We start from the raw sequence: 56357 nt of genomic DNA on the forward strand, positions 1-56357 counted from the left end.
ATCAGCGCCGAGTGGTCGAGGTGGGCGTGCGTGAGCACGACGGCGTCGATGGACTCCGGCCCCGCTGCGAGCGCCTCCGGCGCCTGGAGGTACGGCACCTCGCCCTCGGCGCCGGGCTTGTCGCCGCAGTCGATCAGGACCCGGGTCTCCGGGGTCGACAGGAGGAAGGAGGCCCGGCCGACCTCGCGACAGCAACCCAGCGTGGTGATCCGGACCCACTGCTCCTCGGAGGTCTCCTCGCGGTGGATCTGCCGGCCGACGTCTTCGAGGATGTCCCGCCGCTCGTCGCGTTCCTGCTTGAGGAAGTTGCGGACGTTCGAGACGGTCGAGGACTCGATGGGCGGCGTCCGGACCACCTCGGGCGTCCAGCCGACCGCCGCTCTGATCTCGTCGAGCGTCTCGCCGTGGCGGCCGATGACCAGCCCCGGCTTCTCGGCCTCGATGAGCACCTCGCCGGTCGTGCTGTCGAAGTCCAGCGACTGGACCCCGGCGTCGTCCGGGATCGTCGCGCGGATCGTCCCCTCGGCCTCGCGCTCCGGGACGAGCGCCTCGGCCGTCGGCCGCACCGTGATGCGTTTCTTGAACTTGCTCGCCAGTTTCGGCACGAGCCGGTCGCGCTCCGCGAACGCCTCAACGTCCGGGGTGTAGACGACCAGGTCCGGCCCCTCGAACTGGACGCTGTCGATCGCGATGTCGTCCGGTGTCGCTTCGTCGACCTGCGCGTGGATCTCGTCGAGTGAATCGTGTGTCGTTTTCATGCGTTCCCTTCGGATCTGCGCGGACACGCCGCAAGAACCGCGGAAAACCCGACGGCTGTCGGGTCGATAGCTAGACCCAGTTCGAGCGCAAGTAAGAATCTTCCCCTCCGGACCGAGGCACGGACACCCGGTCCGAGCCGGAGACGACACGCTCCGCTTGCGAGCGAAAGGCGGCATCTGACCGCGCCCGAGGCCCTGAAAGCGACCGTATGCCTGTCGGAGACCTGGGCCCCGAGGAAGTGGTCACCACGACACCGGACGCATCGCTCGACGAAGTCACCGACACGCTCGAATCTGAGGGCGTCGGCGCCGTCGTCGTCACCGAGGGTGACTCGCCGGTCGGCGTCGTGACCGACCGCGACATCGCGCTCGAAGTCGGAACCACCGACCGCCTCGCCAATCAGTCGGTCGAGACCGTCATGACCGAGGACCCGGTCACGATCCGTGAGGACGAGCCCGCGATGGAGATCTCCCGGACCATCGAGGAACACAACGTCCGCCGGGTACCGATCGTCGACGACAACGACGAGTTGGCCGGCATCGCGACGCTGGACGACCTCGTCGCAACCGTCGGCGAACAACTCGACAACGTCTCCGAGACCATCGAGTCCCAATCGCCCGACTACCAGCCCTGACGCGGCCGTTTCGGACCGATCTGACGCGAGCGCGGGCTCGCGAGCCCGGCCCCGACGACCAGGACGTCCTGTTCGGTCGCGCGCGCGTCTCCGTTCCCGTCTCGTCGGTCATACCCGTGGTTTCGCCGGGCGGGACGGTAGTATCACGGCGTCTGTTTCACCGTCCGCAACAGCCGCGGTGGGTCGGCCGTGTTTCGCGCCGTGAAACACTGGATCGGGCGTTTTCGTCCCGAGCGTCGATACGGCTGGATATGTTCGGGAACACCCGCGGTGACCCCGGTCGCGTGAACAGGGGTGTCGAACGGTGAGTTCCGACGGATCCGTCGACGCGTCACTCGACGAAGCCCGCGGATCCGCGACGGGGGCGGACCGCGACGCGCTCGCCGCGGTCCCCGGCGAGGCCGTCGTCGACCGCGAGACCCATCGCAACGCTCCAGGGGTCGTGATACGTCCGGACGCCGTCGTCGAGACGCTCTCGGCGCTCCGCGCGGACGCGGGACTCGACCACTGCTCGTGCGTGACCGCCCAGGAGTACGGGGACCGCTTCGAGACGGTGTACCACCTCACCAGCTACGACGACCGGACGCGCGAGCTGTCGGTCGTCGTCCCGGCGCCGAGGGACGACCCGGTCAGCGAGTCCGCCGCGCCGGTCTACCGGACGGCCGAGTGGCACGAGCGGGAGGCCTACGACCTCGTCGGCATCGAGTACGAGAACCATCCGGACCTGCGGCGGATCCTCCTGCCCGAGACGTGGCAGGGCCACCCGCTCCGGGAGGACTACGACCGGACGCAGTCACAGATCGTCACGCTCCGCGAGCACGCCAACCCGTTACAGGAGGACCACCGCGGGGCCGGGACGGACACGATGTTCCTCAACATCGGACCCCACCACCCGTCGACCCACGGCGTGTTACACCTGGAGGTGACGCTGGACGGGGAGCAGGTGGTCGACGTCGAGCCGGACATCGGGTACATCCACCGCTGCGAGGAGCAGATGTGCCAGCAGGGCACCTACCGCCACCAGATCATGCCCTACCCCGACCGCTGGGACTGGGGCGGGGCGGGCCTGCTCAACGAGTGGGCCTACGCCCGCGTCATCGAGGACCTGGCCGACATCGACGTGCCCGAGTACGCCCAGGTCATCCGGACGATGAGCGCCGAGCTGTCGCGCATCCTCTCGCACCTGCTGTTCACCGCCATGTACGCGCTGGACGTCAGCGGCGAGTTCACCGCCGTCTTCATGTACGGCTACCGGGACCGGGATATCGTCCAGGACTTCCTGGAGGACCTGACCGGCCAGCGGATGATGTTCAACTACTTCCGGGTCGGCGGCGTCGCCTGGGATGTCCCCGAGCCCCGCGAGGCGTTCTTCGACGACGTGCGCGCCTTCGTCGACGACCTGCCGCGGAAACTGGGCGAGTATCACGACCTGCTGACGAGCAACGAGACGTTCCAGCTCCGAACCGTCGACACGGGGGAACTACCCCCGACAGTCGCGAAGGAGTCCGGGGCGACCGGGCCGGTCGCCCGCGGCTCCGGCATCGACTACGATCTGCGCCGGGACGACCCCTACGGCTACTACCCGGAACTCGACTGGGACGTAGTCACCGAGGACGGCTGTGACAACTTCGCCCGCGTGCTCGTCCGGCTCCAGGAGATCGAGGAGTCGGCCCGCATCGTCGACCAGTGCGTCGACGTCCTCGCCGACTGGCCCGACGACGAGCGCACGCTCCAGGCCAACGTCCCGCGGACGCTGAAGCCCGCCGGCGAGTGCTACCGGGCCGTCGAGGGCGCGAAGGGCGAACTCGGCATCTACATCCGCGCCGACGGCACCGAGACCCCCGCGCGATTCAAGATCCGCGGGCCGTCGTTCTCGAACCTGTCCGCGCTCCCGGCGATGGCCGAGGGGGAGTTCGTCCCGGACCTCGTCGCGACTCTCGGGAGCCTCGACACGATCATGGGCGAAGTCGACCGGTGACCCGCGGGTCGGGTTCTCCCCGGGGTCACTGGTCGCCCGCGCTCCCGGTCACGAGGTCGAAGTACCGGCGGAGGAACCGCGCGCGGTCGACCTCGCCGGCGCCGGCCTCGACCAGCGTCGCTTCGAGACCGTCCCGCGGCTGGTGGTCGCAGTCGCGGTGACAGGGCTTGCAGAGATACTCGAACCGTTTGCCGTCTCGACGCCAGCGGTCGCCGTGCTTGTCGTACTCGCGCGCCCCGGAACGGGGGACCGAGGCCCCGCAGCCGATGCAGGTCACGTCGTCGTCCGCGTTCGGGAGCCGATCCCGGATGCTCATACCGGACGGTCGGCCGGCGGGCTCGAAAAGCCGGGTTCCGCGTTTCCGAGCCTGAAACTGTGGGTCCCGGGTTCGGGACGGGTCCCGAAACGCCCGAACGGCGAGCGCCGCCGGCGGTCGCTGCCATCTCGTGGGAACGAGCGGTACACCCAAACCTGTCGACTGCGGTCGTACGCCCATGACCGGAGCGACACTCTACGACCGGCTCGGCGGACGCGAGGGGATCGAGGCCGTCGTCGACGAGTTCTACGACCGCCTGCTCGCCGACGACGAACTCGGGCCGTTCTTCGAGGACGCGGACCTCGAGATGCTGCGGCGGACCCAGGCGGACTTCCTCTGCGAGGCGGCGGGCGGCCCCGAGTCGTACGACGCGGCGCCGGTCCGGGAGGCCCACCTCCACGTCCCGTTCACCGAGGACCACATCCTGCGGGCGATCGACATCCTCGATGAGACGCTGGCGACGTTCGACGTGCCCGAGGAGGACGCCGACAAGGTGGTCCAGGCGGTCGCGGCCTACGAGGCGGACCTGCTGGCGACGCCCGACGACGACGAGTGAGTCGGCCGGCGGTGCCGCGCGCTCGGTCGACGGCCGACCGACGTGCTCCCGGACCCGGCGAGTCAGTCGCCGGACCGACGGGCGAGTCGCGTCTCGGTCGCCCGGACCGGACGGATCGCGGTTTCACCGGGGTCGGCCCGCCGGATGGCCGTCTCGCCGGCGTCGACCCGCTGGATAGCCGTCGAGGTCGGCCGGCTCGGCAGCGGGACCCCGCGCAGCCGGTGGCCGGCGGCCGCGTGGCGGGATCGGTCGTCCGGATCGATGCGCCGGTCGCAGTCGAGACAGTGCCAGTTGTCGGTCATGGGAAGTGTGGTCGAGTGGTGGTCGGGTGGTGCTCCGGTGGTGGTCGGTCGAGCGTTGCGTTCGACGAGGGGAGGACCCGGGTGCGGTCACACCCCCGCGAGGTACGTCGGGACGCTCGCGACGGTGATCGCGGCGGTCACGACGAGCGTGGCGTAGAACGTCGTCGCCTGCCGGTCCAGTCCGACCCCGAGGTCGACGAACAGCAGGCGGACGCCGTTGAGCATGTGGAAGACGGCGACCGCGAGCAGGCCGATCTCCAGCAGGCGGACGACGAGCAGCGCTTCGAGGCCTCGGAGCGTCTCCGTGTAGACCGCGGGGTCCGCGGCGGTCGCGGTGCTCAACACCGCGATGTGGGTGAACAGGTAGCCGACGAGCAGCCAGCCGGTGAACTTGTGGAGGACCCACGCCCACATCCCGGCGCTGAACTCGCGCCACCGGCCGAAGTCCTCGACGGCGCCCCGGTCGTAGGTGTCGGTCATGGGGGGTTGTTCGACGGTCGCCCGTCGGTGGTGCCGCTCACGGGTGTTCGCTCCCTGCGTCGCGAACGCCGCTCGATAGTCACTCGGTGTTCGACGCCCTGCTCGCGCCGGTGGGCGCGCTCCTCGGACAGCGCCGCTGCGACCGAGGGCGCCTCGGCGGTGAACGAGCACGTCTCGCAGTCGACGCTGAACCGCGCCATCGTCCCGGTCAGTCGCTCCCGACCGGCGAGCTCGCCGGCTCGGCGGCCCCGTCGAGCGTGGTCGGTTTCGACGACTCCCCCGCGAACTCGACGGCGAACCCGTCCTCGCCCATCCGCACCACGGCGCCGTCGAAGCTCAGCTCGTAGACGTTCTTCGGCCGGCAGTCCTCCGGCAGCCGGTTCTTCTCCGCCACGAGCTCCGCCTCCTGGAGCCGGTTGACCTTCCGGTAGGCCGTCGACAGCGGGATGTCGCACTCCTCGGACAGCTCCGGGATGGTCTTGGCCTCCCCGCGCACCGCGTCGAGGATCGTCTTGCAGTCCTCGTCGCCCACCGCGTCCAGGAACGCCCGGTCTCTGGTTGCTCCCATCTGTACATGAACAGTCTCTCCCTGCGGCCATAGCCGGCGGAGCTATCTGACTAGCAAAACCGATGCGAAAAGTTTCCGGGAAAGCTAGTCAACTAGCCTTCGATTCGTGTCACGTCCGCCAGGGGCGCGTCCTCGGCCTCGACGAGGAGTTCGAGGACCTTCCTGGTGGCCTCGCGGACGTGGCGGTAGAAGGTGGGCGAGGCGATCCCGAGCACGTCGGCCAGTTCCTCGCCGGTGGAGTTGCGGGGGGAGGCGAAGTAGCCGGCGTGGTAGGCGAGCGCGAGCGCCTCGCGCTGGCGGTCGGTCAGCCGCTCGGCGACGGCGGTCCGGGTCAGCTCGACGGTCCGCACGTCGCGGTCGCGGGTCCGCTTGGCGACGAAGACGGTGTCCTCGCCGGCGGCCTCGACGGCGGTGATCAGCGCCTCCACGTCCGAGCGGGGCGCCGTCTCGCAGCGGACCGTCGCCACCTCGCCGGTCGTCTCGAACTCGCGGACGGTCGCGCCTCGCTCGACCAGCGCGGCCACGGGGTCGGCGCCGCCGGTCACCTCGACGACGCCGGTCTCGCCGTGGGCCTCGACCACCCGGGCGCCGGCCACGGCGTCACGCTCGGTGAGCCCATCGGCGACCGCCTCCGGGCGGGCGCCGTCGACGGCCACGTAACAGACGTACGACCCCTCGGCGGCGGGCGCGACGCCGTTCAGCGAGAGCCGACAGCCCAGCTCGCCCGCGACGCTCGCCGTCGGCGAGTCGCGGGCGCCGAGTTCGAACTCCAGCTCGACGACGGTGTCGGTGTGGAGCAGCTGCCGGTTCTCGGCGGCGTTGATGGCGTGGCCGACCCGCTCGCCGAGTTCGGCCAGGAGCCCCCGCTCGTACTCGTCGAAGGCGTCGGGCCGCGCCGAGTAGACGGTGACGACCCCGAGCACGGAGTCCCCGTAGACGACCGGCACCACCGCCTGCGACTGGAAGCCGCGGGCCAGCGCGCGCTCGCGGCGCGGACCCGCCTCGGGGGCCGTCGTCAGGTCCCGGACCGCCTGCACCTCGCCGTCGGCGACCGCGCGGCGGTAGAGGGCGTCCTCCGCCTCGCTCCCGGTTGCCCCACCCCCACCCCCGCGCCCGTCGTCGCCGAGCCCGAGGTCGAGCCCCTCGACGAACTCGTCGTCGACGCCGGCCCACTCGCGGGGCGCGATCTCGTCTGCGGCCGCGTTGTACTCGCCGACCCACGCTGCGAGGTACGTCTCCGAGGCGGTCAGCTGCTCGCAGACACCGCGGTCGACGGCCTCCCGGGTGTCCGCCCGCGCCAGTTCGCGGTTGATCGGCCGCAGGCTCTCGATGATCTGTTTGATCCGCCGCAGGGAGTTGCGCTGGCTCCGCAGCTCGCGCTCGCGGCGCTTCTGGTCGGTGATCTCGTCGTTGACGGCGACGAACCGCTCGATGTCCCCCGCGTCGTCGACGATGGGGGCGATCGTCTGGTTGACGACGTAGGGCTCGCCGGACTTGCGGCGGTTGCGCACCTCGCCGGTCCACACCTCGCCGTCGCGGATCGTCTCCCAGAGGTCGGCGAAGAAGTCGGGGTCGTGCTCGCCGGAGTTGAGGATCGAGGGGTCGGCGCCGACCGCCTCCTCGGCGCCGTAGCCGGTGACCCGCTCGAAGGTCGGGTTGACGTACTCGATGGTGCCGTCGGTGTCGGTGACGTAGACGGAGTGGCCGGCCTGCTCGACGGCCTTCCGGAAGGTGCGCAGGTCCTCCTCGGCGCGCTTGCGGGCTACCAGCGCGCCCAGGTCGGCCGCCACGTCGGTGACGGCCTCGACCAGTTCCTCGTCGGCCGCCCGCCGCTCCCGGAGGAAGAACGTCAGCACCGCGACGACGCCGTCGTCGGTCTCGATGGGGACGCCCAGCGCCGCCTGGAGGCCGACTTCCTCGGCGGTCCCCGTCCGGTGGAACGTCGACTCCGGGACCGCCGAGGCGTCGGGGATCCACTCGGCCGATTCGCTCGCCCAGACCCGCCCGGGCAGCCCCTCCCCGGCGTCGAAGGTCACGCCGCGGCTGGCCGCCAGGAACGGCTCCAGCCGCTCGGACGCGGCGTGGCCGACGAGGTGTTCGAGGCGGTCGCCGTCGGCGGCCGGCACCCACGCCTCGCCGTAGGCCCACTGCGTGCGCTCGCAGACGGCTTCGAGGGTCGTCTCGACCCCCTCGCGGAACCCGTCCGCGTCGGCGATAGCGTGGTTGACCGTCGCCAGCAGCTCGCGCTCGTCGGCCAGCCGCTTGCGGTCGGTCCGGTCGCGCAGCCGCAGGTCGAATCCCTGGATGTCTCCCTCGCCGTCCCGCCGGGCCGCGACGGCGACGTGCGCCCAGAAGTCGCTCCCGTCACGTCGCAGTCGCCACCCCTCCGTCTCGACCGCGCCCTCGGTCCGCGCCCGGTCGAGCGTCTCCGCCGGGTCGGCATCGGCGTCGCCGGGGTACAGCAGCGACAGGTCCGCGCCGACGGCCTCGGCAGCCGACCAGCCGGTCAGCGCCTCGGCGCCGCCGCTCCAGGCCGTGATCCGCCCGTCGGCATCGAGCGCGATGCGGGCGGTGTCGTCGTCCAGTGCGTTCCGCCCGGTGTCGTCCGCCGACGGGCCGTCCCCCGGCACGTCGTCCCCGGCGTCCCCGTCGGACGCGTCGCTATCCGGCGCGGCCGGCGCAGTCCGGTCGCCCCGCGTGAGCGTCACGACGACCCGCCCGCCGTCGGCGGGGCTGACCGTCGCGGCGACGCCAGCTTCGACCGCCTCGACGGTCTCCGACCCGCGCCACGCGACGCGCCGTTCCGCGCCGCCGTCGGCGACCGCCGCGACCGCGTCGACCGCGGGATCGGGCAGGACCGACTCGACGGCGCTCCCGGCGAGGGCGGCGGGTTCGTGCCCGAGCCACCGCCCGGCGCGGTCGTTGGCGAACGCGACCCGCCCCTCGTCGACGACGAGCACGCCGGCCGCTGTCGCGCCGGCGACGGCCGCCAGCGTCTCATCCGCGTCCGCGCCGTCGACCGCGTACCCGCGTCGGTCCCGTTCAGCCGTCTCCGGTCGCGATCCGTTCCCCGTCACGTCGGGAAACTACGTCGCGAGCGCGCAAAAGCGTATTCCACGGGACCGGGGGCCGGTTCCGGGGACTCGACCGGCCGACCCGCTCGGCGGTCCGGCGTTCTCAGCGAGCTGTAACTACCGAAACACAGGTACGCCGGTGTGGGGTAGCATTCGACAGGGCGAGTCCGATGACGCACCATCCCGACCACGAGATCGAGCTGTACCGCGACGACGGGATCTACCGGGTCTTCGTCGACCTGCCGGGGTTCGACCCCGAGGACATCGACGTGACGTGGGTCCACAACCGGCTGACGGTCTCGGCGCGGCGAACGGGCGGCCCCGGGAGTTCGCGCGTGTTCGACCACGAGGTGAACGTCCCGCGGGCGGTGGATACCGACGGCATCACCGCGACCTACCGGGACGGCGTCCTCGACGTGGAACTCCCCGTCGCGGGCGGCGAGGAACCGCCCGGCCGGACGATCGAGATCGACGAGTAGCGGTGGAGCTGACGGGGGAAAGGAAGGGAAGAGAGGGAGGGGAGCACTCCGGTTCGTGTCCCCGCCGTCGGCTCGTGGCACGGCCGTCGGGTACCCGCGGACCGCGAATCAGACGACGGTGAACTGGTCGGCGACCTTCGTCTCGACGGTCTCGTCGTCGGCCTCGACGGTGACCTCGTAGCGGTAGGTTCCCCGCTCGGTGTCGGGGCTGGTGGCGATCTTCGACCCCCAGGTGTCGGCGTCGTAGGCCTCGTGGTCGCCCTCCCAGTTCAGCTCCAGCGGGCCGTACTCGGCGTCGGGGAACTCGACGCGGACCGCGTCGACGGCGTCGTCGTCCAGCGGTTCCCCCGTCTCGGGGTCGTAGAGGGCGACGTGGAGGCCGACCTCCATCCCGGCAGCGAACCGGCCCAGGCTGGCACAGGAGGTGGTCGTCGGCGGCGGCGTCGGGGTCGGGGTGGCGGTCGGCGTCGGCGTCTCCTCGGAGCCGCCGTCGGGGTCGTCGGGATCGTCCGTTCCGTCGCCGGGGTCCGTGGGAGTCGCCGGGCCGACGGGCTCGTCGGTGGTGGTCGTCTCGGTCGTGACCGTCGGCGTGTCGGTGTCGTCGTCGCCGGTGCCGGGGTCGGTGATGTACTGACAGCCGGAGACGCTCGCGGTGGCCCAGGTCGCCGCGCCGGCCGCCATCAGTCGCCGCCTCGTCACTCGCCCGTCGCTGGACTCCGACCGTTCGTCCTCGCCAGGCGGTTCGCCCTGTTCGCCCGCGCGGTCGTCGCGGTCGACGCCGGAGGTGTCGTCAGCCATCTCGTTAGAGTCTTCGGCGAGTTTCGGGTAAAACGGCGGGCGTCTCTCCCAGCGAGTAGGAACTACGGGGAGGGTTTTGTCGACACCTCCGGGAGTTGTGTGTGTATGAGCGGCGACAGCAGCTACTCGACCGACCAGGAATCGTCCCCCGGCGCGGACGAGCCCGACGACGGGGCGACCCGTCGGCGCGTGCTCGCCGGCGGCGCCGCCAGCTGGGCCACCGTCGCGCTCGCCGGCTGTCCCGGCGGCGACGCCGACACCGACACCCCCGAGCCGGCGGCCACCGACACGGCGACGCCGACCGACACGCCGACGGCGACGCCCGAGCCCGAACCGGAGAACTACGTCGTGACCGCCGAGACCGGCACGGGGGAGGTCCCCGAGGGCGCCGCGTTCGCCTCCGCGTGCTCGGCGACCCGGCGGTTCGTCCCCGGCATGCTGGCGGTGTTCTACGTCGGCATCTACGACCCCGAGACGGGCGACCAGCTCACCGACGAGGATCTCGACAGTGTCGTGGTCAACGTCGAGGGGGGCGGGACCGCCGAGCTCTCGTGGGCGGGTGACGACGAGGAGGACCCCGCCGAGGAGTGGGCCGGCTCCTGGCAGCTCCCCGACGACATCTCGACGGGCACCTACCCCTACACGGTCGAGGTCACCGACGGCGACGCGAACTTCCGGGACGTGGGCATCCTCGAGGACGCCATCGAGGTCATCGAGTACTCCAACCCGACCAACTACGTCGTCACGACCGAGACGTTCTGGAACGGCGCGCCCGTCGAGGCCGCGAGCGGCTTCGTCGGCGGCTGCGTCCCCGAGCGGCAGTTCAGCCCGGAGATGGACGTGACCTTCTCGGTCGGCATCTACGACGGCTCCAGCGGCGACCTCGTCGGCGGCGACGCGCTCGACTCCGTGACGGTGGAGTCGACCGACGGCGCCTTCGACCCCGTCGAGCTGTCCTGGCAGGAGGGCGGCGAGGAGTCGACCGCCCAGTGGACCGGCACGCTCGAGACCGAGTCGCTCGACCCCGGCAGCTACGGGTACGAGGTGGTCGTCACCGACGGCGAGGCGAACTTCTACGACGTCGGGATCGCCTCGAACCAGTTCACGATCATCGAAGTGTAGCGACCGCGCGACCCCGCCGTCTCTCACCAATGAACCAGCCCGACGACACGCGACCGGAGGAACCGACCGGCGACGGGCCGGAGCAACGCGCGGTTGCGGACGACGAGCGCCCGGCGGCTGGCGCCGAAGCGGATCCCGCGGCCGACGGCGACGGCGTCGAGCGCCTGGAATTTGCCGACGCCGTCTACATCGACGCCGCGCCCGACGAGCTGTGGGCGTGCCTGTCGGACCCGGAGGCGCTCACGGAGTGCGTGCCCGGCGCCGACGCCATCGAGCGGCTCTCGGAGCGGCGCTACTCGGTGGAGATCACGCGGGGGGTGAGCCGGCTCACCGTCTCGCTGTCAGGCGAGGCCGAGTTCGTCGAGATGGACCCGCCGGACCACGTCGTCACGAGCGCGAGCGCCTTCGACTCGACGACCGGCAGCGAGTTCGACGTGCTCGCCGCCATGGAGATCCAGGACGGCGACCGCCACGCCTCGAAGCTGGCCTACACCGCCGAGGTGACCTACAGCGGCGGGGCCGCCACGCTCAACCCGTCGGTGCTGCGCCCCATCGTCGAACGCGACATCGACACGTACTTCGCCAACCTCACGACAGCCATAGAGAGCGACGACTGACCGGGGTCACGTCCCCCGTCATCGAAGGCTGGCCTACCACAACCCCCTGTGGCTCGTGAGCACGAATCCCGGGGGATCCTCGGTGTCGCCGTCGCCGAACAGCTCCGCCAGGAAGGATAGCGAGTAGGTGTGGCCGGCGATCTCGACCGGCCGCCGCTCGGGCGGCTCGTCGAAGCGCTCGGCGTACCGTTCGACCGTGTCGCGGTTGACCTGGAGCCCGTACCGGCGCCGCAGCAGCCGCTCGCAGGCTGTGGGCGACCGCTCGACTGCGTGGAACCGACACAGGTCGACGACGGGCTTCGCGTAGTCGCAGTCGGAGTAGAACAGCGCCGAGAGGTCGCCCTGGTAGGAGCGCCCGCAGGCCGTACACTCGTACTGCTGGACAGCGACGCCCACGTCCTTGATCCCCTCGTCGGTGACCAGCCGCGCGACCGTCTTCGGCTCGCGCTGGGAGCCGTTCTTCCGGCGCTCGGTCGACCCGCAACCGGGACACGGCCGCGGGTCGCCGGCCCGGTCCCCCGCATAGCTCCGTAGCTCCTCGTGGATCGCGTTGACGAACAGCGGCGAGACGACCGGGTCCGGCGCCTTCTCCGTCGGGCCGCGCATGAGCGGCGATCGGGTCCCCGCGCTCAAGAATCTTCACGTCAGCGTTCGATCTCCGATATCACGTTATCATTCTGATCTACCGGTCCCGTCTATCACGTCAACGTTCGACCGATGTCTTCCCATCAAATAGCAATCTGCACTATCCGTTTATCCGCACGGGGGGTAGCCACGGGTGTATGACGGACCAGCGTTCAGCGGACGAACGAGGACCCGACGGGGTCGACGGCCGCCGGGGTCGCGCCGGGTCGCCCTCGCGGCGGGCGTTTCTCGCGACGGGCGCGGCGGTCTCGGCAGCGTCGCTCGTGGGGTGTCTCGGGAGCGGCGCGGGCAGCGGCCCGGCGACGACGACGGGCGGCGGCGAGCCGGAGCCGCCGTGGACCACCGACCAGCTCGTCGACTACGTCGACGACGGGACGACCGTGACCATCTACGCCGGGTCGGGGGAGCAACCGACCTGGAACGGACTCGTCGACGTGATCAACGACGAGTTCGACGCCGGGCTGGAGGCCGACGTGGTCTCGGCCGGCGGCTCGCAGATCTCCCAGCGGATCATCCAGGAACGGCAGGCCGGCGAGGACCAGGCCGATCTGGTCGCCAGCGCCACTGACATCAGGAACCTGATCTACGAGGACGGCGAGTCCGTCGCCGAGCAGTACTACGAGTGGGACGTCGACGGGAACTTCTGGTTCGGCGAACAGCTGGAGGACTACATGACCCTCCCGTGGGGCGCCTCGGCGTTCAACGGCGGCGCGTCGTCGGTCATGCCGGTCAACCGGGAGATCTTCGAGGAGCGCGGCCTCGACATCCCGACCAGCTACAACGACCTCTTCGACGACCAGTACGAGGGGCTGGAGCTGATCATCCCCACGGGCCCCGTCACCAGCCAGATCGGGTGGATCGTCGGCTACCACGCCGAGCAGACCGACATGGGGAACATGGAGTGGATGGAGGCGATCGTCGACCACTTCGAGGTGACCGGCTACAACTCCCACTCCGACGGCGGGCGCGCCGTCGCCCAGGGGAAGGTCCCGCTGATGTTCTACAACTTCCCGTGGACGATAGCGGAGCTCGTCTCGGAGTTCCCCCTGATGGGCAACTTCGTCGAGCCGGTGAAGTGGAACACCTTCGAGGGGCTGTTCTCGATCAACCGGGAGGCCCCCCACCCGTGGGCAGCGCGGCTCGTCCTCAGCGCGATGCTTGAGGCGCCGGTCCAGCGGCGGCTGATAAACGACGTGCCGAACGTGACCGCCGCGCGGACGGACCTGGACTTCTCCGACGTGGAGATGAGCGACTACGCGCGGAAACGGCTCACGACCGAGACGACGCCGGTCGGGTTCTGGGAGGGCCAGGAGTACACCGAGATCGGCCAGCGGGCCGTCGAGGACGCGATCGAGTTCTGACCGTCCCGCCGCGTCGGCGCTCGTCGCTGCGCGCCGCTCACCGCGCCGCTCGCCGCTCACCGCACCCCGACTCGCTGACCACGGAAGACACCGAGACCACACGACCCCGGACACCCTCACGATGCCCACGCACCCGCAGTTGACCGTGACTGACCTCGACAAGCGCTTCGGGAGCGAGTACGCCCACCGGGGTGTCGACCTGACGGTCGAGCGCGACGAGATCGTCGCGCTGCTGGGGCCCAGCGGCTGCGGCAAGACCACGCTGTTGCGGTGTATCGCCGGCGTCGAGGTGCCCGACGGCGGGGAGATCCGGATCGGCGGCGAGACGGTCCACGGCGACGGCGTCTCCCGTCCCCCGGAGGACCGCGACCTCGGGATGGTGTTCCAGAACTACGCGATCTGGCCGCACAAGACCGTCTACGAGAACGTGGTCTTCCCGCTGCAGTACGCCGACAACCCGTTCCCCGAGTCGGAGTACGAGGCCCGCGTCGAGGAGGTGCTGGAACTCGTGCGGATCGGCGACCTGAAATCGGCGCCGGCGACCGACCTGAGCGGCGGCCAGCAACAGCGGACCTCGCTGGCGCGGTCGCTCGTCCACGACCCGGACCTGCTGCTGATGGACGAGCCGCTGAGCAACCTCGACCGGGAGCTGCGAAAGGAGATGCGCGACGAGCTCCAGCGGCTCCAGCACGAGCTCGGCGTCAGCGTCCTCTACGTGACCCACGACCAGGAAGAGGCGTTCTACCTCGCCGACCGGGTCGTCCTGATGCGCGACGGCGAGACGGTCGAACGCGGACAGCCGGCGGAGCTCCACCGCCGCCCGTCCTCGCCGTTCACCAGGCGGTTCGTCGGCACGCACAACCGCTTCTCGGGGACGGTCGACGTGACCGCCGACGGCGACCGCGTCGTCCGGACCGACCTGGTCGAGTTCCCGCTCGACAACGTCGACTACGTCTCCGACGGGGTCGGGACCGGCTCGGTCCGCTGCTTTCTCAGCCCGTCGGACGTGGAGATCGGCGGGTTCGCGGGCCGGCCCGACGGGCGGCTCGAACTCGCCGGCACCGTCGTCGCCGAGGGTATCCTCGGGGACACCTACGAGCTGACGGTCGCGTTCGACGGGGCGGCGACGGACCTGGTCGTCCACACGGAGACGGTGCGCGACCGCGAGCGGGGCGACGAGATACGCCTCCACGTCCGGCCGGAGGCGATACAGGTGTACCCGGCGGGCGACGGATGACCGGCGCCGACCGGAGGGAGGACCCCGTGAGCGTCCGCACGCGGCTCGGCCGGCGGGTCCGGAGCGCCCGAACGCAACTCGCCGAGCGAGTGCGGAGCGTCCGCGCCCGCCTCGGCGGGCGAGTGGGGAGCATCCGCACGCGGCTTGGCCAGCGGGTACGGAGCGTCCGCGACGCCCGCGAGTCGCCGCTCGAAGCCCTCCCGGCGCCGAGCGGGACCGACGGCTGGGCGCGGCGGCTCGTCCTCGGCGGGTTCGCGGTCGCGACCGTCCTGCTGACGCTGGTCCCGCTGGTCTTCCTGCTGTGGACCAGCGTCTGGGACGGCTACCCGGGCCAGTTCTCCGGGTCGGTCACGCTCGGGAACTTCCGGGCGGTCTACCTGGAGAACGCCTTCGATATCGGTGCCCTCGTGGGCAACTCGCTGTTCGTCGCCGGCGGGACGACCCTGATCTCGATGGGCGTCGGCCTCGCGTTCGCGTGGCTGCTCGTGCGGACGAACGTCCCGACCAAGGACGCGATGGAACTCGTGCTGATCTCGCCGTACGCCGTCCCGGGGTACATCTACGCGGTCATGTACATCACCGCCTACGGCCCGGACCACGGGCTGGTGACCTCCGCCCTCGTCGGCGCGCTCGGGCTGGAGGCGCCGCCCGTCGACATCTTCAGCCCGACCGGGATCGTCGTCGTCGCCGGCGTCGACGCGGTGACCTCGGTGTACCTGCTCACCGCGCCGGCGCTGCAGGACATGGACGCCTCCCTGGAGGAGGTCGCGCGGATCCACGGCGCGAACGTCCTCCAGACGGTCCGGTCGGTCACGTTCCCGGTCATCCTGCCGGCGATCCTGACGGCGCTCATCGTCCGGTTTTTGCTCGGGCTCGGGGAGTTCTCCATCGTCGCGATCCTCGGCGCCCGCGAGCGCTACGAGGTGTACGCCACCGCGATCTGGAAGGCCGTCCGGCTGCGGGCGCCGCCCGAGTACGGCCAGGCTGCGGCGCTGTCGATCAGCCTGCTCGTCGTCGCTGCCGTCCTGGTCTGGTACCACCGCAAGGCGACCAGCCGCAAGGAGGACTACATGACGGTGACCGGCCAGGGCTACCAGCCCCACACCTGGGACCTCGGGAAGTGGCGGTGGCCGCTCGCCGGCGCGCTCTGGGCGTTCATGCTGCTGGTCTGGGTGCTCCCGGTCGTCGTGATGGTAGTCGTGTCCGTCCACTCGGTGTGGGGCGGGACGGTCGACCTGTCGCGGCTGACCCTCGCCCACTACGCCGAGGCCGTGACCAACCCGCGGTTGCGCGGCGCGTTCGTCAACAGCGTCCTCGTCAGCTTCGCCGGCGCGACGCTCGGGACCGTCCTCGTCGTCGGCCTGTCGTACTACACCGAGCGGACCGACTACCCCCTCCGCGGGGCCGTCGACTTCCTCTCGCTGTCGTCGGTCGCGATCCCCGGCGTCATCACGGGCGTCAGCGTCCTGTTCACCGCGCTGTGGGTCGGCAAGGTCCACCCGCTGGTCGACCTCTACGGGACGCTGTGGATCGTCGTCATCGGCTGCGTCATCGCCTACATCCCGATGTCGTCGCGGCTCGCCATCGGCAACATCGTCCAGATCCACACGGAGCTGGAGGAGTCGGCCCGGATCGCCGGCGCCACCTGGGTCCAGCAGATGCGCGAGGTGTTCCTGCCCCTCTTCCGGAACACGTCGGCGATCATCTGGTTCTACCTCCTGATCCACATCTTCCAGCTGATCACCATCCCGCTGATGGTCTACTCCTCGGACACGATGGTCGTCCCCGTGAAGGTGTTCAACATCTACATGAACACCGCCAACGTCGAGCTCGTCTCGGCCATCTCGACGGTCTTCGTCGGGCTGACCTTCCTCGTCCTGCTCTCGCTGCGACTCGTCGGCGTCTCCTTCCACGACATGAACGTCGAGTAGACGACAGTCCACCTGTCCCGGCCACCACGACCACCGCACCCCGGACCGACCCGGTCCGGGTCCACGGACCGACCCCGGCCTTCGAGGCCGCGAACCGACCGCCGACCACCGACCGCCGACCACACCGAGAACTCACCCATGCCAATCGACCTGTCGATCGCCTGCGGCGACCGAGACCTGAACCGCGCGCTGCTCGCCGGCGACGTCGAGCCCGACGGGGTCGACGCGACCAAGACGCCGGTCTACCCGTCGAACCGCCACCGCCGCTTCTTCGCGAACCTGGAGTTCGATGTCTGCGAGGTGTCGCTGGCCTCGTACCTCTCCTCGCGGGACCACCGCGAGGAGTACCCGTTCACCGCGATCCCCGTCTTCCCGGCCAAGCGATTCAGACACTCGTTTTTCTACAAGCACGCCGACGCCGACGTGGACGGCCCCGCCGACCTGACGGGGAGGAACGTGGGCGTCTCCTCCTGGCAGACGACCGCCAACGTCTGGATGCGCGGGATCGCGGGGGAGTACTACGGCCTCGACCTCGACTCGGTGACGTGGTACCGCCGGAAGGGCGACGACGTGCCCATCTCGATCCCGGACCGCTTCGACATCCGGCCCGTCCCCGGCGAGCACGGCGGCGACGCCGTCGCCGAGCGCGAGGACCTCAAGCGGGCACTGTTCGAGGGGAAACTGGCGGCGGCGATGGACCCGGCGGGGTCGCTGTTCTGGGACGTGGCCGAGTCCGACCGGGCCGAGTTCGTCTTCGACGACCCCCTCGCCGCGGAGCGCGAGTACTTCGAGGAGACCGGGATCCATCCGCCGATGCACGCCGTCGCCATTCGGGACGAGATCCTGGAGGAACACCCGTGGGTCGCCACGGAGATCTTCGACGCCTTCTGCGAGGCCCGCGACGCCTGCCTCGAACGCAACACCAGCCCGAGCGCCAACGCGTCGCTCACCTGGGCGCACCTCCACCTGCTCGAACAGCGGGAGGTCCTCGGGGAGGACGCCTGGGCGTACGGCCTGACCGAGCGCAACCGGAGAGGGCTCGAAAAATTCGTCGAGTACGCCCACGACCAGGGGCTGGTCCGGCGACCGTACGACGTGGACGAGCTGTTCGTCGACGGGGTCGCGTAGCCGCGGAATGTGACGAGCGGACGTGTCGACGGCGAACCGCCCGAGGGGCCGTCGCGCCGCGGATCCCACTGCGCTGGAATCCGAGGAAGGTATTCCCCCGCCGGGGTCGCACCCTCGCACATGACGGTCGAACTCTCGGTCGCGCTCGGCGACAGGGACATCTACAAGCCGCTGTTGACCGGCGACGTGCAGCCGGACGGCATCGACGCGACGGTGATCTCGGAGTACCCGCCCAAGCGCCACCGACGCATGTTCGAACACCTGGCGTTCGACGTCTGCGAGGTGTCGCTGGCGTCGTACCTCTCCTCGCGCGAGCGCCGCGAGGAGTACCCCTTCACCGCCATTCCGGTGTTCCCGAACAAGCGGTTCAGACACTCGTTTTTCTACAAACACGCCGACGCCGACGTGGGCGAGCCGGCCGACCTCGCAGGGAAGCCGGTGGGCGTCCAGTCGTGGCAGACGACCGCCAACGTCTGGGTCCGCGGGATCGCCGCCGAGCACCACGGTCTCGACCTCGAATCCGTCGAGTGGTACCGGCGCCGCGAGGACGACGTGCCCGTCGACCTGCCCGACCGCTTCGACATCCGGCCGGTGCCCGGCGCGCAGGACGGCGACGCCGTCGAGCAGCCGAAGGACCTCCGCGAGATGCTCTTCGAGGGGGAGCTCGCGGCAGCGATGGACCCGGCGGGGTCGCTGTTCTGGGACGTGGCCGAGTCCGACGAGGCAGAGTTCGTCTTCGAGGACCCCCTCGCCGCCGAACGGGAGTACTTCGAGGAGACCGGCATCCACCCGCCGATGCACGCCGTCGCGATCCGGGACGAGGTGCTCGACGAGCACCCGTGGGTCGCGACCGAAATTTTCGACGCCTTCTGCGAGGCCCGCGACGCCTGCCTCGACCGCAACACCAGCCCCAGCGCCAAGGCCTCGATGACGTGGGCGCACCTCCACCTGCTCGAACAGCAGCGGATACTCGGTGACGACGCCTGGGCGTACGGGCTGACCGACCGAAATCGCCGCGGCCTCGAAAAGTTCGTCGAGTACGCCCACGACCAGGGACTGATCCCACGGGAGTACGACCTCGCCGAACTGTTCGCCGAGAACGCCGTGGAACTCACCGGCTGACCGCTGTTCTCGGCCAGCCGGTTCCCCGAGAGTTTCCTGGACGGGCCGCTACGCGTAGTAGTCGGTGTCGAGGTGGTCGGTCGCGAACAGGTCGCCCGCGTCGTAGCGCTCGGCGGCGACGCCCTGGTCGTGGGCGTACCCGGCGAGCGTCTCGACGGCCGTGACGTTGTCCTCGGTGAGCCCGTACTCCCACGGGTCGTCGCCCAGCACCGACCGCTGTTCGTCGGCGTACACGTCCGCCCACACGAGCGGGAGTTCCCGGGGTCGCTCCAGCGCGCCCAGGCCGATCTCCTTCGCGCGCTCGAAGGCGTCGTACAGCGGCTGGACGACCCACGGGTGCTCGTCGAGCACCTCGTCCCGGACGACGATAGCGTGCATGATCGGGAAGATCCCCGTCTCGCGGTAGTACCGCTGTTCGACGGCCTTCGCGTCGTCGAACAGCCGGCGCGCGTTCGCGACACCGGCGTCGACCGGGTGGAAGACGCCGTCGATCTCGCCGCGCTCGATCATGTCCTCCAGGAGGCCGATGGTCGACCCCTGGTGGCCGACGTACTCCAGGTCGATCCGCTCGGGCACGTCCACGTCGACGATCTCCGAGCCGCCGGCGACCCACTCGACCGAGGCGAGGTCGAGTCCGTGGCGGTCGGCGAGGGTCCCTCGCTGCCAGATACCCGTCGTCGTCTGCCAGTTGACGATCCCGACGCGGGCGCCCGCGAGATCCGCGACCGAATCGATCCCGGCGCCCTCGCGGACGTACATGTACGCGTGGCGGAACTTGCGGAAGGGGAAGACCGGGATCGCGGTAAAGGGGAACCGATCGGCGTCGCGGCGGGTGGCGAGGTAGGTCCCCATCGACAGCTCGCAGGCGTCGAACTCCAGGTCCCGGACCATCCGGGAGAACCGGACGGGGTTGGGGTAGTTCACCGCCGATAGATTGATCCCCTCCGGTTCGACGCGGCCGTCCCGGAGCGGTCGCGTCCAGGCGTAGGGGTGGACGGCGAGCGAGAGATCGAGCATCACTCGGTGACCTCGAAGGCCATGTGCAGGGCGGGCAGCGGCCGGACGGGGTGGTTGTCGAGATACGAGAGGTGCGGGCGCACCTCGAACTCGGGTTTCTCCTCCTGCATGTCGAAGAGGCTCGGGTACACGTCGACGAAGTGCCAGCCCGGCTCGCCGGCCGCGCGGAGCCGCGCGTGGACGGTCCCCTCCTTGTCGTCGCCGGCGGTGCCGCAGACGTAGCCCAGCGGCGTGTTGTCGTAGACGAAGAAGGGGGCGTTCTCGTAGATGGTCCAGCCGATCCCCGACAGCTCGATGTCGATCTCCGTGCCGACGGGGCCGCGGACGGGCGCGAACGTCTCGATGGACGGCTGCATCATGAAGCCGGTCACGGCGACCTCGCGGCCGTCGACGGCGGCGGTGATCGGCCGGGTCGACCCCTCCGCTCGCGGGATGGCGATCTCCGTCTGGAAGCTACCCTCAGCGTCAGTCTCGACGGTCGGCAACACGTCCGGCTTGGGTTCGGGGGTAATGGGGATGCCCTTGACGCGGTGGCCCTCGTGGCGGTACCAGATCAGGTCGACCTCGGTCTCGGCGGGGAAGTTCCGGCCGGTGAGCACGGCGGTCGTCCCCGCCTGGCCGGAGGGCGGGGAGATCTCCAGCTCGGCCTCGCCCTCGGCGTCGATCTCGGGGTAGTGGACGCTCATCGGCTGCTCGTCGAGCAGCGGGTCGACCCAGGCGGTCCGGGGGTCGTCGTCCGGTTCGGTCACCTCGACGGTCCAGACGGACTGGCGGCCGCCGGCGACCGGGCCGTAGGGCGACTGAGTGTTGTTCTGGAGGTAGGGCACGCCCTTGTAGTTGCGCCACACCTGGATGACGTGCTCGCCGGGCGGGCCGACCGCGCGGATCTCGGCGGTGGCGGTCCCGCGGTTCATCACGCCCGTCACGAACCCGACGTTGCCGTTGTCCCAGGAGACCTGATAGTTGTTCGTGACGACGTTCGGGCCGATCCCGTAGCCGGTGATCGTGAACGCCTCGCCCAGCGGCGCCTCCGTGCGGTCGATCTCGAAGTGGGGCGTGACCGAGAACTCGTCGCGCGCGACGACGTTGCCGTCGTCGTTCGTGACCTGGATGCGGTGGGCGCCGCCGTAGTCCTCCGGGACCGTCCACGTCTCGTCGAAGGCGCCGTCGGCGTCGGTCCGAACGGTCCCGATCTGATCGGTTCGGGGCTGGTACTGCGGGCCGACGACCTCGTTACCTTCGAGGACGCCCCACCGGCCCTCCGTCGAGTTCCACAGCAGTTCGTACTCCTCGTCGGCCGGGAAGTTACGGCCCTTCAGGGTGATCTCGTCGCCGACGTACCCCTCGTCGTCGCTCAACACCAGCGTCCCGTCCGAGCCGCTGCCGCGGCGGTGGCGCTGGAGCGTCTCCTTCAGGTCGCCGGACACTCCGGATTCGTCGTCCATGTGTGTCCGTTCGCCGCTCGCTCGAATACGTCTGTGCCAGCTTCTACGCTGACGGTGGACACGGCAAGAGTTAAGGGGTGAACGGCGGCCGCGGTCGCCGTTCGCGACCGCGGCGGAAACCGAGAAGGAGACTGCCGGAGCGGCCGACGGGACCGACCTACCCGAGGAACAGCCGGAGCTGCGGGTAGTCTTTGACGATGTCGAGCTGTTCGATGCGGGCGTCGAGGCCGAGGATGCGGCCGGCGCCGAACGCGCCGAGGCCGAACAGGAGGAACACGTACACCATGTGGTAGTCGATGAGCAGGGCGTTGTCGAAGGGGTAGGAGGCCAGCCAGTAGAACAGCATCATGGTGGCCCCCCAGAACGCGCTGAACCGGACGAGCACGCCGAGTATCAGCGCCAGGCCGACCAGCGTCAGGCCGAGCTGGTTCAGCGGCGTCAGCAGCCACGCCCACTCGTTGCCCATCGTCGTCCACAGGCCGGTCAGCGGGTTCCCGTCCGGGATCCCGTACAGCAGGAACCCGCGGACGCTCCACTCGGGGTCGACGACCTTCGTGATCCCGGCGTAGAAGAACGTCCAGCCCATGATGACCCGCAGCGCGAACAGCGCGTAGCCGATCCACGTCTCGGAGTAGGTGAACTGCACGTCCCAGCCGAACACCTTGGATTCGAGTTCTCGCGTCGCCATACGCCCACGTTCTCCCAGAACGCTGATAAGGGGAGTCGTGATTCCCAGCCGCTGGGACCGACCGAGCGGGGTCGACATCCCGATTCCGGCGAAACCGCCGGACGGCACGGAGATACGTGCCGGATCCCCGCGGAACCGCGAGCGCCCTCGATACCCCCGTTCCCGGACGGCAAGAAGGCCGTCCGGGCTTGAAGGGCGCTCCCGCGGTAGTCGTCCACACGGCCGGGGACGCGTCGGTCGCGGTCCGGGTGCCATCGCCGCTCGCCGCGGCTCCGGCGGTTCGGACGGCGAACCGCTCCCCGACGGTGATCCACCATGTCGACCCACACCACGCTGACGGTCGCGACGCTCGTCGTGACGACGGTCGCTGTCGTCTTCGGCGCGCTCGTCGCCTCGCTCGCATACAGGGCCGCCAACCGAACGTCGTCGCGGTCGCTGCAACTGCTCAGTTACGGGCTCGGCGCGGTCGCGCTCGGCCCGCTGGTCGGCGCGCTGGGCGCCGTCACCCTCGGGCTCGACGCCGAATCGACCCTGTTTGTCCAGGGACTGCTCGTCGCGCCCGGGTTCGCCCTGCTGGTCCGCTCGCTGTATCCCGCTCCCGAACCCGTCCGGGCGTGACGCCGGCCGGGGACGACGGACAGCCCCGTCGTATCGGTCGGCGTGTGTCCGCCGCAGCGAGGGGTCGAGCGTAGCGCGCCCGAAGCGGACCGGCGACGAACACGTCCGCATCCGCATCGGCATCCGTGGGTGTCGACCGGAGGACCGATCGAGCGTCGCCGTTGGCGAACGATCGGCCCGCGAGCCGGATTCCTGGCCGATCCCGGTGGGTTCCGACCCCCGCAAACGATTTACGGGTGTCGAGACGAACATGATAGCCATGTTTCCGGTGGGGTCCGACCCCCTGCGGTGTGCGGTCGCGGGCACGGAGGCGGTCGCGGACGCGCTCTCGGGCGCGGAGGTGGACGCCGGACGGGCCGTGGCGGTCGAAGCCGTCGTTGCGGGGACGGGTCGGGACGGGCGGATCGCCGACCGCGATGCGGACTGTCTGGTCGTCGACAGCGGTGCAACCGGTATCGACGCCGAGGCCGTCCTCGACAGGTGGACGGCCGAGCGGCCGGACGACCCGGTCGTGGTGCTGACCGACGAGTGGGACGACGAGCGCGAGGCGGCGGCGCTGTCGGACGGCGCGAGGGAAACGCTCCCCCGGCGGCTGGTCGAGACGGACCCGGCGGTCGTCGCCGAGCGGGTCGGGTCGGCGGTCGAGCGCGAGCACGCCCGCGACACCGCCCGCGAACTGTACGAGGGCGCTGCGGGCGTGACGGCGGTCCACGACCCCGAGACCGGCGAGCTGCTCGACGCCAACCGGGCGTTCCGTGACCTGGTGGGGTGCGACCGCGAGGCGGTGCGGTCGACGGACCCGTCGGCGTTCACGGCCGACGTGCCCGGCTACGACGGCGACCGGCTGGCCAACGCCGTCGCCAGCGTCGGGAGCCGGGGAGACGCGACGGCCGGCCGGGCGGACGGGACGAACGGCGACCCGACCGCAGCGAACGGGGAGGCGAACGCGGGGGACGACCGGGCGGCGCCGATGGAGCTGGAGTGGCCGGTGTCGACGGCCGACGGGTCGGTCCGGTGGGTCGAGTCGCGGCTGCGGCCGGCCGCGGTCGGCGGGCAGCGGGTCGTCCTCGCTGCGTCGGTCGACGTGACCGAGCGGCGGCGCCGCGAGCGGGCCTACGAGCAGGTGTTCGACAACGTCAACGACGTGATCACGGTCCACGACCCGTGGGCCGAGCGACTGGTCGAGGTCAACGAGACGATGGCGGAGCTGACCGGGTACGGCCGGGAGGCGCTCGTCGAGATGGACGTCGACGGCTTCACCGCCGACGAGCCGGGGTCGGGCGGCGAGCGCGCCTACGAGGTCGCCCAGCGGGTCGCCGCGACGGGGGAGGCCGAGACCGTCGAGTGGGTTGTCGAGACGGCGGCGGGCGAGCGCCGGGTGCTGGAGGTGAACCTCGCGCCGGCGACTATCGCCGGCGAGGACCGCGTGCTGGCGCTGTCGCGGGACGTGACCGAGCGCCGCGAGTCCGAGCGCCGCCTCGAACGGGAGCGCGACCGTCGCTCGGCCCTGTTCGAGAACAACCCGGACCCGGTGGTGCGGGTCCGGTTCGAGGGCGACGAGCCGGTGATCCGCGAGGTCAACCCCGCCTTCGAGGACGTGTTCGGCTACTCGCCCGAGGAGGTGGTCGGGGCCGGCGTCGGCGAGGCGGTCGTCCCGGCGAGCGAGCGCGAGGAGTACGAGCGCCTCCGGGCGAGGGCCGCGCGCGGCGAACCCGTCGAACGGGAGATCACCCGGCGGACGGCCGACGGGACCCGGGAGTTTTTCGTCAGGGTCATCCACTTCAGCTCGGACCCGGACGCCGACGAGCCGACGGACGCCTACGTCTGGTACACCGACGTCACCGAGCGGCGCGAACTGGAGCGGACCTACCGCGGCGTCTTCGAGAACGTCTCGGACGGGCTGGTCATCCACGACCCCGAGACGGGCGAGATCACCGACGCCAACGAGCGGTTCTGCGAGATGAACGGCTACGAGCGCGAGGAGCTCGTCGGGGAGACGGTCGACGTGGTCACGGCAGCGGACCACGGCTACGAGGACGCCCGCGAACGCATCAGGGCTGCCCGCGAGGAGGGGCCCCAGCTGTTCGAGTGGCGCAACCGGCGCAGGGACGGCGAGACGTTCCCCGTCGAGGTCCACCTCAGCGTCGTCGACGTCCGCGGCGAGGAGCGGGTGCTCGGCAGCGTCCGGGACATCACCGAGCGCAAGCGCCGGGAACGGGAGTACGAGCAGATCTTCGACGGCGTCAACGACGGGATCGTCGTCCAGGACCCGGAGACGGCCGAGCCGCTCGACGCGAACCGGGCGTTTCTCGACCGCCTGGGCTACGACAGCGTCGCGGCGATCCGCGAGGCGGGCTTCGCGGCGCTCAGCGCGACCGAGGCGGGCTACACCACCGAGCGGGCGCGGGAGATCTGTCGCCGCGTCATGGAGACGGGCGAGCCCGAGACGGTCGAGTGGCAGCAGGAGACGAAATCGGGCGAGCGCCGCTGGATCGAGGCGCGGGTCGCCGCGGCCGAGATCGGCGGCGAGGACCGCGTCCTCTCGATGCAGCGGGACGTGACCGAGCGCAAGCGCCGCGAGCGGCTGGTCCGCGCGCTCCACGAGGCGACCGACGACCTCCAGGACGCGGAGACCCCCCGGGCGGTCTGTGAGGCCGCCGTCGACGCCGCGACCGAGGTGCTGGACCTGTGGCTGCCGACCTGCTGGCTCCGCGGCGGCGCCGACGGGGGCGGCGGGGACAGCGACACGGACGCGCTCGCGCCGGTCGCGACCGGCGACGCGGCCGACCGCCTCTCGCCCGACGAGCGGCCGCGAGCGCTCGAACCCGACGACCTGGAGTACGAGGCGTACGAGACCGGCGAGCGCGGCGTCTACGACCCGGCGGACCTCGACGGCGGGACGCCGCCCGGCGACGCGGTCCTCGTTCCGCTCGGTGAGCACGGCCTGCTGGGCGCGGTCGACCGGGACGGCGACGGGTTCGACGACGTCACGCTCGACGCTGCAGGGATCCTCGCCCGGCACGTCGCCACCGCGCTGGACCGCGTCGAGCGCGCCAGGGAGCTCCGCGAGAGCGAGCGCCGGCTCCGGCTCATCGCCGAGCACATCGACGAGGTCGTCTACCTGGCGGCGGCCGACTTCTCCGAGATCCGCTACATCAACGGCGCCTACGAGGAGATCTACGGCCGTCCGGTCGCGGAACTCGACGAGGACCCGACCGCGTTCGTCGAGGCTGTCCACCCCGACGACCGGGCCGACTACGAGGCCGACGTCGAGCGGTTGATCGCGGACGTCGAGGCCGGCGACCCGGAGGCGGCCTACGAGGGGGAGTACCGCATCGAGCGCGACGGGGAACGGCGGTGGGTCTCGGTCACCCGGTTCCCGGTCGAGAACGCGGACGGGACCGTCGACCGCATCGTCGGCCGGGTCCAGGACGTGACCGAGCGCAGGCGCCGGGAACGGGAGTACGAGCAGATCTTCGACGGCGTCAACGACGCGATCACGGTGTTCGATCCGGAGGCAGGCGAGGTGACCGACGTGAACGAGACCTACCGGGAGATGCTGGGCTACGACCTCGAGGCGATCCGGGAGCTGGGGATCGAGGGACTCAGCGCCGCCGAGGAGGGCTACACCGGCGAGCGGGGCTGGGAGCTCATCCGCGAGGTCGCCGAGACGGGCGAGCCCGAGACCGTCGAGTGGTGCGGCGTGACCCGCTCGGACGAGCGGATCTGGCTCGAAGTCACGCTGGCGCCCGCGGAGATCGGCGGCGAGTTGCGGGTCCTCTCGATACAGCGGGACGTGACCGAGCGCAAGCGCCGTGAGCGCGAGTACGAGCAGATCTTCGACGGCGTCAACGACGCGATCACGGTCCACGACCCGGAGACGGGGGAGATAGTCGACTGCAACGAGCGGATGTGCGAGCTGACCGGCCACGACCGCGAGACACTGCTCTCGGACGGGATGGAGGCGGTCAACGTCCCCGAGGAGGGCTACTCCGGCGAGCGCGCCCGGGAGATAATCCGGGACGTGATGGGCGCCGACGAGCCGGGGAGCCACGAGTGGCTGATCGAGCGAGCGGACGGGGAGCGCCGGCGAGTCGAGGTGAACGACACGCCGGCGACGATCAACGGCCAGCGCCGGTACCTGGCGATCATCCGCGACGTCACCGAACAGCGCCGGACCGAGCGGCGCCTCGGCGCGATCCTCGACCGCATCGACGAGGCCATCTTCATGACCCGCGCCGGGGAGATCACCGCTGCCTCGCAGTCGCCCGACTACGTGAGCTCGGGCTACGAGCGGATCTGGGGGCAGTCCCTGGAGGCGATCCGCGAGACGTACGAGGACGGCTTCTTCGGGACGCTCCACCCGGACGACGAGAGCGAGTACCGGTCGTTCGTGGCGGGGATCGTCGACGACGTCGACGACGGGACGGCGGCCGACAGCTACTCCCGCGAGTACCGCATCGAGCGACCCGACGGGGAACGGCGGTGGGTGCAGTCGGACTTCTACCCGACCGACTGGGAGACCGGCGACGACCGGATCGTGATCGTGAGCCGCGACATCACCGACCGGAAGGCCCGCGAGCGCCGCATGGCGTCGTTCGACGACGCGACCGACGACCTGGCGACCGCGGACACCCCCGAGGAGGCGACCCGGACGGCGGTCGAGGCGGCCGCCGGGACCCTCGACCTCCCCGCGGTCGGCGCGTTCCTCTACGACGCCGACGACGGCGTGCTCCGCCCGGAGGTCCTGACCGGCCCGCTGCCCGACGCCGAGGGGGTCGACCCGGTCGGCCCGGGGGACGGACGCCTCTGGGAGGGGTTCGCCACCGGAACGGTCGTCGCCCCTGACGGCGGCCGCGAGGAGGCCGGCTTCGTCGGCGGCGGGGGCGGGGACGGGACCGACGGCGGCGGGGACGGTCCCGGCGTGCTGGCGGCGCTTGCGACCTGGCGCGCGCTCGCGCTCGGCAACCACGGGGTCCTGCTGGTCGGCGCTCCCGAGGGCGAGCTCGGGTCGGAGACGATACAGGGGGCGCACGTGCTGGCCGCGACGCTGGAGGCCGCGCTCAACCACCTCGAAGGCCGCCAGCGACTCGAAGCCCGCGAGGAACAGCTACGCACCCAGACCGAGCGGGCCGAACGGCTCGACCGGATCGCCCGGCTCACCCAGCAGGTCGAGGCCGCCATCACCGACGCGAGCGACCCCGGCGAGGTCGAGCGGGCGGTCTGCGAGCGCCTCGCGGGCTCCGGCCCGTACGACCTGGCGTGGGTCGGCGGCGTCGAGGTCGGCACCGACCGCCTCGTCCCGCGGGCGGTCGTCGGCGCGTCGGAGGGGTACGTTACGGGGCTGGACCTGACGACGGCCGACGACACGGCCGACCCCCACCCCGCGGTCGCGGCGTGGGGGCACGAGGCGGTCCGGGTCGCGGACTCGCTCGTCGGCGACGGCCCGGCCGACGACTGGCGGCGCCGCAGCCTCGCGGAGGGGTTCCAGTCGCTGTGTGCCGTCCCGCTGACGTACGACGGCATCACCCACGGCGTGTTGACCGTCGGCACGGACTCCCCGAAGGCGTTCGGCGACCGCGAGCGGGAGGTGCTCGCGCAGCTGGGGACGTCGATCGCGAACGCGCTCGCGGCCGTCGAGCGGCGGCGGGCGCTGGAGTCCGACGAGACGGTCGAACTGGAGTTCGCGGGCGGCGGCGACGCGCTGCCGTTCGCCCGCGCGGCCGAGGCGGCCGGCTGTCGGGTCTCGCTCGAACGGACCGTCTCCCGACAGGACGGCCCGGTCAGCGTCTACTACGGCTTCGAGGGCGACGTGCCGGCCGACGCCCCGGAGATCGCGGCCCGGACGCTGCCCGGGTCGGTCGACGTGGTGGCCGACGACGAGTCGTCGACGCTGGTCGAGTCGCGGGCCGACGGGTGGTTCGGCGCGCCGCTGGCGGAGTACGGCGGCGTCCTGCGCGAGGCGTCGGCCGACCCCGACGGGGCGACGGTCGTCGTCGAGGTGCCCCGACAGGCCGACGTGCGGTCGTTCGTCGAGCGGCTGGCGGAGATCGCACCGTCGCTCGACCTCGCGGCCAGGCGCCAGCACCGGCGCCGGGACCGGACGCCGGCGGAGCTGGCCGACCGGGCCCGCGAGGAGCTCACCGACCGGCAGTTCGAGGTCCTCCGGACCGCCCTCTCGGCGGGCTACTTCGAGTGGCCCCGCGAGAACGACGGGGGCGAGGTCGCCGACCGCCTCGACATCACGCAGCCGACGTTCAACAAGCACCTCCGGATCGCAGAGCGCGAGGTCTTCGGGCTCCTGTTCGACGCCGACGCGTGACCGGCGGTCCCGTTCGACGACGGGGACCTGACCGCGGTCGCCGACCGCGGATGCGACGGCACGCGAGCGGGCGCGCGGCCCGCCGAGGCGTCACCGGACCCCCTCGCGCTGGCGGTCAGCCAGCCGCTCGCAGAGCGCGGGGCCGAGCGCGACCGTCCGGAGCAGCGCGACCGCGGTCAGCGGCGGCTCGGCGGCGTCGGGAACCGGGTACCCGTGGTCGGTCCGTACAGCCGCGGCCGTCCGGCCGAGGGTCGCGAGTCGGCGGGCGCGGCCGGCGGCGTAGGCGTCGACGGCCGCCGGCGCCGGCCGGTCCGCGCGCGCCATCGCCCTGACGAACGCGAGCGCGCCCTCGATCCCGAGCCCGGTCCGGAACCCGGTCGCCGGCGCGACCGGACAGGCGACCGGCCCGCAGGCGGCGACGCGCCCGTCGCCCCACGACGCCCGCGCGGGCGCCCCGTCGCCCAGTCGGACCTGCCGGACGGGCGCCGGGTCGACCCCGTCGAGGGCCGTCGCGACCGCGGCGGCGTCGGCCGGCAACACCGCGTCGGCGCTCGCGTCCTCGGCTCCCGACCGGCGGTCCGGAGCCGGCGCCGTGACCCTGAGCCGTTCCCGGGACTCGCCGGGACAGGGGAGCCGCTGGACGAGCGCCGCGTCGTGCCACCGCTCCCGGATCCGGTTCCCGTCGGAAGCGTCGCTGCCCGCCTCGGTCGCGGTCTCGTACTGGACCAGCCCCACTCGCTCCGCCCGCCCCGGGCCGGCCGGGCGAAGCGACGGGTCGAGCCCGCCGGCGTCGACGACCACGTCGAACCACTCGCGGACGCCGTCGGCGAACTCGACCGCGACGCCGTCGTCGCGCGCAGAGAGCGCGGCGACGGGCGTGTCGCGACGGCGCTGGCGGTCGGGGAGGCGCGCTTCGAGCGCCCGGCGGAGCTCGCCCGTCCGGACGAGGAGGGGCGACGCTCCGGTCGCTCCCTCGGTGGCTCCGATGTCGGCCCGACTCCCCGAGTCGGTCCCGCCGACGGACACGCCGCTCACGGGGACGCCGCGGTCCCGGACCGCCGTGGCGGCGTCGACGGCGTCGAGCGCCGCGAGCGCCGACGGCGTCAGCGAGGTCACCCGCGACCGGTCCGGCTCGTCGCCGCCCGCCACGACCAGCGGGTCGTACCCCGCCCGCCGGAGGAACAGCGCGAGCGCGACGCCGACGGCGGTGGCACCGACGACCAGCACCTGCCTGTCGGGGTAGGTCCCGATCACGTCGTCGACGGGGGCCTGGACCGCCGGCGACGCCGAGCGGTCAGCGTCGCCCGTCCGTTCGGCGTCGCCTGTCCGTTCGGCGTCGTCCGCCCGTTTGGCGTCGCCCGCCCGTTCGGTCGATGCGTCCGACCCGTCGGCGTCGCCGTCGGTGGACACGCCGGCGGGGGGGTCCCCGTCGGTCCGTCGACCCGCGTCGGCCGGTGGGCCCGAATCCGCGCCCGCGTTCCGGGTCCGCCGGGGGTCGTCCAGCGGGCGGTGGGCCGACAGCGGGCGGACGCCCGTCCGGTGGTCGGGAGAAGGCTTCGCGGACCGGGCGGGCGGGGTCCCATCCCGGTCGAGGGAGCGGTCGGTCGGACTCCGGTCCCCCCGCGTGAGACGGCGACTCGGGCGCGACGGTCGACGGTCCTGCATTCGGTGACCGTTCGCGGCCGCCCCACCTAAGGGGCCGAACCGTGTTTCGCGCCGGGAAACAGCGCGGTCGACCCGGGTTCAACCGTCGCGGACGCGACCACGCCGGGGTTCCGACCGTGTGAACCACCCCCAACACAACGTGTGTAGCCACCGGAGGTCGGCCGTGACAACGCAAGTTGCCAGTACGCCGAGGGGTGTCGGGGCGGATGGTACGGACAGACCGATGTCACTCACCGAATCCGCGCGGTCCGGCCCCGTCGAGTCGGGCGACGACGCGTCGGGGGAGCTCTCGACCGACGAACTCCTGGAACTGCTGGACGCGGCGTACACGCGGGCGATCCTCGAAGCGATCCGGACGGAACCGAAGCCGGCCCGTGCCATCGCGGAGGCGTGCGGCGCGTCCCGGCCGACGGTGTACCGGCGGCTGAACCGGCTGCGGGACGCGGGCCTCGTCGAGACGGACCTCGCCTGCGACGCCGACGGCCACCACCGGACGGTGTTCGAGGCGTCGTTCGAGTCCGTGACCATCGGCTTCACCGACGACGGCCTCTCGGTGACGGCCACCGACGGTACGGGCGGGCGCTCGTCACGCCAGTCGCCGCGGCCCGCGCCCGGCGCGTGACCGGACTGTCCTCCAACCTCGTCGGTCTCCCGGCCCCGTGTTTCAGCGCCCGAAACACTGGACGCCGTTTGATTACGTCCCGGGCGGTATCGTCGATCACCCGCCCGGGCCGGAGGCGGGCTCCAGTATCCGGCCCCGTCACCCCTCCGTGACGCCGAATCCACCCGTCGCTGCCCGTCCGACCGATCCACCTGGCATCGCCCGTCCGACCGATCCACCCGCCACCCGGGCCGTCGGTCCCGCCCGTCCTCACCCGGGCCGTCGGCCCTGTCTGTCAGGCCCCGCCGGACCGCCGTTCGGTCCCTTTCGCCGGCTGTCCGCCGTCGACTGACCGGTCCCCCGCCCGCTTCGGCCCCGACTCGCGCCCCCGATCTCGTCGCGGCCCGAATCCCCTCCCGCGGTCCGGATCCCGACCCGACCACGGACCGGCCGGACCGTCGACCGCGGCTCGCGCCCCGCGGATCAGTGTCGGTGTCGCCGTTCCGGACGGAGTTTCCGACCCTGAAGCCCTGTTTCCCCTTTTATGATCACGGCGCCCCCGGTCTCAGACATGAGCGACCCCGGCGACTCCGAGAGCACCGCCCCCTGGATTGCCGACCGGCCACCCCGGTCCGACACCCCCGACGGAGCGCCCCGGATCGAGGCGATCCCGGACGCCGACGCGGGGACCGTCACGTTCGCTGCCCGAGACGACGGCGCGGACGCGACCGCCGCGTGGATCACCGTCGACGCGTCGCTGGTCGTCGATGTCGGAGACTACACCTGAGCGGGCGCTCCGCGCGCGCCCGGACAGACGCGGCGAGAACGCGGGTGAAGCGCCCGACTCAGTCGCTCGCCGACCCGGATTCGGCGGCCTCGTCGAGCGCCGGGACGGCGATCAGGGCGGCGACGAAGCGCTCGCCGCGGGCGGTCAGCCCGTAGCCGCCGTCCGTTCGGCGGACACACCGCCCGCGCAGCCGCTGGAGGTGGTAGTTGAACCGGCCGCTCCCGTCGACGCCCGACCGGCGGCGGAGCGCCGCGAACGGCAGCGGCGCGTCGTCGGCCCGCCACAGCGTCGAGAGGATGGCCCGCCGCGCCTCGTCGGTCGCCAGTTCGAGCGCCTCCGGCGGCGGGAGCGACCCGTCGGTCCCGCGGCGACCCGGCTGCTCGGGGGCGTCGTCGTTCGGCTGCCCGGTGGCTGTCGATGCCATCGGACTCACCCGGTCCGACCCCGGGCGGTCCCGGCCGGTCCGCCCTCCGAGACCGCGCGGCGGGTGTCGTCGACCCGGTCGCCGTCGCCGGCTATCAGCACGAGCGGGTCGCCGTCGGGGGCGTACACGTCCATCTCGGTGCCCTTCTCGGAGTACCACTGGCCGACGACCGCGACGAGCCCGGCGTCGACGAGGTTGCCGAGGTGGTAGTCGACGTTCTGGAGCGACGTGTCGACCCGGTCGGCGAGCTCCGACTGGGTCGCCGGCTCCCGGTACAGCTCCGAGAGGATCGACCGCGCGCGGTCCGCCGAGAGGGCCGAGAAGACGGCCCCGGACTCCTCGTCGCCGATCGCGACGACTTCGGGGCCGGCCGACCCGTCGACCGGCGGCTCTCGCGGCAGCAGGTGGCTCATACCCCACACAACTACCCCGTCCCCCAGAAGCGGTTTCACTACGTCCGTTGACGGTCCGGATCCGACGGGCTAGATAGATTGATCCGACCGGTGCGGCCGGCCGCTATGCGAGGCCGTCCTCGGTCGTCACCGACAGGAAGACGTCTTCGAGCGTCGGGTCCTCGCGGGCCTCCATGCGGTCGGCCGGGTCCGCGGGCGGGCCGCCGACGACGATCCGCCCGTCGTAGAGGATCCCGACCGCCGTCGCGACCTGACCCGGACAGCGTGGCCGACGGATGACCGTGTACTCACCGCCGGGCGGTTCTCGCACCGGGACGAAAACGGCCGCGCCGAGTTGCAGTCTCTGCAACGGCGGACCCCCTTGGGCCGGTTTCCTGGGGACGGGCCGGGCGGCGGTCAGACGCCCTTGGCGACGCTGTACCACTCGCCGTCCCAGGTGAACAGGTAGGCGGTGAGCGCGCGGATGCCGACGAGGCTGTACAGCGGGAGGACCAGCGGCGTCGCGAGCCACGCGAGGCCGACGCAGTCGACCCGCTCGCGGCGGGCGTCCGCGACCCGCATCGCGAGCGCCGAGAGCGCCAGCGTCGCGACGGGGAGCGCGAGCCAGGTCGCCGCGCCGCTGACGACGAGGACGGCGGCCTTCGAGACCAAGGAGAGCATGAAGAGGTTGCCCAGCACCGAGCCCGCACAGAGCAGCGGGGCGAGCAGCGTCCGGTAGTTGCGGGGCGAGCGACACCCCGCGATGAGGCGGTGGAGCGTCTGGGCGTAGCCGGTCATCCAGCGCTTGCGCTGGCCCCACCAGTCGGCCGCGGAGTGGGCGCCCTCGATGGTCGAGGTCTGCGAGAGCAGTTCCTCGACGTCGAGGCCCGCCTCGTAGCAGTCGAAGGCGAAGGCGTAGTCCTCGGTGAGCATCGCGGGGTCGTAGCCGCCGACGGCCTCGAAGGCCGACCGGCGCATCACGACCGTCCGGCTGGCCGCCATCGTGAAGTCGGTCACCAGGGTCAGCAGGCGCTTGCCCAGGTCGCCCAGCACGACCGACTCGTAGTAGGCGACCGTCTCGACGAGGCCGTCGGGCTCGGGGACGGTCCGGCCCTGGACCACCTCGCAGTCGTCGAGGCGGGCGACGGCCGTCGAGACGAACCGCGGGTCGACCCGCTCGTCGGCGTCGAAGACGGCCAGGTACGGGGAGTCGGTCACCTCGGCGGCGTAGTCGACGGCGCCGGCCTTGCTGCCGGGGTAGCGGGTGTTGACCAGCAGGTCGACGCGCTCCTCGCGGTCGGCGTACTCGCGGGCGCGTTCGACGGAGGCGTCGTCGCCGGGCTCGGCGACGACGACCACCCGCAGGTCGTCGTAGCGGCTGTCGAGCAGGCTCTCGACGCTCCGGTGGAGAGCCTCGGCGTCGCGGTGGACGGGGACGACGGCGGTGACCGTCGGGCCGGTCGTCGGCCGGCGGTCGGTGCCTTCGACCGCCCGCTGGCCGAACAGGGCCAGCGCCGAACAGCCGAACATCCCGGAGACGGTGAAACAGGCCATCACCGCCTGGACGACGACGATACTGCCGAGGCCGAGGCCGAGGACGGTCGGGACCGCGACGACGACGGTCATGCCGCCCTGGAGGTAGCCGGCGACGACGACGGCCGCGACGAGGCCGACGGCGGTCGTCGCGTCGGCCGCCTCGCGGACGGAGTTCGGGCGGAGCTGCCCGACCGCGGCGCCGACGCGGCGCAGCGACCGGCGGATGCGGCCAGGGCTGGGGCTAACGGAGGGGAGGGCGTTTCGGGGACGCATCGTGTCTCGACGGTCGCACGCCCCTCACATAAAAATATTCTCACGACTTCAGGTTCGGCAACTCGGCGGAGCCGCGTCCGGTCAAGCCTCGCGGCGCCCGCCGGCGGGATCGTTTTCCGGCCGCCGTGCGGAGACGGAGGTATGTCGACGGATCCGGACGGACGGGAACTCGCCCGGCGGCTCGCGGACGCCCTCGCGGGCGCGGACAGTCCGTCGGTCGTCGACGAGCGGGCCGAGCCGGCCCCGACCGCGGACGGGACGGTCGCCTACGCGGTGGCCGCCGGGTCGCGGCGACTCGCGGAGGTGTCCGTCCATCCGAACCGGGCGCGTGTCGAGTTCCGCGCAGCGCCCGACGAAGCGGCCACAGCGGCGCGGGACGCGGGGCTTCGGGTCCGGCCGAAGGCGGTGCGACCGCCCCGGACGCTCGTGTTCGTCGAATCCCCCGGGGAGGGCGAGCGGGTGCTCGACGTTGTCGAGGCCGTCGTCGCCGCCCTCGATTGACCGGCGAGCGCCGCCCCCGGCTGTCGGGTCGGCGTCGCGCCGCTCACCCGCGCTCGGAGCGGGCGCCCGCGGCGCCCTCGTCGGCGTGGTCGAGACAGCGGATCTCGCCGGAGTCGGTGTCGAAGGCGAACGGGTCGCCGGGGGCGATCCGGCGGCCGTCGACGGCGCAGCCGTCGTCGTGGCGGAGGAAGTACCGCCCCTCGGCGCGGCCGGTCTCCAGGCGACCGGCCTGGACGGCGAACTTCACGAGCCCCTCGCCGATCTGGGTGCGCTCGGGCGTGTCGGCTTCGAGGCGGATGACGGGCATCGCTGGCCGAACGTAGCGGCGGCCGCCCGATAAACCGTCGGCCGGCCGGCGCAGGCGGCCGGACCGACGAGCCGGGACGACGGACGTGGCACTCTCAATCCGGTCGCTTAGGGGCTGCCCCGCCGAAGGGCGTCCATGGGCGTCAGAGACGTGACCGACATCCACGAGGAGTTCGACGGCGAGCGGCTCCCGCCGGGCCAGCGCGAGACCGAGCGGTTCCCCGTCCTCTCGCTGAACAAGACCCCCGAGTTCGACCCCGACGACTGGGCGTTCACCGTCCGCGGCGCCGTCGACGAGGAGCTGACCTACTCGTGGGACGAGTTCCGCGAGTTGCCGACCGAGACCCAGCGCCAGGACTTCCACTGCGTGACGGGCTGGAGCCGCTTCGACAACGAGTTCCGGGGCGTCCCGTTCCCCGAGATCGCCGAGCGCGCCGGCGTCGCCGACGACGCTGTCCACGTCATGTTCGGCGCGATGGACGGCTACTCGACGAACCTGCCCCTCGACGAGTGTATGCGTCGCGAAGTGCTGTTCGTCCGCGAGTTCGACGGCGACCCGCTCCCCTCCGACCACGGCGGCCCCCTGCGGGTGGTCACGCCGCACAAGTACGCCTACAAGGGCGCCAAGTGGGTCGACGGCGTCACCTTCCTCACCGAACCCCAGCGGGGCTACTGGGAGAAACGCGGCTACTCGAACACCGCGAACCCGTGGGCCGAGGACCGATACACGACGGTCTGAGCGGCGGGCCGTCGGCGCCCGACCGGCGCGCGCCCGCCGGGGCGTCGGCCAGTCGTGGGTCGTCGCTCGCTCACCCGCTCGACTCCTCGGACAGCCGGAGTTCTGCGACGAGGCGGGCGGTGACGACCTGTTCGACGATATCGACGAGCCCCTCGTCGTCGGCGGTGTAGTCGGCGAAGACGCCGAGCGGGACCTCGCCGCCGGCCATGTCGCGGTGGCCGCCGGCGGTCCCCACGTCCCCGAAGGCGTCGTCGAGCGCGTCGCCGAGGTGGATTCGCGAGTCGACGGTCCGCCCGCTGAGGTGGATCGACCGGCCGACGATGCCGAAGACGATGGCGGTCTCGACGCCCTCCAGCGTCCGGAGGTAGTCGGCGGCCTGCGGGAGCGCGTCGCGCTCGGTCGTCCGGCCGACGTTGGAGATGAGCACCGAGCCGCGGGTCCGCCGGTGCTCGATGGCGGTGGCGATGGCGTCGAGCGTGGCGCCGGTGACCGACGGGCTCGCGAGCTGGCGGAGCAGGTCGACGTCGGCCCGCTCGTGGAGGTAGCCGGCGGCCTCGTACTCCGCGCGGGTCGTCCCGCGGAGGAACTCCAGGGTCTCCCGGCGGATGGCGAACAGTAGCCCCGTCGCGAGAGTCCCGTCGAGGTCCACGTCGAGGTCGCGGACGTACTCGGTGAAGACGGTCGCGGTGGCGCCAAGTTCCTCGCGGTGGTCGACGAAGCGGGCGTCGATCTCCTCGGCGGGGTGGTGGTCGACCACGACGTCGACGGGCGTCCCCTCCGGGACGCGGTTGTTCCGGCCCGGGACCGAGTGGTCGACGAGCGCGAGCAGCGACCCGTCCGGTCGGTCGCGGACCCGCTCGGGCTCGAACGGCTCCAGGTCGACGTCGAGCAGGGTGACGAACGCGCGGTTCTGCTGGTGGGTGATCGCCCCGCTGTAGCAGATGCGCCGCTCGTCGATCCCGGCGTCGGCCGCGATCCGACCCAGCGCGAGCGCGCTCGCGAGGCAGTCCGGGTCAGGGTTGTTGTGACAGACGATGGTGATCGCCTCGCCCTCCCCGAGCAGGTCGCGGAGTTCCTCCGCCGGGCGGGCGGTCGCCGGTGACTGAGTCATCCCGGGTCGAGCGCCGTAGGGGTTCGGCCGGCAAAACGCGCCGGCCGGCACACGCCACGGCCGCCCCTCGGTGTCTCGGGAGTCCGCGCGGCGGGACGTATTAGGTGTATCATGGGTACGGCAGACCCCTAATAGGTATGTAGACAACCTCTAAGAGTCGCCGAGCGCGCGGATCGAGCGTGATCGACCGACGCCACGCGAACGACGCGAACCGACCGACCCGGGCGGTGGTACGCCGTGAGTGACGCGGCCCGCCATCCCCGCGTGCTGGACCTCCCCCGGGACGAGACGGGCCTGGCGACGACGACCGTCGCGCTCAGGCGACTGCAGGAGTTGCTGCCGGAGTTTCTCGTCGATCAGGTCGACGATGCCGATGCCGAGGGGCTGGTCGTGCCGCTGGACGGCGGGGTCGCCACGGCGACGGCGGCAGCGCTGGCCGTCGACGCGGTCGGCGCCGGGGACGTGCTCGGGCTCGCGATGCCGGCGGGGCTGACCGACGAGGCGACCGCCCGGACCGCCGAGACGGTCGCGGAGATGCTTGGGATCGACCACCGACGGTTGCAACTGCAGCCGGTCGTCGGGGCATTCCAGGAGATGGTCGGCGACGCGGGCGGCCCGGCCGACGACCTGGTGGCGACGGACAACGCCGTCGAGCGGTTCCGGACGGCGACGGCCTACTACTTCGCCAACCGCCGGGACGCGCTCGTCGTCGGGCCGGTCGACCGCACGGCCCGGCTGCTCGGGTCCTCGACGAAGTACGGCGAGACTGGCGTCGACTGCTTCCTGTTCGGCGACCTCTACCGCACGGAGGTCCGCGCGCTCGCCGGGGCGATGGACCTGCCCGTCGAGATGCTGTCGGAGGCCGAGCGCGCGTCCCCGGGCGACGCGACCGACGCGGACCGCCTCGACGTGGACGCCGAGACGGTCGACCGGGCACTGCGCCTGCACGTCGACGAGGGTCGGGAACCGCGGGCGGTCGCCGACCGACTGGGAATCGACCGCTCGGTCGTGACCCGGCTGAAAGAGTGGTGCGCGGCGACGCGACACAAGCGGCACATGCCGCCGAAGCCGTCGACGAACCGCTGAGCGGGACGCGACCGGACGGGAGCGAGCGCCCCTCGCGCTCCCGTCAGCCCGACCCCGGCCCCGACTCCGACTCGGCGTCCGACCGGACCGCCGACCCCGAGTTGGCGTCGGCCCCGTCCGAGGCGTCGGCTCCGCCCGGGGCGTCGGACTCGGCCTGCGGGTTCGAGCCGGCCCGGCGGTCGGCCGGCGCCGCCGCGGGCGTGCGGCGCGTTTCGACGCCGGAGACCCGGTCGCGGTGAGGGTGCTCGTGGACGAGGACGCTCGCCTCGACGGCGGTCGCGCCGTGACCGCGGAGCATCGTCGCCGTCTCGTCGGCGCGGCGGTCGGGGACGGCGACGGCGACGCGCGGGCCGTCGGGTTCGGGGGCGTCGCGGTAGGTGCCGGCGAGGCCGCCGACGAACCCGCCGCCGGCGGCGCCGGCGCCGAAGCCGAAGACCGCGAGTTCCAGCTGCCCGGCGGCCATCAGCGGGCTCAGCCGCGGGACCCAGAGGGCGTCGAACGCCATCGCGAGCATGACGGCCGCGCCGAGCAGGCCGCCGAGCAGGCCGCCCCAGGCGAGGCCGCGGGCCTCTGGCAGTCGCGCCGACGGGTCGAAGAAGGGGTCGTCGACCTCCGGCCGGTAGGGCCGGCGGTCGGTCTCGCGCAGCGACCGCTCGGCCTCGCTCGCGGCGTCTTCGTCGTCGAACCGCGCGACGACTCGCTTCACGATCCCCCACCTCCGTTTCCGTTCGAGCCGCCGTCGGTCGCGCCGGATCCGTCCCCGTTTCCGTCCGGACCGCCGTCGTCGGGACCGGTCCGGTCGCCCTCCAGGAGCGCGTGGATCTCCGCCTGCACGCCGCGGCTCACGGAGTCGGGCGGGCCGACGATCCAGCCGTGGTTGTACTTGCGGTCGTAGGGGGCGGCCTCGGTGGGCTGGAAGAACTTCCGGAGGTAGTTAGCGACCGGGGTCGGCACTTCGCCCTCGCGGACGGCGAGCATCGGGCCGTGCTTGCCGCGGTGGCTCTCGACGCTTGCGGGCAGGGCCGTCTGCCAGTCGTCGACGTTGGCGACGATGACGTTGTGACCCGGCTCGGCCAGTCCCCAGCCGACCGACCGCGCCCACTCGCCGAACCACCAGCCCTGGTTGCGGCCGATGTCCTTGAACCCGGCCCAGGCCGCGCTGATGCTGTAGGGGTCGCCGGCGTCGGGGACCCGCGTCACGTGGCCGAACTCCCCGAGGTCGCGGGCGACGCCCGCTCCGATGGCGCCCTCGTCGCCCAGCAGGTACATGTAGGCGTGGTCGTAGCGGGCCTCCAGTTGTTCGGCCGTCTCCTCGGGGACCCCGTCGGCGTCGACCCAGAGGAAGCCGTCGCCGGCGTGGGCGTTCCACGACTGGACGGGGACCGCCCGCTCGGGCGCGTCGCGGCTGGCGACCAGCACCTCGTCCTCGTGGTTGCCGTGCATCGAACTGACGTACTGGTCGACGTTCGCCGCGACGCTCACCGGGTCCGACCCCGGGATGCGCCGGACGTTCATCCCCATCGACTCGACTTCCTCGCGGACGCTCGCACCGACGTACCGCTCGCCGCCGATCAGGTACACCTGGACGTTGTCGTCCATGCCGACGCCCTCGGGGTGGGCGCGCTCGATCTCCGCCCGGGTCGCCTCGGGGAGTTCGTCCGGGCGCGTGAGCAGGACCGCGCCGTCGATTGGGTGGTGGATGAGACCGACGCCCGGGAGAGCGGCCTCCAGCACCTCGTCGTTGACCAAGATGACGGCCCCGGGGCGAGTGTGTTCGTTGACGGCGGTGTAGACGTTCTGACAGAACGCGGCGGCGGTCTCGTAGCGGTTCGCGCCGGCGAGGCGGGTGGTCATCGTCGTCGCCGTCCACTCGTCGAACTCGGCGCTGGCGGGGCCGGTCTGCTGGTCGGAATCGTCCTCCTGCGCGCCGAGCGCGGCACCAACGCCGAGGGCGCCCGCGCCGGCCGGCAGCGCCAGCGCGTCCCGCAGGAACGAGCGGCGGCTGCGGTCGGTCACAGCGCACCACCCGGCTTGACGTTGCGCCGGACGAGCAGTCCGTTCACCGGCCAGGCGACGAGAAACCCGACCAGGACCGAGAACGCCATCACGCCGTACCAGAGGATCGCGTCGTCCCCCGGCATCATGGGCAGGTTGACCATCATGAGCACGTACATCATCGTCATCATCCCCACGGAGACGCTGGTCATGCTGACCGCCACCGCGAGCAGCCCCCGCTTGGCCGCCGTCTGCCGGTCCAGTCCCATGCCGTCCGCGAACATCGGGACGTGGAAGACGACCCATGAGACGAGGAAGGCCACGACGTAGACGACGGCCATCGTGAGCACCATCGGGCTCCCGAGGGCGAACAGACGCCCCTCGAACACGACCATCGGCATCCCGAAGTACGTCAGGGCGAACGCCGTCGCGACCATCGTCGTCCCCGCGAAGCCGACGCCCATCGCGGTCGCGGCGGCCGCCCGCAGCCAGTAGGGTCGCACCACCCTGGGTCCGTTCTCCGTGTCGACCACCTCGCGGCCGCGGTAGGCCGACCAGTACAGCGCCAGGCCGACGGGACCGAGCACGAGCGTCAACAGCGGCCAGGCCATCCGCGTCCAGCGGTTCGTCCGCGAGAGCCGGTGGCGCGCGTGGACGAAGACGAACGACGCCCCCAGGAGGCCGAACGCCGCCCACACGGCCGAGAGCGCGTCGAGCGGGCTCATGCCCGCGCCCTGCAGGCGGTAGGGGGTGATCTCGACGGCGTAGTCGCTGCGGGCCTGGCTCACCCACGATACCTCGTCGAGCGTGCCGGCGACGAAGACGTGGTTGAACGGCCCCTCGGCGGGCGTCGAGAACCACGCCGACTGGCTGCGCCAGAGGAAGTTCTCGGTGATCGCCGGGAGGCCGCCGTCGGCGTGGGTCAGCAGGAGCGGCCCGGCCTTCCCCCACTGGAGGTTGCTCGTCGCGACCGCGTGGCCGGGCCGCTCGGGGTTGACGAGCATCGCGTTCGTGTAGCCGACCTTGTCCCTGCGGTCCATCCCCCAGCCGAACTCGCGGGACTCGTCGCGGAACTTCGCGACCTGGACGGCGTGGTCCTGGGGCGTCCGCCCGGCGACGCGGGTCCACTCGACGTCGAGGCTGGCGAGCGCGTCCCGGGGGATCAGGTCCGGTGGCGCGAGCACGTAGACGTGCGAGGCGTTCACCGCGGCGATGGCCTCGCGGGTGGGTTCGGGGACGCCGCTCCCGTTCGCGTAGAGGACCGGGTCGCCGCTGTAGGCGCTCCAGGCGGCCGCGGGCGCGGCCCAGGCCGCCGACTCGGAGCTGACGAGGACGACGTTGTTCGGGCTCACCGCGTCGGGGCCGCCGCGGGTCGCGATCCCGGCGGCCGTCTCGGCGGGGTCGCCGCCGGAGAGCCGGACCGTCCGGACGCCGTCGTCGACCCCCTCGCCGGTGCCCGTGTCCCGGTCGACGCTCGCGTTCGCGCCCGGCCGCGGCGCGTCGCCCGCGAGGACGACGGCGTCGGCGGCGGCCCGCAGTCGCGCGGCGGCGAGGCCGGTCCGCCAGTCGTCCTCCGGCACGCGGACGACGGTGTCGTAGGAGAGGTTCGCCCCGGGCGGCCGGGCGGCCAGGGCGGTGTCGGCACTCAACCCTTCGGTGTCGTTCGCCGGGAACCGGGTCACGTCCTTGGTCTGCATCGTCGCGTAGCTCCCCTCCGGCGTCTGCCCGTAGTCGAACAGCGTCAGCGCGACGACGTACAGCGGCTGGGCCGCGACCAGGATCGCGACCAGCGCCGCGACGACGACGGCGATCGATCGCCAGCGGTCCATGGTATCGGTCGGGGTTGGATCGCCGCCTCACTGTGGCGACGGCTTGCCTTCGCAGGCGCTGTGACGGGCGCCTCCGACCGGGGTCGTCGGAGGGACCCGCGATCCCCGAAACGCGGCGGCGGCGCCCGGTACCCATAAGGGCCGGAATCCACTAGAGCGGGTGTGGATCCGTCACGCGTGAGTCCGCGGACGGTCGCGCTCGCGGTCCTGTGCGTCGCGGTGATCGCGTTCGCGGCAGCGACGCTGGACTCGACGACGAACCCGGACCCGTCGGCCGGCGCGGGCTACACCGGCGCCGACGAGGACCTGGGTGGGGAGCGCACGCCCGCGGAGGAGTCGACCGGCGACAGCCGCAGCCCGCGGGACTCGCTGCTCGACCTCGAGACCGAGCCCGGGACGCCCCTGCAGTTCTGCCAGCCGTGGCTCAAGCAGCCGCTCGTCCAGCTGCTGTTGCTGTTCGGGGTCCTGGGCGTGTTCTCGGTCGGCCGCTGGCTCGACGACGCGGCGACCGGGCTGGCGGCGGTCTTCGTCGTCGGCTACCCCGGCTTCTTCCTCTATCTGCTGTTCACGACCTGTCGGACGGACCCCGGGCTGCTCGGGTTCGCCGACGGCGGGCGGCCGGCCGAGCGCGGCGGCGGGCTGTTCGGCGGGCAGAGCACGGTCGCGGCGCCCTCGGTCTCGACGACGCTGTTGCTCGTGCTCGTCGTCGGCACGCTGGTCGCCGTCGCGGCGCTGGTGTTGACCGGCAACCACGACCAGCGCGAGGAGTACGAGTCCGGCGGCGACGACGACGAGCCCGAGCCCGAACCGGCGACGGACGTCGGGGCGGTCGGCGCGGCGGCCGGGCGGGCGGCCGACCGCATCGAGGGGAGCGACGAGTTCGAGAACGAGGTCTACCGCGCCTGGGCGGCGATGACCGACCACCTCGCGGTCGACCGGCCGGAGTCGAGCACGCCCGCGGAGTTCGCGACCGCCGCGACGGCCGCGGGGATGGACCCGGCGGACGTGGCCCGACTCACCGACCTCTTCGAGGAAGTGCGCTACGGCGACGCGGAGCCGACCGCCGAGCGCGAGCGGACAGCCGTCGAGACGCTTCGGCGGATCGAGGCGACCTACGCCGACGCGGACGCGGACAGAGACGCCGACGGATCGGGTCGCGCCGACGACTCGGACGGCGCCGGTGACGCCGGCGGGAGGGATCTGCGGTGAGCCGGAGCGTCACGGCGACGGTAGGGGCGCTCCTCGGCGTCGTCGGGATCGCGGCGCTGGCCGCCCCGGGGATCACGGCGCCGCTGCCGACGGGCGAGCCGTTCGTCCTGCTGGTCGGGCTGGTGCTCATTCTGGGGGCGGTGGCGCAGGTCCAGCGGCGCCGCCACACCGACCCGGAGTACGCGGAGACGCCGGACGCCGAGCTGGCGGTCGAGCTGCCGACGCCGGGCGACGACCTGGACCGGCGGCTCGGCCGGCTGCGGCTGACGCGGTTCAACGAGGCCGAGCGCCACCGCGTCCGCGACGAGATCGGCGACGTGGCCGCGGAGACGATCCGGCGCCGCGAGCGCTGCTCGGAGGAGGCCGCCCGGCGGGCGCTCGACGAGGGCACCTGGACCGACGACCCGTTCGCCGCCGCCTTCTTCACCGGGCGGGTGCCGGAGGCGCCGACGACCGACCGCCTGCGCGAGCTGTTCGACCGCGAGTCGCCGTTCAAGCGCCGCGCCGTCCGGGCGGTCGACGCCCTCGAACGGCTGCTGGAGCCCGACGACCGGCGAGACGCCAGCGACCGGCCGGACGGCGACGACCGGCGGGAGGTCACCGATGAGTGACGGCGATTCGGAACCGCCGGACTTCGAGCGTCCGGACGCCGACCGTCCGGGTTCGGAGGGCCGGGACCCCGAGCGGTCGGACCCTGAACGGACGGCGGCCGAACGCCCGGACGGCGGGCGGGCGGTGCTCGACGAGGCCGACGAGCCGTCGGTCGACGCCGGCGACGGGGCCGAACGGGCCGCGGAACCGGCCGAGCGACCGGGTGCGGCGGACGACGCGGCGACGGCCGAGGGGACGGTGGACGGGGCGGGCGCGGACGCGGACGCGGCGACGCCGGGGCCGTCGGCGGTGACGGTCCGCTCGGCGCGCGTGCGGTCGACGAACCACTGGGTCGGGTTCGCGGCGCTGGTCTTCCTGTCGGCGGGGCTGGGGGCGCTGACCCGCTCGCGGCCGCTCATGCTCGCGGCCGTGGTGGGCGTCGGCTACCTCGCCTACGCGAACACGACCGAGGCGCCCGACCCGCGGCTGGCCGTCGAGCGGCGCCTCTCGGAGGCGGATCCCGAGCCCGGCGACACCGTGGAGGTGACGGTCGTCGTCGAGAACGTCGGGGAGGCGGTCCTGCCGGACCTGCGGGTCGTCGAGCAGGTGCCCGAGGCGCTGGCGGTCACCGACGGGCCGGCGCGGGCGGCGACCGCGCTCCGGCCGGGCTCGCGGATGACCTTCTCCTACGAGGTGCTCGCGCGGCGGGGCGCCTACCGCTTCGAGGGCCTGACGGTCATCGCGCGCAACGCCAGCGGCAGCCGCGAGCGGGAGCTGGACGTCGAGACGGAGCCGGCGGCGGTCACCTGCCTCGCGCCGGTCGACGCGACGGACACGGTCCCGCTGCGCGGGCTCACCTCGCCGTACACCGGCCGCGTCCCGACGGACTCGTCGGGCGAGGGCACGGAGTTCGCGTCGCTGCGGGAGTACCAGCACGGCGACGCCCTCTCGCGGATCGACTGGAACACCTACGCCCGCGACCGGACGCTGACGACCATGGAGTTCCGCGAGGAGCGCATGGCGACGGTCGTGATCGTCCTCGATCTGCGCGCCGAGGCGTACCTCCGGGCCGGCGAGGACGGTCCCCACGCGGTCGACCGCGGCATCGACGCCGCCCGGCGGGTGTTCAACTCGCTGCTCGACACGGGCGACCGCGTGGGGCTGGCGGCGTTCGCCACGGATAACGTCTGGTTGCCGCCGGGGGCGGGGCCGACCCACCGCGCCCGCGCCCGGGAGCTGCTGTCGACCCACTCGGCGCTGTCGCCGACGCCGCCGGACCGGCGGGTGTACGTCCGCACCCGGCTGCGCCGGCTCGTCAAGCGGCTCGACGACGACGCGCAGGTCGTGTTCGTCTCGCCGATGCCCGACGAGACCAGCGCCGTGATCGCCCGCTCGCTGCACGTGCGGGGCCACGCCGTCACCGTCGTCAGCCCGGACCCGACGATGCGGGACACGCCGGGGCGACGGCTGGCCGCGATCGACCGGTCGAACCGGCTGAACGACCTCCGCGGCGGCGACGTGCGCGTCGTCGACTGGGGCGGCGACGAGCGGCTGGCCGAGGCGCTCGAACGCGCGCGCAGGCGGTGGTCCGGATGAGCGGGACCGAGGTCACCCGCCGCCCGGGTCGGCACTCGCTGGTCGTCTCGGGCGTCGCGGGCGCGACGGCGGCGGCGATGGCGCTGGCCGGGAGCGGCGCGGGCGCGGCCGTGGCGGCACTGGGGACGGCCGCGCTACTCGCCGGCGTCCGGCGGGCGAACCACCGCGTCGTCGACGCCGGAGGGCTGGTCGCGTTCCTCGGGGTCGCCCTCGCGGCGCTGTCGGACGCGCCCGCGGCGGCGGTCCTGTTCGGGACGGTCGGGGCGGTCGTCGCCTGGGACGCCGGCACCAACGCCGTCTCGCTGGGCCGGCAACTCGGCGCCGAGGCCGACACCGTCCGCGCCGAGAACCTCCACGCGATGGCCGGCGCCGTCGTCGGCCTCGTCACCGCCGTCTTCGGGCTCGTCCTCTTCGAGGTCGGCCCCACCCGCCAGCCCGTCACTACGCTGTTCGTCCTCCTGATCGCCGCGACGTTCCTCGTCGTCGCGCTGAACCGGTAAACGCCGGAGTGACCGAAGCGCTTTTCTAGTCAGGTGGTAAGCAACCTGCCATGAACGGCAGAGCGGTCCTGGCGTGGGTCGGGGGCATTCCGCTGACGCTGCTCGGGCTGTTGCTTCTTGTCGGCGCTCCGCCGGTGGGTATCGTGGTCGTGCTGGTCGGGTTGTACGTGCTCCCGCCGGTCAACCGCCGGATCGAGGTCGACATCGCTCCGTCGTGGGCGGCCGCCTGGGTCGCCGGCGCGCTCCTGTTTCTCTTCGCGCTCGTGATCGCACACCTGGTTCCGATCGCCGCCGCAGTCGCCGTGGTCGGCGGGATCGTCGCGCTCCCGCCGGTTCGCCGCCAGGTGACGGGTCGGACGCGGCTCAAACTCCGGCGGTCGGTGGTCGTCGGGGTCGTCCTGCTGGCCGCGGTCGGCGCGAGCGCGACGGCCGCGCTCGCGCTGCAGACCGACGAGACGCTCGGACACGAGACGGTGGTCCACGACGTCGGCGAGCGGTTCACCGTCGACGGCGAGGACAGCGACCTCGCGCTCACGGTCGAGGCCGTCAACCGGACGTACTCGCTCGAACGGCCCGATGCGGTAGTCGTGGGCGCCCCTGAGGAGGTGTATCTCGTCGTCACGCTCCGGATCGAGAACGTCGGCGACGAGCACGTCACCTTTCAGGACGGGTCGCTCACCGCGATGAGCGAGGACGGCCAGCGGAGCTACGAGATGCACGAAGACACGAACGAGATCCGCGAACGAGGCCCATACCGGGCGCCCGGACTGGAGCTGTCGCCGACGACCTCCGGTCCGCGGCTCGACGCCGGCGAGAGTATCACCCGGACCGTGGCGTTCCAGGTCGAATCCGGCCGGACGTACCTGCTTACGGTCCCGGAGGCGGGTCCGTACTCCGGCGCCGACCACCATTACGTCCCGCTCGGGGCGGTGTAACCGGCGTCGCTCCCGAGTCCGGGGTCGCAAGTATCAAGGCACTTGCCACTTAGTGCCGATTCGATGGAAGACAACGAACGGAGCCGGAGACGGTTCCTCCGGGCGAGCGGACTCCTGGGCGCGGCCGGGCTCGCGGGCTGTACCGGCGTGTTAGAGGAGACCACGGCGACGCCGCCGGACGTGGGCGAGGCGTCGGACGTCGAACCGCTGGTGCCGACCGAGAGTCCGACGCCGACGGCGTCGCCCACCCCAGAGGAGACGGCCACGGAGACGGCCAGCCCTACGCCGGAGCCGCCGTCAGAACCGACGCCTCCCGAGCCCGACTTCGTCGTCGCGGCGGACGGGTCCGGCGACTACGACACGGTCGAGAAGGCCAAGCGCGTCGCCCGAGCGGGCGCCGTGATCGAGTTGAAAGACGGGTCGTACACCTGGCCGCTCGACCAGAGCGAGTCGGACTTGACCGTCGCAAAACCGCTCGAATTCGTCGGCGCCGGGCGGGACTCGACGACGCTGACGGTCGACTCCGACCCCACGGAGATCTCCTCCCAGGAAGCGCTGACGTTCTGGGATCTCACCCTCGAAAGCGCCGGGGATCGCTACTTCTACGTCGACGCTCCGGTCACGGCCAACTACGTCCGGTACCGAGTCCCGACCCGCGGGTGGCGGGGGAACCTGACCGTCTACGGGAGCTTCCGGGCGTACGAATCGCAGATCGATCTCCCCGACTCCACGGTCAGTGTCAGAGGGTTGAACCTGACTAGCTGCGCCGTCGACACGAGCGTCTACTTCGAGGGCGGGATCTCCGCGACCGACTGCGGCTTCGCCGGGCCGGTGCGGCTGTCCGACGCAGGCGGTCGGATCCACGACTGTTCGCTTGACGCCGGCGTGACGCTGGTCGACACCGACAGCTCGAACCTGACGATCACCAACTCGGTGCTACACCCCGACGGGGACGGCTACGCGGTCCGGATGGAGAATGGACCGGGACGCTGGGGACCGACGGTACTGAACTCGACCGTCCGCGGGCGGATCGGCGAGACCGAGGATGGGACGAGCGGTTGCAGGCTTCTCGAGGGGAACGTCTTCCGCGCCGACGATATCGATGCGGACTACTTCGTCGACGGGCGCGGCGCCTCGTTCATCTACCGGAACGCGTTCCGCGGAGCCGATATCCGTATCGACGAGGCGACTGTCGCGGTCGACGCCGACTGGAGCGAACTCGGCAACTACTACCCGACCTACGACAACGCCGACGAGGACGGCGACGGGGTCATCGACCTGCCGCGGCCGATCCCCGGCGAGGGGAAAGTGACCGACCGGTATTCGCTCGTGAACCCGGACCTCTCGGAGTATCCGCCGACCGACGCGGACCTCGTCATGCGGCTGTTCATCCGAAATCGGGACAGCGCGTTTTTCGAGTCCGACATCCGGGAAGAGACCGGGGTCGATTCGGCGGCGCTCGACGAAATCCTCCCTCGACTCGAAGAGCTCGGCGCTGCCAGGTCCGACGGCGACTACTGGGGCGTGGATCCAGGATATCTGGACTGACGGGCCAGGAAAACGGCCGTGAGACGCGGACATCTCGGTTTCTTCGCCACAGCCGGTCGGTCGACCGCCCCCGCGCCGGTGCGCAACTACTTTGTCCCGGACCGGTACAACGGACAGGTATGCCAACTCGACGCGGCTTTCTCGCCGTCGCCGGCGCGCTAGCGACCGCGGGGTGTTCGGGGCTGACGGGGTCGACTCCGACGCCCGAGGAGACGGCCGCCGCCGAGCCGGTGTTTCAGAGCCGGGTTCGGTCGGAGATCCCGGAAGGCGGGCACAGGACGATCGATTTCACGCCCGAGACGAACGGGTCGGTGCGGATCTTCTACGAGATGGGCGTCGTCGGCGACGGCGCCGTCGATGTCATGGTACTGGAGGGACCGGAGCTGGACGCTTACGACGCGGGTGATACGGTCTCGTACCATCCGGGGCTGTCGGCGTTCGACGTGAGCAGCGAGCGCCGCGAGCGTCGAGTACCGGCCCAGCGCTACGGGGTCGTTTTCGACAACACCGACGTGGCGACGGACTCGACGACCGACGTGACGGTCGAGCACACTGTCAGGGTCACGCGGGCCTGACCTTTCCGACCGGTCGTGCCGCCTGCGACCGGCTCTGTGCGCCCGTCAGCCTCACTGGGCCGGCAGGTTCCGGCCGCCGGCTTTTGCCGCCCGGTCGCCAACAGCCCGCATGACACGACTCCGGTCGCTCCGTCGCGGCGGGCCGGCGAACGCCGCGCTCGCGTGGCTGCTGGCGGGCGCGCTGGTGGCGGTGGCGGTCGCGAGCGCGCTCGCTGGCGACCTCGCGTGGGCGCTGCTCGCGCTCGCGCTCGCGGTGCCGGTCGCGGCGCCCGCGGTCGCCGCCCGCGATTTGACCGCGACGGTCCCGTGGGGGCTGACGCTGGCGGCGGTCGCCGCGGTCGCCGGTCCGTGGGTCGGTCTCCCGACCGAACTCGCGGGGTACCTCGCGGTCGCGGCGTTCGCGACGCTCGCGGTCGTCGACCTGGTCGCGTTCACGAGCGTCCAGTTGAGCCGGCGGTTCGCGGCCGTCTCGGTCGCGCTGACGACCATGGCCGCCCAGGCGGTCTGGGCCGTCGCGCAGTTCTACTCGGACGTGTGGCTCGGGACGGCGTACATCCCCTCGAAGACCGAACTGCAGTGGGACTTCGTCGCCGCGACGGCCGTCGCGGCCGCCGCTGGCGCCGCGTTCCTGTGGTACGCCGGGCGGTTCGAGGACACACTGTCGACGAACGGACCGACGGGGGCGACGTGACATGACCCTGGGCGACGCGCTCGGGCTCTCGGACGGCCAGGAGCGGCTGCTGACGCGGGGGCTACAGGCGGCGCTGGCGGCGCTGGCGGCCTACGGGGTCGGGACGGGTAGCTGGGGGACGGCCGTCAACGGCGCGGCCGCGCTGGCGGCCACGTTCCTCCCGGCGCTGATCCGCCGGGAGTACGGCTACGCGATGGACCCGGGGCTGGTGCTGTGGATCGCCGTCGCCGTCTTCCTCAACGCCCTCGGGTTCGCGGGGCTGTACGAGCAGTACCAGTGGTACGACGAGATCACCCACACCGTCTCGGGGACGATCATCGCCGGGATCGGCTACGCGTCGTTCCGCGCGGTCGAGGAACACTCCGGCGAGGTCGACGCGCCGCCGGCCTTCCGGGCGGCGTTCGTCGTCGTCTTCGTGCTCGCGGCCGGGGTCGTCTGGGAGCTGCTGGAGTTCGCGTCGGAACAGCTCGCGGCCGCGCTGGGCGCCGCGGCGCCGCTGGTCGTCTACGGCGTCGACGACATCGTGACCGACATGATATTCAACGGGGTCGGCGGACTTGCCGTCGCGCTGTGGGGCAGCGACTACGTCGGCGGGGTCACCGGCTTCCTCCGGGACCGGCTCGGCGGGGGCCCGTCGAGCGACGGGTGACTGGCGGCGATCGGTCTCCGTCACCGGCACGACTCCGACCGCCGCTAGCGGCAGTAACGGGCCGGTATGCGACACACCCACACACTACGGCGGTCCTTTATCCGGCGTCCCTGTCCAGCACGGGTCGGGGACCTTCGAGATGACGGACACGAGCCGAGAGCGGTACGACGTACAGGTCGGCGTCGGGGGTAACCTCGGCGCGGAACTGCGCCTGGCACCCGAAACGGGCGAGACCGACGTGGCGGTCGTCGAACACACGCTCGCGCCGGGCAAACTCGCCGCGCCCCTGCATCGCCACAGCGGCGAGGACGAGATCTCCTACATCCTAGAGGGCCGGATGGGCGTCCGGGAGGGCGAGGAGGTCTCGACCGTCGAGACGGGGGAAGTCGCGCTCAAGCGACGGGGGGTCTGGCACACCTTCTGGAACCCCGGTCCGGAGCCGCTCCGCTTTCTGGAGATAATCGCGCCCGGCGACTTCGCGTGGTACTTCGGCGAGGTGGCCGATATCCTCCCGGACGAGGGCCAGCCCGACGCGGACACCGCCGCGGAACTCGCGGCCCTCCACGACCGGTACGGCTTCGAGATCGACGCCGACAGCGTCCCGCGACTGGTCGAGCGACACGGACTCGAAGCCTGACGACGGGCAGGCGGCGGGACCGTCGGCACGCGCCACCGGCCCCCGATCCGCGATCCGTCACAGGTCGCCCTCCGCTTCCATCGTCCGGAGTTCGCTGACGCGCTGGTAGACCTCGTCCAACTCGCCGTCCGCGCGCTTGTCGTCGACGTGGCCGTAGACGAGGCTCATGCGGCGGTTGCTCCGCAGTTCGTCCTCGTTGCGCGCGAGGAAGTCCCAGTACAGCGCGTTCAGCGGACAGGCCCCCTTGCCGGTCGTCCGGTCGGGGTCGTAGGCGCAGCCCTCGCAGTAGTCGCTCATCCGGTCGACGTAGTTGGCGGAGGCGACGTACGGCTTGGTGGCGAAGACGCCGCTCCCGTACGACCCCATCTCGACGACGTTGGGCGTGGTCACCCAGTGGTAGGCGTCGACGAAGGTGGCGTGGAACCACTCGTTGAGTTCGGCGGGGTCGACCCCCCACAGCGTCGCGAGGTTCGCGAGGATCATCAGCCGCTGGATGTGATGGGCGTAGCCGCGCTCGTACACGTCGCCGACGGTACCGGCGACACAGGCCATGTCGGTGTCGCCGCTCCAGAACAGGTCGGGCAGCGGCCGGTCGGCGCCCAGCCGGCTCGCGTCGGCGAGCCCTGGCATCGTCCGCTCGTAGACGTGGCGCACGAACTCCCGCCAGCCGAGGAACTGCCGGACGGCGCCCTCCGCGGAGTTGAGCGGCACGTCGGCCCGGGACTCGTAGGCGTCCTCGACGGCGGTGACGGCCTCCCAGGGGTGGACCAGCCCGAGGTTGACCGCCGGCGAGAGCAAGGCGTGGGCCATCGCCGGGTCGTCGGCGCGCATCGCGTCCTGGTAGGGGCCAAAGTCGGGGAGCCGTTCGGCGACGAAGTGGTCGAGCGCGGCCAGGGCGTCCGCCCGGGTGACCGGCCAGGCGAAGCCCTCGGTCGACCCCCAGGTGTCGAACTCGTCGGCGACCCACGCGGCGACTTCGCGCGTGAGGTCGTCGCGTTCGGGCTCGTAGACCGGCGGGGGCTCCCAGTCGTCGGGCGGGACCTCGCGGTTGGCCTCGTCGAAGTTCCACTCGCCGCCGACGGGCTCGCCGTCCGCCATCAGGACGCCGCTCTCGCGGCGCATCCATCGGTAGAACTCCTCGTGACGGAACTGGTCGCCCTCGCTGTCCGCCCACTCGTCGAAGGCCTCGGGGGTCGAGCAGAACAGTTCGTTGGTGACGAGTTCGAGGTCCCCGCCGACGGCGTCGACGAGGTCGCGGAAGCGGTCGCCGCCCCGGTGGCTCGGCGAGCGCATCGCGACGAGCGTGTCCTCGTGGTGGCGGTCGAAGTACGTCGCCAGCCCCCCGCGGAACGTCTCGGCCCGCACGTACTCGACCTCGTAGCCGGCCTCGCGGAGTTCGTCGCGGGCGTGGCGCATCGCGGCGAAGACGAGCGTGAGCTTGTGGTGGTGGTAGGGCTTGCGCCGGGCGAACCCGCGGGCCTCGATCATGCAGACGCGCGAGCCGGCGGAGGCGCGGCCGAGCGGCCCGACCTCGGGGTGGAGGTGGGTCCCGAGGACCCAGGGGACGCGGTTCGGGTCGTCAAGGTCGTACTCGTCGGGGGTGCCGACGACCGGGCGTGGCTGTGTCATGGCGGAGACTGGGCCGGTACCGGTTCTAGCGTGACTCGCACAATAGAGACGGTACCCACACAGTTCGATCGCGGCCAGTCGGCCGTGTGGGCTCCCGAGGCTGCGGACCGCGGGGCGCCGTTCAGCCGTCGGTGATGAAGGAGTTGCGCAGCGGCGGGTAGCTCATCAGCGTCGACAGCCGGAGCATGTACGACAGCAGGAAGGCGAGCGGGCTGAAGACGAGGGCGCCGATGAGGGCGAACCCGAGGGCCGTCCCCACGTCCGACAGCGACTCCTCGACCGGACCCGCGTACCCGAGCATCACCAGGGAGGCGGCGAGCACGGCGAAAAAGCCGACGTACAGCAGGAGACGCGAGAGCGTCGCGATCTCCTTCTGCCCGTACAGCGTCTTCGCGTACTGGCGGGTGACGTTGAACAGCCGCAGCGTCTCCTGGAGGCGGTCGAACGGCTCGTCGGGGGCGGCCTCCCCGCAGTCGTGTTCGAGGTACTGGACGGTCTCGACGAGCCAGGCGCTGTTGACGCGCATCAGCGACGCCAGCAGGTCGTAGGAACCGAACTCCGAGGCGTCGAGTTCCCGCAACACCCCTTCGGTGCTCTCGACGATCTCGTCGCGGAGGAGGTCGCCGCGCCGCGCCAGCTCGGGATCGCCCGTGTCGGCGGCCGCCTCGGCGACGGCGTCGGCGCCCGTCCGGAGCGTCTCGACGAGCGTCCGGACGAACGCCGACGGCTGGGGCGGGATCAGCCCGATTTCGGCCTGAGTCTTGAGGTCGTCGCGGAGCTGTCTGATGCCCTCGTCGCGGCCGCGGAGCTCGTGGGGCTTGCCGAACTCCCGGGAGAGGACGAGCTGGTTGATCGTGATGGTGATCGGCACGAGCGTCAGGTTGCCGGAGATCAGGACGCTCAACAGCAGCGTGGCCGGGTCGTCGGCGCCGGGGTCGACGAGCCCGCTCAGGCCGGCACCGAGGAACGCCGCGAACGCGGCGGCGACGAACAGGGCGGCGACGAGCCACCGATTCGCGTCGAGCAGGACCCAGCGGTTCACCGACGAGTGGACCGCCCCCTCCGGGAGGGGGCTCGTCGTCGACGCCTCGACGGAGTGGTCGGAGTGGCTCACGCCCGGACTTGCGCACCGAGCGGCGAAAGCGGCCGCCCTGAAACTGCCACCGGGCGCGTCGACGCCCGGGCCGTGGCCCGGGACGGCTCCGCGCCCCTCCGACGCGCGACTCCGGTGTGTGACTCCGGTTCGCTACCCCGACGCGTTCTCGCTCTCCGTTCCGGCGGCCGTCGACGTGGCCCGGGGACCGTCGGGCGCAGCGGTGTCGGTGCTGCCGGGAGTCCTCGCGGTCGCGGTGGCGCTCGGGGGCGAGTCGGTCGCGGCAGTGCCGGCTGGGGTTCGACCGGTCGCGGTGGCAGTGGGCGACTGGTCGGTGGCAGCGTCGGTCAGGTTCGCGCCCGGGGCGGTGGCGGTGACGACCTCGGACCCGGGGACGCAGAACGCGTCGGGGCGGCGGACGGCGACGCCGCCGACCTCGGTGACGGTGAACGTCTCGATCTCGGTGGTGTTGACGATCCCTCCGATGGTGTCCCGCTGGATCGTCCGCTCGTGGCGGACGTGGCGGACGACCCCGCGGCGGTCGACCAGGACGGTGGACTCGACGGTCATCGCTTCCCCCGAGCCCACGAGGATCTCGATGTCGCGGGCCTCCTCGAAGACGCGCACCTCGGTGCCGTTCCAGGTGCGCGTGCCGACCCGCGTGTAGTCGTACGAGCCGATCCGGTCGTCGAGCCAGTTCACGCCGGTCAACGCGTCGCGGTACCACGACGACTCCGGCGAGTCAGAGTCGTACGGCTGGCGGTCGACGGCGACGCCGTCGTCGACCTGACGGAGCCGGTAGACGGTCCCGGCGACCGCGAACACGCGGACCGACCGGAAGCCCAGCGTGACCCCCTCGTAGGTGAACGCGCCGGCGCCGGGGGTGGCCCGCACTTGCGTGCCGTCCATCCGGAGAGCGAAGCTGTAGTTGTCCAGCGCCGCCCCGTGGCTGGCCACGAGGTCGGGACCGGTGAGGGTCCCGTTGGTCGTCGGGAGGGGAGCGGGCGTCGCCGGCGTCGGCGGCGGCGTCCGCTCGGCGCTCGCGACCCGCGGGGCGAGACACTCCGTCGGCGTCGGCGTCGGCGTCCGCAGCGACTCGGCGGTCGGGACCTCCGCGGGCGTCAGCGTCGCCGTCTCCGGACCGGGCGCCTCCCCCGTGGAGCCGCCGAAGGCGTTGCAGCCGGAGAGGACGACCACCAGCGCGACGACGACGGTACGTCGGTGCACGCTCGCCACTCGGGATTCGACCCGCAAAAACCTACGCACGGCAGTTCCGGGGGCGCGCTCGACGCGGTGACCGCCGGTCCGTCGCCGCCCGCGGTGGACGCGCGTCCACGCGCGGCGGCGACGGGGCAGGCTTATCGGCGCGCCGCCGCAGGGTCCGGTATGGACGCAGCCGACGCCGCCGACGCCCGCGACGCCCGCCTGGGCGTCGACGTGGGCGGCACCTTCACCGACGTGGCGCTGGTGGTCGACGGCGAGTTGACGACCGCGAAGGCGCCGACGACCGACGACCAGTCCCGCGGGGTCGTCGCCGGGATCGAGGCGGCCTGCGACGCCGCCGGCGTCGACCCGGAGGCGGTCGTCGGATTCCGCCACGCCACCACCGCCGCCGTCAACGCCGTGCTCGAAGGGGCGGGCGCCGAGACGGCGCTCGTGACGACCGCGGGGTTCGCCGACGCGGTCGAGATCGGTCGCCAGGACCGCCCGGCGCTGTACGACCTCTCGGCGGAGAAACCCGCGCCGCTCGTCCCGGCCGGGCGCCGCTTCGAGGTGGACGAGCGGGCGACCGCGGAGGGGATCGAGCGGGCCGTCGACCCCGAGGAAGTCCGGGCCGTCGCGGACGCGCTCGACGGGAACTGCGAGAGCGTGGCGGTCGCGTTCCTCCACGCCTACGCACACCCCGACAACGAGCGGCGGGCGGCCGAGATCCTCCGGGAGGAACTCTCGGTCCCGGTGTCGGCCAGCCACGAGGTGCTCGCCGCGTTCCGCGAGTACGAGCGGACGGCGACGACCGTCGCCGACGCCTACGTGACGCCGGTCGTCGACGACTACCTCGCGCGGCTCGACGAGCGGGCGGCGGACCTGGGGCTACCGGCGGTGCGAGTGATGGGCTCGAACGGCGGGATCGCCGACGCCGAGACGGTCCGCGAGCGCGCGGTCACGACGCTGTTGTCGGGGCCGGCGGCGGGCGTCGTCGGCGCCGCGCGGTTCGAGCGGGACGGGGACGCCGGGCTCGTCACCTTCGACATGGGCGGCACG

Annotated in this window: 54 protein-coding genes (2 of these 54 cut by a window edge); 29 read left to right on the forward strand and 25 right to left on the reverse strand. The window is 72.2% G+C overall.

The window, feature by feature from the left end; all coding sequences use genetic code 11:
• Positions 1-758 carry the 5' end (the start) of a beta-CASP ribonuclease aCPSF1 gene (locus ACMGFI_RS09075; RefSeq protein WP_436909069.1) on the reverse strand. 1165 nt of this gene lie to the left of the window's left edge, so the window shows 758 of its 1923 coding nt (coding positions 1-758); the start codon lies at positions 756-758; its stop codon lies beyond the left edge, outside the window.
• Positions 759-967: 209 nt separating this feature from the next.
• Here ACMGFI_RS09075 and ACMGFI_RS09080 point away from each other — a divergent pair, with 209 nt between their 5' ends.
• Positions 968-1393 (forward strand): CBS domain-containing protein, encoded by a 426-nt coding sequence (locus ACMGFI_RS09080; RefSeq protein WP_436909070.1) that lies wholly within the window; start codon positions 968-970, stop codon positions 1391-1393.
• A gap of 304 nt (positions 1394-1697) precedes the next feature.
• On the forward strand, positions 1698-3371 hold the full coding sequence (locus ACMGFI_RS09085) for an NADH-quinone oxidoreductase subunit D (RefSeq protein WP_436909072.1): 1674 nt from the start codon (positions 1698-1700) through the stop codon (positions 3369-3371).
• Positions 3372-3396: 25 nt separating this feature from the next.
• Here ACMGFI_RS09085 and ACMGFI_RS09090 read toward each other — a convergent pair whose 3' ends face one another.
• Positions 3397-3687, reverse strand: coding sequence for a DUF7562 family protein (locus ACMGFI_RS09090; protein ID WP_436909074.1), 291 nt, complete (start codon positions 3685-3687; stop codon positions 3397-3399).
• A 178-nt stretch (positions 3688-3865) separates the two neighbouring features.
• Here ACMGFI_RS09090 and ACMGFI_RS09095 point away from each other — a divergent pair, with 178 nt between their 5' ends.
• The gene (locus ACMGFI_RS09095) at positions 3866-4243 is read left to right on the forward strand and encodes a truncated hemoglobin (RefSeq protein ID WP_436909076.1); all 378 of its coding nucleotides are present in this window, start codon (positions 3866-3868) and stop codon (positions 4241-4243) included.
• 62 nt (positions 4244-4305) lie between these two features.
• Here the strand turns inward: ACMGFI_RS09095 and ACMGFI_RS09100 are convergent, their stop codons facing one another.
• From ACMGFI_RS09100 to ACMGFI_RS09120, 5 genes are all read right to left on the reverse strand, one after another.
• The gene (locus ACMGFI_RS09100) at positions 4306-4545 is read right to left on the reverse strand and encodes a hypothetical protein (protein WP_436909079.1); all 240 of its coding nucleotides are present in this window, start codon (positions 4543-4545) and stop codon (positions 4306-4308) included.
• An 87-nt stretch (positions 4546-4632) separates the two neighbouring features.
• Positions 4633-5025, reverse strand: coding sequence for a succinate dehydrogenase, cytochrome b556 subunit (sdhC, locus tag ACMGFI_RS09105; protein WP_436909082.1), 393 nt, complete (start codon positions 5023-5025; stop codon positions 4633-4635).
• Positions 5022-5225, reverse strand: coding sequence for a hypothetical protein (locus ACMGFI_RS09110; RefSeq protein ID WP_436909084.1), 204 nt, complete (start codon positions 5223-5225; stop codon positions 5022-5024). The genes sdhC and ACMGFI_RS09110 overlap by 4 nt, the downstream gene beginning before the upstream one ends.
• An 8-nt stretch (positions 5226-5233) precedes the next feature.
• Positions 5234-5593, reverse strand: coding sequence for a helix-turn-helix domain-containing protein (locus ACMGFI_RS09115; protein WP_436909086.1), 360 nt, complete (start codon positions 5591-5593; stop codon positions 5234-5236).
• Between the two features lie 92 nt (positions 5594-5685).
• The gene (locus ACMGFI_RS09120) at positions 5686-8670 is read right to left on the reverse strand and encodes a PAS domain S-box protein (protein ID WP_436909089.1); all 2985 of its coding nucleotides are present in this window, start codon (positions 8668-8670) and stop codon (positions 5686-5688) included.
• A gap of 167 nt (positions 8671-8837) precedes the next feature.
• Here ACMGFI_RS09120 and ACMGFI_RS09125 point away from each other — a divergent pair, with 167 nt between their 5' ends.
• Positions 8838-9146, forward strand: a complete 309-nt coding sequence (locus tag ACMGFI_RS09125) for an Hsp20/alpha crystallin family protein (protein WP_436909091.1) — start codon at positions 8838-8840, stop codon at positions 9144-9146.
• Positions 9147-9254: 108 nt separating this feature from the next.
• Here ACMGFI_RS09125 and ACMGFI_RS09130 read toward each other — a convergent pair whose 3' ends face one another.
• Positions 9255-9944, reverse strand: a complete 690-nt coding sequence (locus tag ACMGFI_RS09130) for a hypothetical protein (RefSeq protein ID WP_436909093.1) — start codon at positions 9942-9944, stop codon at positions 9255-9257.
• 105 nt (positions 9945-10049) lie between these two features.
• Between ACMGFI_RS09130 and ACMGFI_RS09135 the strand changes: the two genes are divergently transcribed.
• Positions 10050-11066 carry a hypothetical protein gene (locus ACMGFI_RS09135; protein ID WP_436909094.1) on the forward strand — a complete coding sequence of 339 codons (1017 nt, stop codon included), beginning with the start codon at positions 10050-10052 and terminating at the stop codon, positions 11064-11066.
• A 29-nt stretch (positions 11067-11095) separates the two neighbouring features.
• Positions 11096-11683: an SRPBCC family protein gene (locus ACMGFI_RS09140; protein WP_436909097.1), complete on the forward strand. Its 588-nt coding sequence runs from the start codon at positions 11096-11098 to the stop codon at positions 11681-11683.
• 33 nt (positions 11684-11716) lie between these two features.
• On the opposite strand, the gene ACMGFI_RS09145 is transcribed toward ACMGFI_RS09140, so the two are convergent.
• On the reverse strand, positions 11717-12289 hold the full coding sequence (locus ACMGFI_RS09145; protein ID WP_436909099.1) for a hypothetical protein: 573 nt from the start codon (positions 12287-12289) through the stop codon (positions 11717-11719).
• 176 nt (positions 12290-12465) lie between these two features.
• Here ACMGFI_RS09145 and ACMGFI_RS09150 point away from each other — a divergent pair, with 176 nt between their 5' ends.
• The 5 genes from ACMGFI_RS09150 to ACMGFI_RS09170 all read left to right on the forward strand — a co-directional run bounded on the left by ACMGFI_RS09150 (position 12466) and on the right by ACMGFI_RS09170 (position 19107).
• A complete protein-coding gene (locus tag ACMGFI_RS09150; RefSeq protein WP_436909102.1) occupies positions 12466-13689 on the forward strand; it encodes a transporter in 1224 nt (407 codons plus the stop codon).
• Between the two features lie 145 nt (positions 13690-13834).
• Complete coding sequence (locus tag ACMGFI_RS09155) at positions 13835-14926, forward strand: ABC transporter ATP-binding protein (protein ID WP_436909105.1); 1092 nt, start codon at positions 13835-13837, stop codon at positions 14924-14926.
• A 26-nt stretch (positions 14927-14952) separates the two neighbouring features.
• A complete protein-coding gene (locus ACMGFI_RS09160) occupies positions 14953-16857 on the forward strand; it encodes an ABC transporter permease (protein ID WP_436909108.1) in 1905 nt (634 codons plus the stop codon).
• Between the two features lie 138 nt (positions 16858-16995).
• Positions 16996-17985 (forward strand): substrate-binding domain-containing protein, encoded by a 990-nt coding sequence (locus tag ACMGFI_RS09165; RefSeq protein WP_436909110.1) that lies wholly within the window; start codon positions 16996-16998, stop codon positions 17983-17985.
• A gap of 120 nt (positions 17986-18105) precedes the next feature.
• On the forward strand, positions 18106-19107 hold the full coding sequence (locus ACMGFI_RS09170) for a substrate-binding domain-containing protein (protein WP_436909112.1): 1002 nt from the start codon (positions 18106-18108) through the stop codon (positions 19105-19107).
• Positions 19108-19155: 48 nt separating this feature from the next.
• Here ACMGFI_RS09170 and ACMGFI_RS09175 read toward each other — a convergent pair whose 3' ends face one another.
• From ACMGFI_RS09175 to ACMGFI_RS09185, 3 genes are all read right to left on the reverse strand, one after another.
• Positions 19156-20124, reverse strand: coding sequence for a substrate-binding domain-containing protein (locus ACMGFI_RS09175; protein WP_436909113.1), 969 nt, complete (start codon positions 20122-20124; stop codon positions 19156-19158).
• Positions 20124-21569 carry a hypothetical protein gene (locus ACMGFI_RS09180; RefSeq protein ID WP_436909115.1) on the reverse strand — a complete coding sequence of 482 codons (1446 nt, stop codon included), beginning with the start codon at positions 21567-21569 and terminating at the stop codon, positions 20124-20126. Before ACMGFI_RS09180 ends, ACMGFI_RS09175 begins: the two co-directional genes overlap by 1 nt.
• 157 nt (positions 21570-21726) lie before the next feature.
• Positions 21727-22257, reverse strand: coding sequence for a DoxX family protein (locus ACMGFI_RS09185; RefSeq protein WP_436909116.1), 531 nt, complete (start codon positions 22255-22257; stop codon positions 21727-21729).
• A 315-nt stretch (positions 22258-22572) separates the two neighbouring features.
• Here ACMGFI_RS09185 and ACMGFI_RS09190 point away from each other — a divergent pair, with 315 nt between their 5' ends.
• Together ACMGFI_RS09190 and ACMGFI_RS09195 are read left to right on the forward strand one after the other, a co-directional pair.
• On the forward strand, positions 22573-22875 hold the full coding sequence (locus tag ACMGFI_RS09190) for a DUF7521 family protein (RefSeq protein WP_436909118.1): 303 nt from the start codon (positions 22573-22575) through the stop codon (positions 22873-22875).
• A gap of 259 nt (positions 22876-23134) precedes the next feature.
• Positions 23135-29197: a PAS domain S-box protein gene (locus ACMGFI_RS09195; RefSeq protein WP_436909119.1), complete on the forward strand. Its 6063-nt coding sequence runs from the start codon at positions 23135-23137 to the stop codon at positions 29195-29197.
• Positions 29198-29287: 90 nt separating this feature from the next.
• On the opposite strand, the gene ACMGFI_RS09200 is transcribed toward ACMGFI_RS09195, so the two are convergent.
• Entirely contained in the window at positions 29288-30607 is a 1320-nt protein-coding gene (locus ACMGFI_RS09200) for an FAD-dependent oxidoreductase (RefSeq protein WP_436909122.1), read from the reverse strand.
• Between the two features lie 478 nt (positions 30608-31085).
• Between ACMGFI_RS09200 and ACMGFI_RS09205 the strand changes: the two genes are divergently transcribed.
• On the forward strand, positions 31086-31484 hold the full coding sequence (locus tag ACMGFI_RS09205) for an ArsR/SmtB family transcription factor (protein WP_436909123.1): 399 nt from the start codon (positions 31086-31088) through the stop codon (positions 31482-31484).
• Positions 31485-32034: 550 nt separating this feature from the next.
• Positions 32035-32250: a hypothetical protein gene (locus ACMGFI_RS09210; protein ID WP_436909124.1), complete on the forward strand. Its 216-nt coding sequence runs from the start codon at positions 32035-32037 to the stop codon at positions 32248-32250.
• 58 nt (positions 32251-32308) lie between these two features.
• Here the strand turns inward: ACMGFI_RS09210 and ACMGFI_RS09215 are convergent, their stop codons facing one another.
• The 4 genes from ACMGFI_RS09215 to ACMGFI_RS09230 form a co-directional block, all read right to left on the reverse strand.
• Positions 32309-32674 (reverse strand): DUF7347 domain-containing protein, encoded by a 366-nt coding sequence (locus ACMGFI_RS09215; RefSeq protein WP_436909126.1) that lies wholly within the window; start codon positions 32672-32674, stop codon positions 32309-32311.
• A gap of 5 nt (positions 32675-32679) precedes the next feature.
• Entirely contained in the window at positions 32680-33087 is a 408-nt protein-coding gene (locus ACMGFI_RS09220; protein ID WP_436909129.1) for an ArsR/SmtB family transcription factor, read from the reverse strand.
• A 103-nt stretch (positions 33088-33190) separates the two neighbouring features.
• Positions 33191-33436, reverse strand: coding sequence for a hypothetical protein (locus ACMGFI_RS09225; protein ID WP_436909131.1), 246 nt, complete (start codon positions 33434-33436; stop codon positions 33191-33193).
• 47 nt (positions 33437-33483) lie between these two features.
• Positions 33484-34875 carry a glycosyltransferase family 2 protein gene (locus tag ACMGFI_RS09230; protein ID WP_436909132.1) on the reverse strand — a complete coding sequence of 464 codons (1392 nt, stop codon included), beginning with the start codon at positions 34873-34875 and terminating at the stop codon, positions 33484-33486.
• 141 nt (positions 34876-35016) lie between these two features.
• On the opposite strand from ACMGFI_RS09230, the gene ACMGFI_RS09235 reads away from it, so the two are divergent.
• The gene (locus ACMGFI_RS09235; protein ID WP_436909133.1) at positions 35017-35376 is read left to right on the forward strand and encodes a DUF7993 family protein; all 360 of its coding nucleotides are present in this window, start codon (positions 35017-35019) and stop codon (positions 35374-35376) included.
• A gap of 43 nt (positions 35377-35419) precedes the next feature.
• Here ACMGFI_RS09235 and ACMGFI_RS09240 read toward each other — a convergent pair whose 3' ends face one another.
• The gene (locus ACMGFI_RS09240) at positions 35420-35683 is read right to left on the reverse strand and encodes a DUF8075 family protein (RefSeq protein ID WP_436909134.1); all 264 of its coding nucleotides are present in this window, start codon (positions 35681-35683) and stop codon (positions 35420-35422) included.
• Positions 35684-35818: 135 nt separating this feature from the next.
• Between ACMGFI_RS09240 and ACMGFI_RS09245 the strand changes: the two genes are divergently transcribed.
• Complete coding sequence (locus tag ACMGFI_RS09245) at positions 35819-36421, forward strand: sulfite oxidase-like oxidoreductase (RefSeq protein WP_436909135.1); 603 nt, start codon at positions 35819-35821, stop codon at positions 36419-36421.
• 70 nt (positions 36422-36491) lie between these two features.
• Here the strand turns inward: ACMGFI_RS09245 and ACMGFI_RS09250 are convergent, their stop codons facing one another.
• Positions 36492-37532 carry a DHH family phosphoesterase gene (locus ACMGFI_RS09250; protein ID WP_436909136.1) on the reverse strand — a complete coding sequence of 347 codons (1041 nt, stop codon included), beginning with the start codon at positions 37530-37532 and terminating at the stop codon, positions 36492-36494.
• A gap of 237 nt (positions 37533-37769) precedes the next feature.
• Here ACMGFI_RS09250 and nadE point away from each other — a divergent pair, with 237 nt between their 5' ends.
• The gene (gene nadE, locus ACMGFI_RS09255) at positions 37770-38618 is read left to right on the forward strand and encodes an NAD(+) synthase (protein ID WP_436909138.1); all 849 of its coding nucleotides are present in this window, start codon (positions 37770-37772) and stop codon (positions 38616-38618) included.
• A gap of 43 nt (positions 38619-38661) precedes the next feature.
• Here the strand turns inward: nadE and ACMGFI_RS09260 are convergent, their stop codons facing one another.
• The 3 genes from ACMGFI_RS09260 to ACMGFI_RS09270 are packed head-to-tail and all read right to left on the reverse strand — an operon-like array spanning position 38662 to position 42442.
• On the reverse strand, positions 38662-39324 hold the full coding sequence (locus ACMGFI_RS09260) for a hypothetical protein (protein WP_436909140.1): 663 nt from the start codon (positions 39322-39324) through the stop codon (positions 38662-38664).
• On the reverse strand, positions 39321-40634 hold the full coding sequence (locus tag ACMGFI_RS09265; RefSeq protein ID WP_436909143.1) for a cell wall-binding repeat-containing protein: 1314 nt from the start codon (positions 40632-40634) through the stop codon (positions 39321-39323). Before ACMGFI_RS09265 ends, ACMGFI_RS09260 begins: the two co-directional genes overlap by 4 nt.
• Positions 40631-42442 carry a DUF4396 domain-containing protein gene (locus ACMGFI_RS09270; RefSeq protein WP_436909145.1) on the reverse strand — a complete coding sequence of 604 codons (1812 nt, stop codon included), beginning with the start codon at positions 42440-42442 and terminating at the stop codon, positions 40631-40633. Before ACMGFI_RS09270 ends, ACMGFI_RS09265 begins: the two co-directional genes overlap by 4 nt.
• A gap of 162 nt (positions 42443-42604) precedes the next feature.
• Between ACMGFI_RS09270 and ACMGFI_RS09275 the strand changes: the two genes are divergently transcribed.
• The 10 genes from ACMGFI_RS09275 (at position 42605) to ACMGFI_RS09320 (ending at position 51373) form a co-directional block, all read left to right on the forward strand.
• A complete protein-coding gene (locus ACMGFI_RS09275) occupies positions 42605-43651 on the forward strand; it encodes a DUF4129 domain-containing protein (protein ID WP_436909148.1) in 1047 nt (348 codons plus the stop codon).
• Positions 43648-44262 carry a DUF7269 family protein gene (locus tag ACMGFI_RS09280; protein ID WP_436909151.1) on the forward strand — a complete coding sequence of 205 codons (615 nt, stop codon included), beginning with the start codon at positions 43648-43650 and terminating at the stop codon, positions 44260-44262. The genes ACMGFI_RS09275 and ACMGFI_RS09280 overlap by 4 nt, the downstream gene beginning before the upstream one ends.
• Positions 44255-45838, forward strand: a complete 1584-nt coding sequence (locus ACMGFI_RS09285) for a DUF58 domain-containing protein (RefSeq protein ID WP_436909152.1) — start codon at positions 44255-44257, stop codon at positions 45836-45838. Before ACMGFI_RS09280 ends, ACMGFI_RS09285 begins: the two co-directional genes overlap by 8 nt.
• Positions 45835-46338, forward strand: coding sequence for a DUF7519 family protein (locus tag ACMGFI_RS09290; RefSeq protein ID WP_436909154.1), 504 nt, complete (start codon positions 45835-45837; stop codon positions 46336-46338). The genes ACMGFI_RS09285 and ACMGFI_RS09290 overlap by 4 nt, the downstream gene beginning before the upstream one ends.
• Before the next feature lie 50 nt (positions 46339-46388).
• Positions 46389-47273: a hypothetical protein gene (locus ACMGFI_RS09295; RefSeq protein WP_436909155.1), complete on the forward strand. Its 885-nt coding sequence runs from the start codon at positions 46389-46391 to the stop codon at positions 47271-47273.
• Between the two features lie 63 nt (positions 47274-47336).
• Positions 47337-48821, forward strand: coding sequence for a hypothetical protein (locus ACMGFI_RS09300; RefSeq protein ID WP_436909156.1), 1485 nt, complete (start codon positions 47337-47339; stop codon positions 48819-48821).
• A gap of 119 nt (positions 48822-48940) precedes the next feature.
• Entirely contained in the window at positions 48941-49396 is a 456-nt protein-coding gene (locus tag ACMGFI_RS09305) for a hypothetical protein (protein WP_436909157.1), read from the forward strand.
• A gap of 109 nt (positions 49397-49505) precedes the next feature.
• Complete coding sequence (locus ACMGFI_RS09310) at positions 49506-50087, forward strand: hypothetical protein (protein WP_436909159.1); 582 nt, start codon at positions 49506-49508, stop codon at positions 50085-50087.
• Position 50088: 1 nt separating this feature from the next.
• The gene (locus tag ACMGFI_RS09315; RefSeq protein ID WP_436909161.1) at positions 50089-50736 is read left to right on the forward strand and encodes a DUF2238 domain-containing protein; all 648 of its coding nucleotides are present in this window, start codon (positions 50089-50091) and stop codon (positions 50734-50736) included.
• 139 nt (positions 50737-50875) lie between these two features.
• A complete protein-coding gene (locus tag ACMGFI_RS09320) occupies positions 50876-51373 on the forward strand; it encodes a cupin domain-containing protein (RefSeq protein WP_436909163.1) in 498 nt (165 codons plus the stop codon).
• Between the two features lie 57 nt (positions 51374-51430).
• Here ACMGFI_RS09320 and ACMGFI_RS09325 read toward each other — a convergent pair whose 3' ends face one another.
• The 3 genes from ACMGFI_RS09325 to ACMGFI_RS09335 form a co-directional block, all read right to left on the reverse strand.
• Positions 51431-53002 (reverse strand): cryptochrome/photolyase family protein, encoded by a 1572-nt coding sequence (locus ACMGFI_RS09325; protein WP_436909164.1) that lies wholly within the window; start codon positions 53000-53002, stop codon positions 51431-51433.
• 121 nt (positions 53003-53123) lie between these two features.
• A complete protein-coding gene (locus ACMGFI_RS09330) occupies positions 53124-54116 on the reverse strand; it encodes a DUF7972 family membrane protein (protein ID WP_436909166.1) in 993 nt (330 codons plus the stop codon).
• Between the two features lie 132 nt (positions 54117-54248).
• Positions 54249-55322, reverse strand: coding sequence for an RAD23 family protein (locus tag ACMGFI_RS09335; RefSeq protein WP_436909167.1), 1074 nt, complete (start codon positions 55320-55322; stop codon positions 54249-54251).
• Between the two features lie 159 nt (positions 55323-55481).
• Between ACMGFI_RS09335 and ACMGFI_RS09340 the strand changes: the two genes are divergently transcribed.
• Positions 55482-56357: the beginning of a hydantoinase/oxoprolinase family protein gene (locus tag ACMGFI_RS09340; protein WP_436909168.1), read on the forward strand. The gene runs 1140 nt beyond the window's last position; only the first 876 of its 2016 coding nucleotides appear in the window; the start codon lies at positions 55482-55484; its stop codon lies beyond the right edge, outside the window.

The organism is Halosimplex marinum (genome assembly GCF_051414075.1).
GTDB lineage: Archaea > Halobacteriota > Halobacteria > Halobacteriales > Haloarculaceae > Halosimplex > Halosimplex marinum.

Excerpts from the sequence above, each read along its gene's own strand:
- ACMGFI_RS09130 (WP_436909093.1), bottom strand. The coding sequence starts at position 9,944 with ATGGCTGACGACACCTCCGGCGTCGACCGCGACGACCGCGCGGGCGAA.
- ACMGFI_RS09245 (WP_436909135.1), top strand. The coding sequence starts at position 35,819 with ATGGGCGTCAGAGACGTGACCGACATCCACGAGGAGTTCGACGGCGAG.
- ACMGFI_RS09125 (WP_436909091.1), top strand. The coding sequence starts at position 8,838 with ATGACGCACCATCCCGACCACGAGATCGAGCTGTACCGCGACGACGGG.
- ACMGFI_RS09325 (WP_436909164.1), bottom strand. The coding sequence starts at position 53,002 with ATGACACAGCCACGCCCGGTCGTCGGCACCCCCGACGAGTACGACCTT.
- ACMGFI_RS09170 (WP_436909112.1), top strand. The coding sequence starts at position 18,106 with ATGACGGTCGAACTCTCGGTCGCGCTCGGCGACAGGGACATCTACAAG.
- ACMGFI_RS09175 (WP_436909113.1), bottom strand. The coding sequence starts at position 20,124 with ATGCTCGATCTCTCGCTCGCCGTCCACCCCTACGCCTGGACGCGACCG.
- ACMGFI_RS09300 (WP_436909156.1), top strand. The coding sequence starts at position 47,337 with ATGGAAGACAACGAACGGAGCCGGAGACGGTTCCTCCGGGCGAGCGGA.
- ACMGFI_RS09095 (WP_436909076.1), top strand. The coding sequence starts at position 3,866 with ATGACCGGAGCGACACTCTACGACCGGCTCGGCGGACGCGAGGGGATC.
- ACMGFI_RS09240 (WP_436909134.1), bottom strand. The coding sequence starts at position 35,683 with ATGCCCGTCATCCGCCTCGAAGCCGACACGCCCGAGCGCACCCAGATC.
- ACMGFI_RS09315 (WP_436909161.1), top strand. The coding sequence starts at position 50,089 with ATGACCCTGGGCGACGCGCTCGGGCTCTCGGACGGCCAGGAGCGGCTG.
- ACMGFI_RS09090 (WP_436909074.1), bottom strand. The coding sequence starts at position 3,687 with ATGAGCATCCGGGATCGGCTCCCGAACGCGGACGACGACGTGACCTGC.
- ACMGFI_RS09215 (WP_436909126.1), bottom strand. The coding sequence starts at position 32,674 with ATGGCATCGACAGCCACCGGGCAGCCGAACGACGACGCCCCCGAGCAG.
- ACMGFI_RS09270 (WP_436909145.1), bottom strand. The coding sequence starts at position 42,442 with ATGGACCGCTGGCGATCGATCGCCGTCGTCGTCGCGGCGCTGGTCGCG.
- ACMGFI_RS09205 (WP_436909123.1), top strand. The coding sequence starts at position 31,086 with ATGTCACTCACCGAATCCGCGCGGTCCGGCCCCGTCGAGTCGGGCGAC.
- ACMGFI_RS09190 (WP_436909118.1), top strand. The coding sequence starts at position 22,573 with ATGTCGACCCACACCACGCTGACGGTCGCGACGCTCGTCGTGACGACG.
- ACMGFI_RS09230 (WP_436909132.1), bottom strand. The coding sequence starts at position 34,875 with ATGCGTCCCCGAAACGCCCTCCCCTCCGTTAGCCCCAGCCCTGGCCGC.
- ACMGFI_RS09320 (WP_436909163.1), top strand. The coding sequence starts at position 50,876 with ATGACGGACACGAGCCGAGAGCGGTACGACGTACAGGTCGGCGTCGGG.
- ACMGFI_RS09305 (WP_436909157.1), top strand. The coding sequence starts at position 48,941 with ATGCCAACTCGACGCGGCTTTCTCGCCGTCGCCGGCGCGCTAGCGACC.
- ACMGFI_RS09140 (WP_436909097.1), top strand. The coding sequence starts at position 11,096 with ATGAACCAGCCCGACGACACGCGACCGGAGGAACCGACCGGCGACGGG.
- ACMGFI_RS09080 (WP_436909070.1), top strand. The coding sequence starts at position 968 with ATGCCTGTCGGAGACCTGGGCCCCGAGGAAGTGGTCACCACGACACCG.
- ACMGFI_RS09210 (WP_436909124.1), top strand. The coding sequence starts at position 32,035 with ATGAGCGACCCCGGCGACTCCGAGAGCACCGCCCCCTGGATTGCCGAC.
- ACMGFI_RS09135 (WP_436909094.1), top strand. The coding sequence starts at position 10,050 with ATGAGCGGCGACAGCAGCTACTCGACCGACCAGGAATCGTCCCCCGGC.
- ACMGFI_RS09185 (WP_436909116.1), bottom strand. The coding sequence starts at position 22,257 with ATGGCGACGCGAGAACTCGAATCCAAGGTGTTCGGCTGGGACGTGCAG.
- ACMGFI_RS09110 (WP_436909084.1), bottom strand. The coding sequence starts at position 5,225 with ATGGCGCGGTTCAGCGTCGACTGCGAGACGTGCTCGTTCACCGCCGAG.
- ACMGFI_RS09235 (WP_436909133.1), top strand. The coding sequence starts at position 35,017 with ATGTCGACGGATCCGGACGGACGGGAACTCGCCCGGCGGCTCGCGGAC.
- ACMGFI_RS09285 (WP_436909152.1), top strand. The coding sequence starts at position 44,255 with ATGAGTGACGGCGATTCGGAACCGCCGGACTTCGAGCGTCCGGACGCC.
- ACMGFI_RS09295 (WP_436909155.1), top strand. The coding sequence starts at position 46,389 with ATGAACGGCAGAGCGGTCCTGGCGTGGGTCGGGGGCATTCCGCTGACG.
- ACMGFI_RS09100 (WP_436909079.1), bottom strand. The coding sequence starts at position 4,545 with ATGACCGACAACTGGCACTGTCTCGACTGCGACCGGCGCATCGATCCG.
- sdhC (WP_436909082.1), bottom strand. The coding sequence starts at position 5,025 with ATGACCGACACCTACGACCGGGGCGCCGTCGAGGACTTCGGCCGGTGG.
- ACMGFI_RS09180 (WP_436909115.1), bottom strand. The coding sequence starts at position 21,569 with ATGGACGACGAATCCGGAGTGTCCGGCGACCTGAAGGAGACGCTCCAG.
- ACMGFI_RS09115 (WP_436909086.1), bottom strand. The coding sequence starts at position 5,593 with ATGGGAGCAACCAGAGACCGGGCGTTCCTGGACGCGGTGGGCGACGAG.
- ACMGFI_RS09195 (WP_436909119.1), top strand. The coding sequence starts at position 23,135 with ATGTTTCCGGTGGGGTCCGACCCCCTGCGGTGTGCGGTCGCGGGCACG.
- ACMGFI_RS09310 (WP_436909159.1), top strand. The coding sequence starts at position 49,506 with ATGACACGACTCCGGTCGCTCCGTCGCGGCGGGCCGGCGAACGCCGCG.
- ACMGFI_RS09145 (WP_436909099.1), bottom strand. The coding sequence starts at position 12,289 with ATGCGCGGCCCGACGGAGAAGGCGCCGGACCCGGTCGTCTCGCCGCTG.
- ACMGFI_RS09220 (WP_436909129.1), bottom strand. The coding sequence starts at position 33,087 with ATGAGCCACCTGCTGCCGCGAGAGCCGCCGGTCGACGGGTCGGCCGGC.
- ACMGFI_RS09150 (WP_436909102.1), top strand. The coding sequence starts at position 12,466 with ATGACGGACCAGCGTTCAGCGGACGAACGAGGACCCGACGGGGTCGAC.
- ACMGFI_RS09165 (WP_436909110.1), top strand. The coding sequence starts at position 16,996 with ATGCCAATCGACCTGTCGATCGCCTGCGGCGACCGAGACCTGAACCGC.
- ACMGFI_RS09290 (WP_436909154.1), top strand. The coding sequence starts at position 45,835 with ATGAGCGGGACCGAGGTCACCCGCCGCCCGGGTCGGCACTCGCTGGTC.
- ACMGFI_RS09250 (WP_436909136.1), bottom strand. The coding sequence starts at position 37,532 with ATGACTCAGTCACCGGCGACCGCCCGCCCGGCGGAGGAACTCCGCGAC.